The following is a 57671-nucleotide window of genomic DNA, read 5'->3' on the forward strand; positions in this document are numbered from 1 at the left end:
AAGTGAGTGGAGGAGAAGGAAGATGCGTATGAATTCGCTGAAGCGAGCGGCCTCTGCCTTGCTGATCGCAGCCCCCGGATTGGCCTTCGCTGACGAGGAAGCCGAACAGATGATGCAGAACGCGCTGCCGGTGATGTATCACACCTGCGCCTCTGTCGTCGAAGAGGCTGACGGGAACGAAGAGTACATTCTGGACGTGGTCGGGAAGATGACGGCCCTGTCGCTTTACAACCGACAGGTCGATATCGAGGCCCACGCGACCTCGGACGAGGAAAAGGCCGCTTTGCGCGAAACTTTTTTGGCCGCTTTGAAAGAGGGCTGTGCCGGGGACGAAAACGCCTTGTTGGGTGGTGTCGTGGACAATGCCGTGAAATCGACACTGGGGCTGTAATGTATCAGTAGTGAGGCGGCCGTTCGTCACCAAGGACTATGCCGCCGGATCCTTCCTGCGCCCGTTCTGCTTCGCGCTGCAACAGCAATTCAACCCGTTGGGTCAGCCGGTCGATTTCCGTCTGTTGTCTGGTGACGACCGTGTTCAACTCGTCCACGGTACGGGTCAGATGGGCGATCTCTTCTTCCAGATGCTGCATAAGTGACTCCTGTCTTGCGCTGGTCATAGCGACACAGTCGGCCCAAGGCCAGAGAAAGCGCGCCTTGCCCCGATGCGGGCCATGGGATAGACCGCGCGCGGAACAAAGACTCTCCCAAGGACGCCCCACATGGCCAAGCCCAAGAAACAGCCCCGCCCCAAGGCCGTCACGCCGAAAGGGTTCCGCGACTATTTCGGCCAGGAGGTCACGCAGCGCACCGAGATGCTGCGGACGATTGCGGGCGTGTATCATCGTTACGGGTTCGACGCGCTGGAAAGCAGCGCCGTGGAAACGGTCGAGGCGCTGGGCAAGTTCCTGCCTGACGTCGATCGCCCGAACGAAGGCGTCTTTGCGTGGCAGGAATTTGATGACGGCGGCAATGGCGACTGGATGGCGCTGCGCTATGACCTGACCGCACCTTTGGCCCGGGTCTATGCCCAGCACCGCAACGATCTGCCCACGCCCTATCGTCGCTATGCGATGGGTCCGGTCTGGCGCAACGAAAAGCCGGGGCCTGGGCGGTACCGTCAGTTCTATCAGTGTGATGCGGATACGGTCGGTACGGCCAGCATGGCCGCCGATGCCGAAATCTGCGCCATGCTGTCGGATACGCTGGAAACCGTGGGCATTCCGCGCGGCGACTATCTGGTGCGGGTCAACAACCGCAAGGTCCTCAACGGTGTGCTCGAGGCCATGGGTTTGGGCACGGACGCGGCGGCGCGAGATGACGTTCTGCGCACCATCGACAAATTCGACAAGGTGGGCGAGCAGGGCGTGCGCGAGTTGCTGACCAAGGGCCGGCTGGACGCCTCGGGCGCGTTCATCGACGGTGTGGGCCTGTCCGACGATCAGGCCGAGCCGGTGATCGCCTTCCTGACCTCCAAGGCCGATGACGCCGCCGGAACGCTGGCCAACCTGCGCGCGGCCGTGGGTGACAGCAAGATCGGCGCCGAAGGCATCTCGGAACTGGAACAGATCGGCGATTTGCTGGCCGCAGGCGGCTATGGCGCCAATCGCATCCAGATCGACCCTTCCGTCGTGCGCGGTCTGGGTTATTATACCGGGCCGGTCTATGAGGCCGAACTGACCTTCGAGATCTTTGACGAGAAAGGCCGCAAGCGGCAGTTCGGCTCGGTCTCGGGCGGCGGGCGCTATGACGACCTGGTCAAGCGCTTCACCGGGCAGGAAGTGCCTGCGACTGGCATCTCCATCGGCGTTGACCGACTGCTGGCCGCCCTCCGCGAAAAGGGCCGGGTCACCGCACAGGCGACGGGTCCAGTGGTCGTGACCGTCATGGATCGAGACCGCATGGCCGACTATCAGGCGATGGTGGCCGAGCTGCGCAATGCTGGCATCCGGGCCGAGGTCTATCTGGGCAACCCCAAGAATTTCGGCAATCAGCTAAAATACGCGGACAAGCGGAATTCTCCGATTGCAGTGATCGAGGGCGGCGACGAAAAGGCCAAAGGTATCGTGCAGATCAAGGATCTGATCCTGGGTGCCAAGATTGCCGAAAGCGCCACGCTCGAGGAATGGAAGGAACGCCCCAGCCAGTTCGAGGTGCCGCGCGGCGATCTGGTCGCCAAGGTGCGCGAGATTCTGGACAGTCAGGACTGAGCCATGCCCAACCGATCCCAGATCAAGGCCCGGGCCGCGATGATGCGCGTGCGCTTCGAGGCCGCCGGGGCGCAGGTCGTCGACCCGCCGCTGCTGCAATCGGCCGAGACGCTGCTGGACCTTTACGGCGAGGACATCCGCGCGCGGGCCTATGTCACCTCGGACGCGCTGCGTGGAGAACAGATGCTGCGCCCGGATTTCACCCTGCCGGTGGTGCAGATGCATATGCGCGACGGGGCCGAACCGGCGCGCTATACCTATTCCGGCGAGGTGTTCCGCCGTCAGGAGCACGATCCCGACCGCGCCAATGAATACATCCAGGTGGGCTATGAGGTCTTTGACCGGGAAGACCCCGCCGGGGCCGATGCCGAGGTGTTTTCGCTGATGGCGCTCCAGTTGCGTGGGTTGCCCCTGCGCGCGGCGACCGGCGATATCGGTATCCTCACCGCTGCTGTCGAGGGGCTGCGCACAACCGACCGTCGCAAGGCTGCGTTGATGCGACACCTGTGGAGACCGCGCCGATTCCGTATCTTGCTGGATCGGTTTGCAGGTCGCAAGCCGCCCCCGGAAGGGCGAAACGCGCTGCTGGACGCAGCCGACCCGATGGCGTTTGATGCCCCTATGATCGGCAAGCGCCGCAAGGCCGAAATCGCGGCGCGCATCGAAGCCCTGCGTGAAGACCGCGATACGCCGCCGATTTCCGACAATGAGCTGGCCGGGCTGGAAACGTTGCTGAATGTGCGCGAGACCATGCCATTTGCGCTGGAACAGCTGCGCGACGTGGCGGTGGACCTGCCGCAGATCACGCCCGCTCTGGACCGGCTGGAGGCGCGTGTGGCTGCGCTGCAAGCGCGTGGAGTCGATGTCGAGCGATTGGATTTCGAGGCCGCCTACGGCCGGACATCAATGGAATATTACGATGGTTTCGTATTTGGGTTTTACGCGGAAGGTCGGCCTGACCTGCCTCCGATCGCCACGGGTGGGCGTTATGACGCGCTGACCCGCCAATTGGGCAACGGGGACGAAATCCCGGCTGTTGGTGGCGTGTTGCGCCCCGACCTGATGCTCGAGATCGAGGAGGGCGCTGTATGAGCCTGAAACTGGGTGTGCCCTCGAAGGGCCGGTTGATGGAAAAGACCTTCTCGTGGTTCGAAAAACGCGGCATCACCTTGTCACGCAGCGGGTCGGATCGGGAATATGCGGGCAAGGTTGAAGGGATCGACGGTGTCTCTCTGATCCTGCTGTCGGCGGGGGAGATCCCGCGTGAACTGGCGGCGGGGCGGATTCATCTGGGCGTCACCGGGATCGATCTGGTGCACGAGAAACTGCCGCGCTGGGAACAGCAGGTTGAAGAGGTTTCGCAGCTTGGCTTCGGCAAAGCTGATCTGATCATCGCAATCCCGGCATGTTGGGTCGATGTCGATACGCTTGATGACCTGGACGCGGCAGCCGCTGCGTTTCGCAAGACCCACGGCCACCGGTTGCGGATCGCCACCAAGTACCACCGTCTGGTTCGGGAATTCCTGACCGAAGCGGGCGTGGCCGATTATACGCTGGTCGACAGTCAGGGCGCGACTGAAGGCACGGTGATGAATGAAACCGCCGAAGCCATAGCCGACATCACCTCGACCGGAGAGACCCTGCGCGCGAACCATCTGAAGATCCTGTCGGACGGTCTGATCCTGCAATCGCAGGCCACTTTGTGGCGCAGTCGCGTTGCAAAATATGATCCGACGGAAAAAGAGGTTCTGTCCGAATTGCTGGATCGGCTGCGGTAACTACAGCACACCTATTTCTGCCAGGGCGCGGTTCAGATCGTCGGGCAGGGCATCGTCCTGCTCGCGGTTTTTGGGCAAATCGGCAGGAGTATCTTCAGGCTTGAGATAACGCCATCCCTGAAACGGGCGTTTCAGGGCGTTCTGGGTGCGGTGCAGCTTGGGGTCCAGCACAATGGCACAGCGGCGGATACCATCGTCTCCGATCACTTCATCCAGCCGCAGGATTCGTTGCCGACACTGGATTACGCCCTTGATGACCCAGTAGATCGATCCGCCGTTGAGTATTTCGGCTGCGCGTTTGGGCCACATGCGGGTGACGTGGCGTGGAAGGCCATCTGCGAACCGCTGGCGATAGCTGTCCTGCCAGGCCATCAGCGTGTCGACGCTTTCCGACCCGACCGAGAGTTTTATGAGGTTTACGTAATTATCCACAGCTTTCCCACAGAGTCGTCCCGAGGATGATCTTTATATTGTAGTTTGGTTCCAGTTGTCATCAAGGTGTTGTGGTGCGTATGTGATTTGAGTTAGTCTGGATACCTCTTTCAGCACAGGGAATCACCAATGAGCCGCTTTGCCGCCCCCATTGCCGAGCAGATCTGGGATATGAAGTACCGCTTTAAACAGGCGGATGGCACCCCCATCGATCAAACGGTTGAAGACAGTTGGCGGCGTATTGCCCGCGATCTGGCGCGGGTGGAAAACGACCCGGGGCACTGGGAAGAAAAATTCTATGAGGCGCTGGAGGATTTCAAATACCTGCCTGCCGGGCGCATCACAGCAGGTGCCGGCACCGCGCGTCAGGTGACCCTGTTCAACTGTTTTGTCATGGGAACGATCCCTGACAGCATGGGCGGAATTTTCGACATGCTGAAAGAGGCCGCGCTGACCATGCAGCAGGGCGGCGGGATCGGCTATGATTTCTCGACCATCCGCCCGCGTGGCGCTGACGTGAAAGGCGTTGCGGCGGATGCCTCGGGGCCGCTGAGCTTCATGGATGTCTGGGATGCCATGTGCCGCACGATCATGTCCGCCGGTTCGCGCCGGGGTGCGATGATGGCGACCATGCGCTGTGACCACCCGGATATCGAACAGTTCATCACCGCCAAATCCGACCCGGCCCGACTGCGCATGTTCAACATGTCGGTTCTGGTGACCGATCCGTTCATGGAGGCGGTCAAGGCTGATGGACCGTGGGAACTGGTGTTTGGTGACAAAGTCTATCACACGGTTCAGGCGCGTGATCTGTGGAACAAGATCATGCAGGCCACCTATGACTATGCCGAGCCGGGCGTGATCTTCATCGACCGGATCAATCAGGCCAACAACCTCAGCTACGTTGAAACCATCGCGGCCACGAACCCGTGTGGCGAACAGCCGTTGCCGCCTTACGGGGCCTGCCTGTTGGGTTCAATCAACCTGGCGCGGCTGGTGTCTGAACCGTTTGAGGCAAACGCCCGTTTGAATGACGCGGCCCTTCAAGAACTTGTCGCCACGGCTGTCCGGATGATGGACAATGTCGTTGATGTGTCAAAATTCCCACTGGCCGAACAAGAGGCTGAAGCGCAGGATAAACGCCGTATAGGATTGGGTGTGACTGGATTGGCGGATGCGCTGCTGATGCTGGGCCTGCGTTATGGGTCCGACGAGGCGGCGCGTCAGACCGAGCGCTGGTTGCACGCGATCGCCCGCGCCGCGTATCTGGCGTCGGTCGACTTGGCCAAGGAAAAAGGGGCGTTTCCCCTGTTCGATGCCGAGAAATACCTGGCCAGCGGCACGATGCAGCAGATGGATGACGATGTACGCGAGGCCATCCGCGAGCACGGGATCCGCAATGCGCTGCTGACCTCGATCGCGCCCACTGGGACGATCTCTCTGTACGCGGGCAACGTGTCGTCGGGGATCGAGCCGGTCTTTGCCTATGCCTATACGCGCAAGGTTTTGCAGAAAGACGGCTCGCGGACCGAGGAAGAGGTGGTGGATTACGCCGTTCAGATGTGGCGCGACAAGTTCGGCGACGTCGAACTGCCCGACTATTTCGTGAACGCCCAGACGCTGACCCCGGCCGAGCATGTCAAGATGCAGGCAGCGGCGCAGAAATGGATCGACAGCTCGATCTCGAAAACCATCAACTGCCCCGAGGATATCTCGTTCGACGATTTCAAGGACGTGTACATGCAGGCCTGGGACCAGGGCTGCAAGGGCTGCACCACCTATCGCCCGAACGAGGTGACGGGTTCGGTGCTGACCGTTTCGGAAAGCGACGACAAGGTGCCGGGCGAGAGCGCCGACGCGCCGCACGAGCTGGACGGTGGCGACGTCATCTACATGTCCGAACCGCTGGACCGCCCGCAGTCGCTGGAAGGGTCGACCTACAAGCTGAAATGGCCCGACAGCGAGCACGCGATCTATCTGACGATCAACGACATCGTCATCGGTGGCCGCCGTCGCCCGTTCGAGGTGTTCATCAACTCGAAGAACATGGAGCACTACGCCTGGACGCTGGCGCTGACCCGGATGATCTCGGCCGTGTTCCGGCGGGGCGGGGACGTGTCTTTCGTGGTCGAGGAACTGAAGGCCGTGTTCGACCCGCGCGGCGGGGCCTGGGTGCAGGGCAAGTACATCCCCTCGATCCTGGCGGCCATCGGCGGCGTGATCGAGCAGCACATGATCGCGATCGGGTTCCTTGAGGGGGAAGGGATGGGACTGAAATCCGACCCGCAGGCGCAGGTGGTCAACATGGATGCCCCACGCGGCAAGGCCTGCCCGTCTTGCGGCCAATACGATATGGTGATGATTGAGGGCTGCATGACCTGCCGTAGTTGTGGACACTCGAAATGTGGCTGAGGCGCGGGGTGGGGGCTTGTTGTGGCGTTTCACGTGACATGACCTAAACGTTTCAATAGGTCATTTTAGGCTGGTGATATGAGAAAACGGCCTCGGATTTCTTCCGGGGCCTTTCTCCTGTCTAGCGGAGTTGATGAATGGCGATAGCGCTGCTGGTACATCGTGGCCACCAAGAAGTGGAGATGAGACAGAAACCCGGAACCAAGCAGAGCCGCGGCGAGAAAGTCGTAAAAGACATTCGTCGCGCGAAGCGCAAACTTTACTCTGCGGAACAGAAGGTCAGGATCGTGCTGGACTGCCTCAATGGCGAAGACAGCAAATCAGATTTGCCGCCTAGTACATGGTTTGCGAAGCTTTTTTGGCAAACCAAAAGCGTGGGTCCTGCCCGCTACGTTTTAATCCGATATATATCGCTTTCACACCAGAAGACTCATCGTAGCTTTTGCTAGATTTGTACTTCGTGAAATCAATTTTGAACACGATACTGCATTTGCAGGACGCCAATGCTTCGTTAAGCCAATTGCTTTCCGCCCATAAGGTGCTTCCTTCGTTCTGATACCTGCTGCGATGATTGTCGGGGTCCCGCACCCACTCACCCCAGACTTCGCTCTTGATCGTTAGTGCGCCTTCTCGGCTATGCCATTCTCGCTTATCATCATCATGTTTCAATTCTAGAAACTTGTTGAGATTTCGCCCTAACTTTGGGCGGGCTATTGCTCCCCGAGCAGCATACTCATCATGATCATCTATGCCTATACTCCAGTATTCAGGATCGCAGATAAGCGGAGAGAATGGCTTATTCATCCTGTGGCGATCAAAATACCCATCTGACCTGAACATAGGCAGCCAAAGATCGTGATAATCGGATTTGGAAAACTTAGCACACTGACCCACGGCCCCCCTCGTTTTGACCAGCGCAGAAGACAAGCTAACACAAACTCCATCTGGAGAGGTCCAACGACCGTAGATCGGCAGAAACGAACTTTCAGTTTCACAACCTAAACCTATTTTGTGGAACAGTGTTTCCTTGTCTTGCAGAGTTTCTTGGTCTCCGATGCGGTCGCCTAAAAATCGTTCCAATGCCTGGCTAGGAACCCGATCTTTATGGTCAGATAACCAAGAACCATCTTCGAATGAAACATCTCGGTCTTTCAGAAATTCTTTCCAAGGGTCACTTTCCTCCCAATCGTAACTCTGTCGGATCACGGGTTTCATTCTAGCTAGAGTGGTTACAGCGTGGAGTTGAGCGTGTCTCTGAATATGCTCCCGATATGTTTCATACCGCTCATCGCCTCGATAGCGAGCATGACCAGGAAACTCGGACATGTTTTTAGTGTTTGGCCAACGTTTGATGACCTCAGTGGCGATTGCATCGTTGGCTTCTCCGTTCGAAAGATTAAAGAGCCGAGCCACCTTGGAAACTTTGTGGTCCATAAAATCGTAATCGAAACCAAACTCAATCCTACGGTCAACTTGCTCCGGCCAATCGGTACGCTCAATGAAACCGTGATGTGGCACTTGAACTTCCTTCCAAAGGTCTGACAACTCGGAACTTTTGGTGCCAAGACCTTCGACGTGTTGGATACAACGCGCAAGATGAAGCTTGTTGATCACATGTAAATCGTCTCGCTGCGCGAGCGTCAAAAGACGCGCCTTGACTGGTCTAAGTAGATTCGCGTGATAAGGTGCTGCGCGTGAAAGTCCCATTAGCAGCCATTGTTGCGCATTCATAAATGCGAAATAGTGCTCCTTGGAGGCTAACGATGCGTTTTGGTCGACATCGAAGCGATCCAACAAGCGCTCAATATCTTCTACCAACCCCATATCAAGCATGGTCTTTATGCTTCTTGCAGCGTTCCAACGAACATAGGCATCACTATCACCCAATAAATGCCAAATGAGATCAACGGTTACATCGATTTCGTCACCTTTTCCTGCGAATGCAGCACGATAAGCGCCTTCACCGATTTCATCTCCTACATTGGCTGCGGAGCCTGAAAGCAACTCTTCTAAAGCTTCTAGTGCAGTCTTTGCTTCGGTATGGCTAGACAGGTTGGTTGCAATCTGAAGCCACTCGTCGCCACTAAGCTCCAGGCGTTCCTTTGCGATGGTTTCCAAGACTATTTGCAAAACAAATTTTGAATCACCACACAACGTCGAAAGGCGATGGATTTGCCTAGAGATGCCCGTATATCGCAGGTCAAACAACCCGGACCCCTTGAAGGCAAATAGGGTCTCTACAAACCTTCTGATACCGTTCTGTACATGTGCCGAAGTACTTCTCCACGCCTCTATGCATTCAATCATCAAGTCGAGAGTGTTGTCGAATTCGAGTTCAGTAGTTTCGCAAAGGGCTTCGAGGAAACCTTTTCGTTCGCCATAAGGGCAGGTCTCCACAATTTTTTGAAATAGTCGGTTTTTGTTGTCGTATGGAAACCCTTCGAAGGATTGAACTTTTTGAAAAGCCTCGTCTAGAGACGCAGACGAAACAAAATTGCAATCCGCGCAAATTGCAGAAATAGCGAGTTCTCTAGCGGCTTCATCCTTTTTCTTACCCAACTCTTGAAGGTCGCGATCAGGGCTCGTTCTATTGGAATTGTTTCTCTGAGCGTTCTCGATGTCTTGCCTTTTGCGCGCTGCTTTACGCAGATTTACCAAGCGATCCCGCAATGCATCGTCGTTGATCTCTTCGTGAGCATCCACGCATTCAACAAGACTTTTCCAAAGGCCTTCCCAACCGCCGAAGCTGTGTTCGCGCTCCAATTTCTCCATTATTGCAGTAAATATTGCTCTCTTATCTTCAGGGGCTGCCGCCGAAAGCAAGTCATCAAGCCCTTGGCCGACCTCCCATTCGTGCCAGCCGTGATCTTCGCACACTGCAAGCATTATTGCAGCTCGGCGCGGGTCTAGTTGACCGGCTTTGGCAAGATAGCAGGCAAATTGTGGTAAACCGTACGAATAGTCCACAACGTCCTGATCATTCCATCGCATCAATTTATAAAACGCAGGAAAGCCAATAGAAGTAGAAGCGGCTCTCCCAAACAATGCCCATCCAAACTTGGAAGGTTCATGCTGGAAGATAGTTTGGCAGAGCCCCATGAACCGATGTGAGAGTTCAGGCTTCACGAACCCCCCGTGCTGCTTTTCAGCAAAGAGCATAGCCGAGTAAATCAGATCATGATCGTCGCCGCCCATCTGATCGAGTTGCGCCAGACCTTGAGCATAGTAAGACTTTGCTTCATCTACACTCAGCGAGAGCAATGAGGTGGCCAACTCGCGATATGACTCGCCCCTTTGCTCGATATAGTCGTCAGCTACAATTTCCTCTGCAACCTTGGCGGCGTAATTTCCGACAATGTCGGACAAGTTAGCTCTCCATGCCAAAAGTGTCAGAATACCCAGCTTGTCACTCACTGAAAATCTATTGGATTCGATGACCGCAATTAGCTCTCTTGCTTCATTCTCTTTGACGAATTCGCAATGACGCAAAATGGTCTTTGCAAGACCGATACCGACGTGGCGCGCGACATTGTCCCGACCTGTTTCAGCTCTCCAGTGCACATCTGGTCTCAACGTAGGCTTCCAAGTAGCCAAAAACTCCATCAAGACATCGTTGGAAATCGGTTTCTTGCTGAGAACGCACTTTTCAAGGGGTTTGACCAACTTCAAAACACACGAAACACCTTTTACGATCTCGTCGCGCTCTTGGCTTGAAAATTTCTTGCGTTTTTCGGGCTGTTTTAATTTTCGACCTCTCTCGTGGGTCTTTGTGGTGACAAGGCCATCAAGATACTCTCTCAATTCTGCATCCGAACCAATTGACTTAGTCTTCCGCCCTATCTTCACTTCGTCCGGCATCAAGTTGTGAAATGACAATTGTTTACCAGAAGACCAAGCCGCCAAACACGAGGATTGGACAGGCATCCATACCCTGTTCAAACCATGCCGCTCTGCATAGTCGTAGCTTGATGGCCTTTTGGGTTGATACAAACTGAGTAAGCGCTTGGCTGATTGCCTCGAATTGACGATCAAGGCCGTTAGCGCGGCGCTTGAAATCGCGCCCTGGAGTTCCTTTTCATGATCATACTGATCTTCTGGTACTTTTTTCTTGTAGCGAAGTGCCAGGGCGCTGGCTGCACGAGAAATAGCTCTTTGTTCGTCTACCGTGAGGCCGCAATCTTGCTTTAGCAACCCAATTTGCAATGGGAGTGACAAGCATCGTTTAGATGCCGCAAAATCGGCGAGCACCGCCAACGCGTTGCTGGCCAGTGCAGTTTTGTGCTGACTACATAGTGCAATCAGCTTCTCAATCACTGAAAGAGCAAACCTGAAATTCCAAATTTGAATATTTCTGTTTAGTGAAGACAGCTCACCTTTGAGCACACTGAAAAACATGACAGCGGCGACATCGAACGCTTCAAATCCGGTTCTTTGGAACCGAGTTGTTTCATCGTCGTTATGTAGATGCCAGTTTATCCACCCAATTGCCCGGTTTTGATGGATTCGTGCCTCGTCAAAATCTTCTGTGAAACTGTAGGCAACGGTCAATCGAGTATCTCTCGCACCCCGCCAACCAGAACGATCATTAAATAGCCGCCGAGATGCATCTGTATCTCCCAGAAACATCGCCAGAGACGGAGAGCGCCGGATGAACTGGTCGCCTCGTGCATTCGCTGAGGCAACCTGAGAAAGCTGCACAGTGAGTCTCAAAACTCGGTCCAGATCGTTGTCTCTAGTTGCGAGTGAATACGCTGCGTGAAGGCGGGCAAGTTTTAGAACTCGACGCCCATACTCCGTTTCAACAGCATCAGGGAACACATTTGATCCCGAGAGTTGGTAGGCCCTTTCGCTGTCACCGATCACCACAAGGAAGTGGGGTAACGCCTCCGCAGCATAGATTGAGTCCTTTTGGCGTCTTTGAAGCCTTTCAGCTATGGACTGTTGAGCAGTGTACTCGCTCGCGTAATTATCCTTGATGTGTGTTTCTGTTGGTTCATCCCGAAAAATAGCACCGTGCTTGACCAACTCGAGCATTGGCGCAAGGTCAGAAGCCGCGCTGTTGACTTGGGACACAGACCAACCAAGGGCTGCCGCGAGTTCATCAAGCGGGATTGGTGGAGGCAGAAGCGACAATGCCGCGAAGAACTCACAAACCTCAACGTCGTTCCAACCTGCGGTGTGAAGGTCTCGGAAAATTTTGTTGCACTTTTGCGCAATCAGTTCTTCAACTAAGATTTCCGAGTCGGGCGCGTTGTTGGAAACGTTTTTAGCCCAACTCTCAACGAGATACTCAAGAACACGCGCATTTCCTCTCGACCTTGAGAACGCCACAGCAAACTCGGTGGAAGTAATTGCTTCACGCCTTGTCTCAAGAAATCTCTTCGTTTCACTTTTCGAAAATGGCGCAAGTTCGACGCGTTCGACACGACTATTGCCGACAACACCATCCATGCGATGTGGACGCGCGGTTAGCATTAGTTTGACGCCGTCGATAGGTTCTGAACTTAGCGAAGCGAGTAGCAGCTTGGGAAAAGATGCCTCACCACGGATGTCAGCCTCCATCTGGGCATTGTCTGCGGCATCTAGAACTATCAGAATCCCCTGCAAAGAAGACTGGCTCTTGATAGTTTTGGCTGCTTGGCTAAGGCGTTTTCTGGCAAGTTCGATTAAGCCGTACTGGTCACTGTCGGTAGGTAGCAACGGATCACATAGTCCACGACTGGCCAGTTCGTTGACAATTTGTAGCAGGCCCATTCGTGGCAAATGCCGGGCCTGTGCCTCAGATCGGTAAGCGCCGCCCCCGAAGCAGTCGAATACCACGACCTCGAGTACGCCCGTTAGACAAGCTGCAAAACTCTGTATAAAGACTGTCTTTCCTACGCCACCTTCAGCGTGCAAAAAGACTGGTAAGTCACAGCTAAGTACTTTGTCTTTCACATCACCCAGAGCATCACGAGCGACGACTTCTCCCACATCAACGAATCTAGTATCTGCTGGGAACAGTTGATCTTCGTCGCATTCAAGTGCATCCAGGACATCTTCGCGCCTAATCGAGTTGTTTGCCTGCCCCTCAATTTGAGATTTTTCCCGAACCAATTCTACAAGGGCAAAAAGCCGTTTTGCGGCCTGCCCGGTCGAGTTGGCGGACCAGTCGCTAATAGTCCGTCTTATAGAACGATTTTGGGTAGGAAGGTCATTCGTCCCGGCTCGAAACTCAATCAGCGGAAATATGTCTTCCGCATCTGTATGTTCTTCTTCGCACCAGATTTTCAAATATTGAAGCTGGCTCTTCGCGCCTTTAGTAGAAGTCGGCTTTCCAGTCTTTAAACAACCGATAGCCTGCCAGAGGTCGTCCGAAAACTCAGCATTTGTCACAAAGCCGAACGATAACTTCTTAGCAACTTCTTGCGTATCCACCTTTGCCTTAAAGCTTCTCAGTGTAGCCGAAAACTTTTTGATTGTTTTCTTCAGATAAGATGAAGTGACCGGCTCAGCCGCTTCTTTGTATTTAAACTGCAGTATTTGTTGTGAGGAGCATGTTTCAAAGTTGTCACCACCGCCATAGTACAAGATGAGGTCGGCTATATCTTCTGCTTCTGAGCCCAGGTTTAAGCTTTCGGTCGGCGAAAGCCCTTCAACGACAATGGCAAAAAGATCGTCTTTGGGAAAAACCAACTGAAGCGCTCGCCTAGCCGCCCACCGCTCGTGGAAGGTGTGTCCTGCGCGTGATACTCTTACAGTGTCAATATTCTTTTTTACTTTGGCCACGGTATTCTTTGATTCTCCAAATTCTCTATTTTTAACAATATATTGGCGACTGTTGTTAAGCTACCACATAATATAGAACCCACGAACCTCAGAAATTGAGGCATCCGCAGGTTTTGGTAAGCCTTTCCAGAACAATACTCACAAGTTTCTTCAGCCATAAGTTGATGATGCTTCGACGCGAGTGCTTGACGAAACCGGGCGCATCCAGCAGATTGATGTCGGCCTTCAGTGCATGCCGGTGTGTCCGCCACGCAAAGCTTCGCAGCACTTTCCTTAAAACATGAAAGTTCCAGCCCAGTTGTGGGGTCTGGTTAGTAGCGGACACCTAGTCGGATCCCGAATTGGAAATGGATCATGATAATGAAAAACGAAATCATCACACTCAAGACGCTCGCAAAACGATATGCGCGGGCAAACCGCATTCCCCAGTACGAAGCGCTCAACGCGATTGCTACCGCGTTAAATTTTACGCATTGGACGGGACTTGCAAGCAAGGCGAAACAGGGTTGGATGCCGAGCGACGAACAAATGGCGCAGGCCGAGGCGTTTGTCCTCCAATCTCATCCGGGCGCAGATGAAAAAGAAAGCTTCATCGACAGGAGCTTCGCCCGTCCGGTCGATGAACCGGTTAGGGAAGGTAAGATCGGTGATCACGCCTATCGGGTCTTTGAATCCTTCGGTGACCTACGCATGGAAGGTGACGGATGGCGCATTCTTGTCGGCGAAGCGCAATTTTCCCAGCCAGTCGTCGAAATCGAAAAACCGCATGCCGACAAAAGCCCAGTACGCAAAGGCGCCTTTCTGGACGCAGCATTAGTAATTGCCGATAAAGAAGCGGCGAAGGTTCGCGCGGGGATTTCTTCGGACTGGCCGAGACGTTCCACAAAACCCGATGCCGAAGGTGTCGTGGTTCACCCGTTATTCGGGGGGAAGTCCTCCGAATGGTATTGCCTACATTGCGACGGAAAGATTACAGGCGCACAGCTCGCAGAAAATCTCTGGCACTGTCCTGGTTGCGGCGCATCGCCCATCAACATCTCGTCCGAGCCAGCGTGGCTGGATGGCTCCGATGTGGAACCCAAGCCTGTTAAGAGTCCATCGATACAGCAGCGGCCTGAGCCCGAGGTTAATGTGGTGGATTCAAGACCGACACTGACCTTGGGTGAAGACAATATCTCATTGTTTCTGCGCACAGCACTACTTGAGGATGCCGTGACGCCCGCAGAGCGGATCGGTGCTCAACTCGCCGAGATTTATGTCGATGAAGACGGTGACGCCTGTATTGTTCTAGATGAAGACTTATGGCCTGAATCCAAAGACCCCGAAGCTGCAATCGCCGTGGCCGAAGTGCTAGGCGTGGAACTGGAACTGAATGCTACCTGCATGACCTTTCCCTTTGCTTGGCCAAGCTTGGGGCATGCGATAACCAGCACGCGGGACTATGTCCAGATGTTGTTGGACGCTCACCAAGAGCACGGTGTTATTCATCGCGAAAGTGACTGATCTTTGGCTCACGCTCAGATCAAATTGGGGGTGGGCCATCATTCGGGAGCTTAACGACGAAGTTCTTGGGCGGGCTGTAAAGAAGCGATCGCTTGACCTGGCGGTTCGATAGGCCGGTCAGTTCCATGACCTCTTTCTTGAACGGCTGGAAGTCGTCATAGGACACACGTCCATCCACTATCACCTGGTCGATCACCTTGCGCGGTTCGAGGGCATACTTGAACACACCTTTCGGGTGCTTGGTATCGCCTCGTTCGAAGTAGATTAGTCTGACTTCGTTCTCATGCTTGTATGCGCGGCGTTTTGCAAGCAAGGATCGCGCCACGGAATCCGATGTGATCCCGTCCTTAAACACAGTGCTTCCTAATTCCCACAGCCGCTTCTCGCCCATGTACTCCACGCGCCCGATGAAACAGGATACGTGCGCCCAGTCGCCTTGTGACGCACTCAAACTCTCGATCAGACGGCCAACAGTTGTTCGCACACGTACGGCATCGCTGTTGCGCGAGTAGATTTGCCACATGGCATCCGATGCCGTTTCAAGTGTCCAGCACTGGCCATAAACATCCCCGTGAAATCCGAAAGTTCCACGTTCGCCGTTCGAACTCCGAACTTCTGATCTGAGAATGACATTCTCAAACGGGTCGTCCCACATTGTCGGAAGCACGAGCGCATTCTGATTTTCCTGATATAATTCAAAAAACCTATTGCGTGGGAAAATCCTGTAAATGCGAGTCTTTGGCCCGATTTTCTTTCCAAGTATGTTCATTTCATCTCATCAATTTTTTTTTGAGTATACTATGTCATGGTGCTTCCGTCATGGACGGATCGGGCTGTTGTGAACCGAGCCAGCCTGCGGCGGTCTCGGCGATCCGGCGTCAATCCCTTGTGCGTAAAATACCAGCCCTGACAGGCTAACATTCTTTTTCTGTTTGGCGCCTGCGGCCCCGCCTTCCGTCAAGTCCAAAGCGTCCACATTGGTTACTTGCGGGAGAGCTTTGCTCATGCAGTGGATCTGGACCGGACATACATTGGTGGAATTGAGCGCGGGGAGAGAAATCCCGGTCTCAAAACCGTCATCAAAATAGCCGACGCTCTAAATCTTGATGTCGCGGACCTTTTCCGGTTGAAAGATTAAGCCGCGCCTTCCTGGAGCCGGCATGTCTACATCGGCTTCCAAATGTAAATCAGCTGCTACCAACTCCTCTTTCTCGGCACCTCTCGTGGTCTCAGAGACAGTGCAGTGCGGCAGCCCCGTGTTGTGGTCGTCTGAGCTCACAACGCATCGAGGGCGTGACCGCCGCAAGGCATTTTACTCTCCCGGAAACGTCTGTTTCATCTCTTAAGTTAATAGCTGAATTGAGCATTAACTTTCTGCACTCCTAACGTAAGTTAATAATCAAAACTAACTGAGAAAATTCAACGTTATCAAAGCTCTCAGGGCTTCTTAGCTCTTGATTGTCCGACAGAGATGCCCCTAGAATCGGGGGTGTTGGAACGTTCGTTTCAGCACCAGCGTAATAGCCAGTCCCGGACGGAGGCCACGAGCCGTGGATGCCAACAAAATGCGCCAGCAGATTGTGAAACTGCATCTCGGGATGGCTCAGACCACAATCACCGAGCTCGCCGAGAGCATCGGGTATAGTCGTTCGGCGGTGTCGAACGTGCTTGCTGGGCGCAGGCGGTCGGCGGAGATCGAAGCAGCCGTAGCCGAGCGCACAGGATTTCGTGTCGAAGACCTGTGGCCAGTGGCTGCCTCTGGAAAGAAGGGGGGTATGAACCGATGATCTAGAAAATAGAAAAGCCCCGAGAGCGGACTCTCAAGGGCCTTCATGTCGATTGGTACCCGACACACAGAAGGTCTCTCGAATCCCCTCAAAAGTCAAGTCTGGCGGCCGGATCTTTTGACCCGACTGGTCGAGCTCGGCCGCCTTCCATCATTCGACAAGAGGAGTGGTGCGGTTCACCTTGACCCAATTGGTCAGGGAGCGATCCCGCACAGCATCAAAACACATGGAAAAAGAATTCTTCTTGGCCCCTCGGGCCAATCGTGCATCACGCAACATGCCAGAGCGCTCGCGTGTGCGTACTTTCGTGGAGACTGGCGCATTTCGCCCCAATGGGGGCGAAAGTCAGAAAGTGGTGTTCGACAGCCTTGGTGAATTTGACACCTTCACCACGACAACAGCTCTATACCCCGTGGCTGACATGGTCGAGCAGCCATCTGCCATTGACTACGTCGATGCTGATGGTCGCAGGCGTCGGAAAGTAATCGACCAAGTCTACACGCTAAAGGACGGAACCAGAATCGCCGCTGAGATTAAGCCGGCAGAACGCGCCAGAGCTCAGAACCTTGAAGAGAAACTAGGTTATGTGGCGGCGGCAATGCCAGACGATTTTGCTGATTATCTGGTTCTAATCACAGAGGAAAACTACGACCAATGGGAGGCCTTGAATGCGCGTCGGCTGCTTGCCTACAGGCGGGAGGATGACCCGGAGGCGGCTGAAATAATCGCAGAGCTTGCGGCTGAGATCGATCTGCCGGTCACGATCCGCGAGCTGATTTCGAAAGCTGCGATAGGCGGCAGGGCCTGGCCGGAAATCTTCAAAGCGATCTATGCCGGTGTCCTGCGTCCAATACAGGATGGGGTTATTGATCTCGACATGCTGGTCGAGGGAGGTGTGCAATGACTGATATCATTCGTCTCGAGCCCTATTCGCAGATTCAGCAAGGTGACGTCCCGGGTCTTCTCGTGGAGCAAGGGCCGCTAGGTGTCATCATCAGTCGCTGGAGTGAAGGAGAAATTGTCTTTGACGAGCTAACCTATGATGAGATCAACGAAGGTCTGAAGACCGGTCACATCACCATTCGTGATGGCTATCACAGTGAAGAGGCCGTCCGCCAGCGCGTGCAGTTTACCGATCAGATTGTCACCCATCTGCCTACAAGACAGCGCTCAACGGTCTTCTTCCGTCAGGCCTGGTGCGATCTCTTTCTGGATGCTGAAGCACGTGGAGAGATTGGCCGCTACTGGAAAGATGTGGAGATCTGGATCCGGAGTGTGGCGCCGGAAATCACGGTGCAGATTCCTCAGCCCGATAAGGATGCCGGGAAGCGCAAATATGGTGGAAAGAAGCGGTCAAGCAACGAGATTGACCCGCCAGGCTCTTCGGCCTTGCTGCGTTGGGTCCGCGCTTATGAGGCCAGTGGTCGGTGCGTTCTAGCGCTCATAGACAAGCGCTATCTGGCGGGACGGACGAAGGTCAAATTTGGTCCTGAGAGCGCTGCCCTGCTTCACAAATGCGCGGATCGATATGCGAGCTTCAAGCGCCCGTCGAAGAAGAGTGTCATTCGTCAGACCAAACGGGCATTCCGACTGGCAAATGCGTATCGCGTCGATCGGGGACTGCCGCCATTGGCCATCCCTTCAGAAAGCACCATCTACCGAGAGATAAGTCGTCTTGAGCCCTATCATGTGATGTGCCAGCGCCAGGGCCTCGAAGCGGCCAACCGGCATTTTGCAATCATCGGCGAAGGAGTGAATGTCCTGCGCCCAGGGGAGCGGTTGGAAATTGATGAATGGAAGGTCGACCTGATTACCTTCTTTGCCGAGGCCGGTGTCTTCGGTCATCTGACAGAGGAGCAGATCAAAGCACTGCCGAAAGGGCGACGCTGGATCTATGTCGTGATCGATGTGCGAACGCGACTGATCCTCTCGGTGAAGGTTTGCGCGACCCCGAATACCGAAGATGCGATCGCGGCACTGGACCTAGCAACCCGGGATAAGAGCGATCTTGCTGGGCTCTTCGGCTGTGCGCTTCCGGACTGGCCGGGCACTGGTTTTGAAACTGTTGCCTCGGATCAGGGGGCGGCCTTTGCGAACTTTGATTTCAGAGGTGCTGTGACGGACCTTCGCGGAACGGTCATGTTCCCGCCTGCGGGTGTGCCCAAGCTTCGCGGACATATTGAGCGCTGCTTCAGAACCTTCGGTGTGGAGCTGATGGAGTGTCTGAGTGCGCGCACCTATTCAAACATCGTCGAAAAAGGTGATTTTGTGCCTGAAGATTATGCTGCGCTTGCTGATGACGAGTTGACCCGGATCCTGGTTCGCTTTGTTGTCGATGTATATAACAACAAGCCCCATGGGGGCATCGGTGGACAAACCCCGCTGAACTGCTGGCGGGAATTGTGCTCGACCGTTGGCAAGCCGCGCCCTCCCTGCCGAATTGAGCGCCTCGGGGCCTTCGGTCGGAAATACACCCGGAGAATTTCCGGACGCGGGGTTCGGTTTGCGGGCATCTTCTACACCTGTGAGATGGTCCGGCACCATTTTCTCTCCAATCCCGATCTCGAAGTTGAGATCCGGGTGGATCATCAGGACCTCGGTATGATCGAGGTCAATCTCGATGGTGTCTGGGTTGTCGCCCGCCCCCTGGCAAAAGGGTTTGATGGTCTGTCGCTTGATCTCTGGACCGAGGCTTGTACCAATCTGCGCCGCCGTTTTCAGGCGGAGGCAGAACTGACGCAGGATATCATTGATCAGGCATTCGCAGACTTCTCGGAGGAGGATCGCGCTGCCTCTCAACGGCTCGGGCTCTCAGCGCTTGCTCCGACAAAGGCCGACGTTGAACGCAACCGGGAACATCTCTGGCTTGGGTTGGAGGTCGTGGCGGGTATCACCCCAACGGTTTCCAGGAAAAAACGAGGTCTCCTTGATGGTGTGATCGCCAGGGCTGAGGTGGCACCACGTCAGCTGCCGGAGATCACTTCTGCGGAGGATGACGCGGAGAAGACGATGCCGGTCTCGCGTCCGCGCTGGCGCATGGAGGACGGGGAATGACGCATATGTCCCGTGAGGAGGTCAGCCACATCGTGGCTGACCTTGAGCACCGCTTTATCGCCCATGACACTTACCTGGAGCTCCGGGATCAGGTTGATGATATTCTCTACCGACGCAAAGCGCATACAGCTGCTGACAGGGTAACAGCGCAGCGCGGCATTGTTGTCATTGGCAATGCAGGGGCCGGTAAGAGTTTTGGCATCGAACATCTTCTGCAGAAGCATCCGCATTTGGCGTATGGAAAACCATATCAACAGGCGTTGACTGTGCGTCTGGTTTCAGAAGCCACGATCAAAGGTGTCGGTCTCGATACGCTCAAAGCATATGGATATGAGAGCAAGGGATCGCGGACAGGCCATTCGATCTGGCGGCAGGTGATGCATCAGGCGCACTCCCACAAGACGCTTTTTCTGCATTTTGACGAAGCGCAGCATATCCTTCGGACCAAATCGAAGTCTGAGTTTGATCAGGTGATGCTCGTTTGGAAATCGTGCCTGGAATACGCTGAGTGGCCGGTCAGCCTAATCCTTAGTGGCACCTGTGAACTCCTGGATCTGATCAACCGGGATGAACAGCTCAGACGGAGGTTTGAGCCCGTGCATTTTGCTCCCATGAGCTACGCCGCCCATGGGCATGAGGTGATGGGCGTGCTGGGTGCCTATCTCGATGCGGCAAAACTGTCGCGCGGCAAAACGCTTGAGACGTCGGCATTCGCGCGACGACTGCTGCATGCGGCCCGCTACGAGTTCGGGTCGAAAATCGGGCTGATTATATCGGCTATCAAACTAGCATTGCGCGATGGGAACCAAACCCTTGAACAAAGTCACTTCGCGGGGGCCTATCGGAAACAGAAGCGCTGTGTTGATGCATTGAACCCATTCATTGCTGAGAACTTCCGCTCCGTTCAGACGGGCCAGCTTCTCAGCGGTGCTGAGCTGGAGATAGCGCCAGCAATCAAGAGGGGGGCTGCATAATGCAAGTGTTGCCGATCCTTGTTCCTTTGATGCCGGGGGAGACCCCGGCATCTTTTACATCCCGCCTGGCTTGGGCGAATGGTCTTTCCTTTGCCTCAGAGTTCTGCACCGATCAGGGCTTTACGCTTCAGGCCATCGCTGACGGCGATGAACGGGCCCTTTCGATCCTAGCCCAGCTCGGCAAAGTGGAACTTGCTCAACTGATGCGTGGTGTTGTTCGCAAAGTGTCGACCGGGCAGTACCGGCTGGCCGGGCAACTTATCGAGAAACGCTGGATCATGCGCAGACGTCTGCGGCTCTGTCCTGAGTGTGTCGCGGATGACATCATGACAGACACTACTGGTGGTGCTGCGCAACGATGTGCTTGGCATGTGCCTTCGATCCGAACATGCCACCACCACCAGGTTAGGCTGAATGAAGACGACAGTTATTCACATAGCCGAGGGCCCCATGATTTTTCCGGGCGTATCCGAGATCTCAATCTGGGGGCGGATCAGGTGAGAGAGCTGGGTGCATGGCAGGTCCCAACAGGTCTGGAAGACTATCTCACCCGCCGGTTGGCGGGTGAACAACAGGGCACATGGCTCGACAATATCGGGTTCGGTGCGGTTGCGCTTGGCGCCGAGATCTTCGGAATTGTCGATCTGTTTGGCGTCGATGCAAAGCTGAAGCACTTATCCGATAATGAGAAGCGTCGTGCAGGTGCGAGGGGTTTTGAGCTCCTGTCCGAAGGCGAGGAAGGGCTGTTTCGCCTGCTGAGGCGACTACATCGTGAGGCCGGTTCCCCCATATCACTTTCGCGCAGAAACTACGGCTGCCTGTTCAACTGGCTAGAACAATCCCATGCGGAGCAATACGAGCCCTTGCGGGATACGGTCAGGAAATTCTTCACCGAGACCTATCCCATCGGCGAAGGCGATCTGGTGCTTGGGAAAACCTGTACAACCCGTCGCGTTCATAGTGTTGAAACCTTACGACGTGAGCTGGGGCTCGGCCGCCGTCAGACAGTGGAACTGCTTGGTGCAAACGGGTTTCTGAAGCCGGAGGGTGAGATAGGTAGCTCTGCGAAAGGTGTTGTGCTCGACGCACAGGCATTGGCGCCACTGGTCAAAAACTTTGCGGGAGCGATCTGTCAGGTTGCGGCTCAGAAAAAGATCAATGCGCCGAGGGCGCAGTTTGGTGCTCTGGTTGCAGGTGGGATCATCAGACCCATCGCAGGCTCCCCTGTCGGGAGACCATACTACGATGAAGGGCAACTCGATGCGTTCCTTGCCAGTATTGTGCCACGCACATCGGCGGCAAAAGCGGATGGGCTAGTCGGTATTCAGTCCGTCTGTCGCAAAGCCGTTGCTGGTGCAGTCGATGTGGTGCGACTGATCCAGAATGGCGATCTGAAGACTGTGGTCAGGGATGCTGAACAAGATGGCTATCTATCGGTGCTTCTGGACCCGGCAGAGGTCGCTGAGGCATTGCGTTTGATCAGACCGGACGGATACCTGCGATCGACGCTTGCGGAGTTCTTTGGGATCAATGCATCTGCGGTCCGATATCTGGTGAGCAAAGGTCACTTGAAACTGGTTCGGGCACGTCATCCGGTGTCCCGCAAGTCGGTACAGGTGGTGCCGTATAGCTCTGTAGACCGGTTTCTGGAGCGCTTTATTCCCGGAAAACACTATGCCGAATTTCTTGGGGACAGTACCCGGAAAGTCGGCGACCAGCTCATACAGGAGCGGGTTCCGTGTATCCGAATGCCGGAAGAGTGTGGTGGACGCATATTCAGACGGAGCGATGTGACCTCCGGAGTAGAAGAGCTGGCCAATCGCCTCCCGCTCTCGCATGATGAAATTGCCTGGCCTGAGTTGTGAAGGTGTTGAGATGAGTAGAGAAAGCAAATTTCTGAGCCTGGTGCTTCGGCATAAACCTGAAGAGATCGGTCTTCAGCTTGATAAGAACGGGTGGGTTCGTGTTGACGATTTGCTACGGAAGCTGAAGAAAGCCAATCGCAAGCTAAGCCGCGACGAGCTCACTCAGCTTGTCGAGAGCAACGATAAGAAACGCTTCACCCTGTCAGATGATGGTCAGCGCATTAGGGCAGCCCAAGGACACTCAATTGATGTGGATCTGGGCCTGGAACCCCAGCGCCCACCGGATGAATTGTATCACGGCACGGCCAGCGCAAATTTGGACGCGATATTTTCCGAGGGGTTGAATCCTGGACGCCGTAAGCAAGTTCATCTTTCACTGGACCCTGACACAGCTGAACGCGTCGGGCAACGACACGGAAAGCCGGTTGTTCTACGTGTCGAAGCGCAACGTATGTTTAAGGATGGATTTGAGTTTTTTCGCGCCGACAATGGTGTCTGGCTCACGGACAAAGTGCCCGCGACCTATTTGGGTTTCGGTAGGGTCGCGGAGCCATAACAGATCACATGGCCCATTGGTTTGCGTTTTATTCGCAGGCAAACAGGCCAAGCGCTAGCGTGCCAAAGCCCTTATCAATTCAAGTTTGGAGCCAATACAAAATGCAATCCGACAAAGTATACACCCTTTCAGAATGGCCCGTGCTCGAAAAAATATCTGCTCGTACGACACCTGATCGCACCCTCGACTCATATAGTGTCATTTTGCTTTACGAGGTCGCGGCGACCGATGATGATTGGGCCGCAATGGATCAGGAAGAGTATGAGTTTGCAAAGGCACTCCTTGCATCACGACACCGCCGTCATCCACTTCCTTCGTCTCCATTCAAAGCAACTTGCCCTCATTGTTCGGAGGTCGTGGTTAGTTGGCACAAACTCTGCGTCGATGTGCCGAAAGGCGAGAAGCGGGGGCTTGTTTTCTGCGGATGTGGGAAGACCGGTGCAGATAGCGCGGACGTAGAAGGAGTAGGGCGTGTCATTGGTGGCTAAAGCGACGTTAAGCTATCGCAAAAAAGGTGATGCACCGTATTTTTTGGTCAACAATGCGCGCTGGCGGCATCATGGTAGTGTGGATTTCGCTCTTCCATTAGAAGCAAGCGCAGAAAGAAATCTGGCCATCAAAAGCCGCCGTTTGGGAAAAATGCGGCGAATGACGGGCAGGAGCTCAACCTGTTAATTCAGTTTTTGTGCTGCATGCGCTCGCAGCACGATAATTGCTGCCTGAGCGAAGAAAACTATGCCGCAATGCAACTGGAAAAGCTGCCGTTGAAACACTCCGCGTCGAGAGTCAGTAGAGTAAGGATCAAGGTCTTAACAAACCTGACTTTTACCGTAGCTGTCCAAATGCCTGCTTTTTCGCTCTGGGGACCGATACGAGCGAACCGCCGCCAGTCATGCTTTCCAAGATGTCGTGGGCTTTGGCGGCCTCAGGCAATGGGATTGGTGTCGGCCTGGGGCGTGCAATTGGCCAGAGGCGAACTTACCCAAAGCTTGGCCAAGAAGGACCAGATGACCGCAGAAATTGAGCGTCTCAATCGAACCAACGAGGGTATCCGCGCCGACAGAGTCGTAGGCGACTTGGACACCATGCCCATCGGTAGATCAAGTGATCAAAATTGCTTAGAATCGCTTTGTATGCTCTGATATCAATCGGGGATTGAAACCTCACGCATTCTGCGACGCTTTCGGTGGTAACTTTTCTAAGCTGCAAATTTGGCATTCTTTTTTTGGATAATGGCATGTCACAGATCAGATTTTTAGGCTCTTTTTCTATGGGTTCTGGCGCCGCGGCTAGATGTGCAGGCATTGGCGAAGCCGGACGCGAATGCGCCGGATTTCTTTTTCAGAATCCCAATCAGTTGTTTGACAGAGCTGATCTAGCGGAACGTTTTTGGTCCTCAAATAGCTTTGTGGATGCAAAGGCGGCGATTAGTTCCATGACGTCCCGCGTTCGAGCCGCCTTGAGACAGATGAAGAACCCTGACATCCACATTAAGTCCGACAAGTGGAGTCTAGGAGTGTTCTACGAAGACTCCAAGTTTGTCGATACCGCCAATCTGGAACGGATCTATAGTCAAGTTCAGAAGGGCATTTTCGATCTTGGATCTCTGGAGTGTTGTCTTGGCAGCCTCTATCGTGGAAAATTCCTACCGGGGCTACAGGGACATTGGGCGGTAATTGAACGAGAGCGCCTGCAAAGCATGTTTGTCCGCACGGCCTTGATGGCGATAGATCATTTCATTGACCAAAGAAACTATCAAACAGCCCTTGATACCTGTCGTTATGTGCTTTCGCATGATCCTTTGCGCGAGACAGTTCATCGTCGAGTAATGATCTTAATGGCGATAAGCGGCGAAAATGCCAGGATGCGCCAGCACTACGCAAATCTCGAGGCTTTTGTCATAACGGCTTGCGATGCCCAACCTGACAAGAGAACACGAGAGTTGTTTGATGATCTATGCACACAACCAAGCCGGCCATACCTTGATCAGTTGGTAGAAAGGGAACTGGACTAAGTTATCCTGTATTGGTTCCGATCTAGGGTCAGGACGCATTGATTTCCCGCGCATGACGTGATTCACGGCCCCAAATACGGAGCGGTGATATGAGCGACCTTTACTGGCTGAGCGATGAGCAGATGGCCAAGCTTACCCCTTTTTTCCCGAAGTCGCACGGCAAGCCACGTGTCGATGACAAGCGCGTCCTGAGTGGGATTATCTTCATCAATCGCAATGGTTTGCGCTGGCGTGACGCTCCTGCCGCCTATGGTCCGCACAAGACGCTCTACAGCCGCTGGAAGCGCTGGAGCGAGAAAGGCATCTTTGCGCGGATGATGGCGGGTCTGGCCGCCGAACACGGCGAACAGAAGACCGTGATGATCGACGCGACCTACCTCAAGGCCCATCGAACAGCGACCAGTCTGGCCGCGAAAAAGGGGGGCGTGGGCGCCTGATCGGTCGAACCAAAGGCGGCATGAACACCAAACTGCACGCCATCTGCGATAGCCAAGGCCGCCCACTCAACCTGTTCGTCACCGCCGGTCAGGTCAGCGACTACATCGGTGCGCGGGCGTTGCTCAGCAGCCTGCCAAAGGTCGACTGGCTGCTCGGGGATCGCGGTTACGATGCCGATTGGTTCCGGGAAGCGTTGCAAGACAAAGGGATACGCGCCTGCATCCCTGGACGAAAGCAGCGCAAGAAAGCCGTCAGATACGATAAGCGTCGATACAAACGCCGAAACCGGATCGAGATCATGTTCGGCAGGCTGAAGGATTGGCGGCGCGTGGCAACCCGCTACGACCGTTGCCCAAAGGTCTTCCTCTCTGCCATCGCTCTGGCCGCGCTCGTCATCTACTGGTTATGAATCCTGACCCTAGATCATCTCTTCCCGCTCAGATCTTTTGAATTGGTTTTCAAAGCCCGGCTCGATCCGGTTCTTTTGGATGTTTTCTAGCGCACTTCTAAAACATCGGCATTTCTGAAAGGAAGCGCAAATGAGGCAATCTCAATCGAAGTGCCAGGCAGAAGTCGGTGATATGCCAGGCAGAAGTCGGTGATATGCCGGGCAGATGTCAGTGAAAATTCTTCTTCGAGAAGGCAATCTGTACGGCTGATGCTCGGGAATAGCTGTGCTCGAACAGTACTCTGGACATACATGTATTTCCGGAGAGAGCGATGTCGACAAAAAAGCGACCTGAACGCGCCGAGATCGTTATTCATGCGTGGTTCGAGAACGGTGAGGATGATGACAAGGCGTTGAGGGGTTCAATTTCTTCCCTGAATGGGTCGCACAAATGTTTCTATATCGGGATGTCGCAACTCATCGAAAAAATGACGTCTCACCTGCGAAGCTTGCTGGGCAAGGAGGCTCATCGTGGTCCCAAGTAGTATTGCCATCGAACAGGCCAAATCTGCGGATTGGGGCGCGTCGCCACTTAAACCCTTCCTGCAATTGGGCCCTCGCGCTGCACATCTTGGCAGGCTGAAAGTGGGAAAGTTTCAGTCTCATGACGCAGATCATCTCCAAGCTATCGCGACGACATTCGTGCGTGGTTACAACGTGATGTTCGGGGCCGCACCGATCTCTCGGCTCGATGATATCCATGATCAGATCTCCGTTTCCCTTCGTGGGTTTCTGGTAGAAGGGGCGGCGATGGGCGCGGCGGTTCGCGACGGTATGGTACTGCAGGCGGGCCTGCTCAGCGCACTGCACACGCGGTATCACAGTAAATATCAATACCTAATTCAGGTTGGCTCAGGTTGGGCACTGGCCCGAATGCCGTGGATCAGTCGCAGGTTGTTCCAAACCCTGCCGCCCGAACTCTATACTCTGACGTTGGATGGCCGTGGTTTCCACAATACATTTTTCAAGCCAGAAAGGGCGCTTCACGGGCTAACTGTGAAATGCCAAGGACTCGCGGGCGGAGCATATGATCAAGGCGTGGGGAGGGCTCTTTGGTTTGTTTCGCTTGCTGATCTCGAAACGACTCTTTCAAGTGTAGAACGCGCACATCCTAGCAGGCAGGCAAATCTTCTGTCCGGCTTAGGGCTGGCAATGTCGTATGCTGGCCCGTCGCGGATGCAAGATTTCAAGAATGTTTGCGACAGTTTCCCTGCTCACCAAGCGGCATTTATGCAAGGTGTATCCTTTGCCATAACAGCTCTTGATGCAGCTGGCGCAGTGCGGCCCGAACTACAAGTTTTGTCTTCTCAGCTTTTGGGAGCACCGTATCGAGAGATCGTCCCCGCCATCGAAAACGATCGACCATCTGATGGTCCTTCAAGTTTCCAGGATTCCCTTGAAGCCTACGAGGTTTGGCGCAACCGGACGCGACTCCGCTTTTTAAACCTAATCAATACGTCCCAGTTCGAGGTCTGATCGATGTCTTTGGTGAAAGTCGCGGCATTTATTATCCCAAGCGTGCTTTACGGGGCCGCAACGTTTGAGCGCTCCAGCAAATTTCCGAACATAGCCGGATTTGGCTTTGAGAGACATGAACTACCGGCCATAGGCACGACGCCCGCGTTGTCCCGGCCTGTGCATCCTGACCTACAACATATAGAAGGATGGATTTCTTCTGTGGGTGCTGCCGTTGCAGCCTTCGACTATGACCAGGATGGACTTAACAATGATTACTGCTTGGTAGATCCGCGGTTCGACACGGTGACCGTGGGGCCGGTCCCCACAACGGGCCAAAGGTTTGCGGCGTTTGAATTGCCTGGGTTCGAAGAACCCGGCGAGCATACGGCCCCAATGGGATGTTTGCCGTTTGATGCGGATGAAGACGGGCGCCAGGACATTGTTGTCTACTATTGGGGCCGTACCCCTTCGCTTCATCTTTCTTCTGAGAGATTCTCGGCTCGCGATTTGGTCCCAACCGAGGAGATTTGGAATACCAATGCGGCCAGTGTAGCAGACCTCAATGGAGACGGGCGGCTTGATCTGGTTTTTGGGAATTATTTCCCTGACGGCCAACATATCCTTGGCCAGACGGGCTCGGTCACAATGCAGCATTCCATGAGCCGCGCCCAAAACGCTGGCCGGAACCGCTTGTTTGTTGCTTCACAAGGCATTGATGGAATTCAGTTTACCGATGCCAGTTCTGCTTTGGACGAGGCGATGAAAGATGGCTGGACGCTTGGTCTAGGTGCCACAGACCTTGATGGGGACGGTTTGCCCGAGCTCTACTTTTCCAATGACTTTGGTCCGGACTATCTGTTGCACAACCGTTCTCAAGACAACCAACTCAGGTTTGTCGCGGTCACCGGCCATCGCGGTTTCACAACACCACGGTCCCGTGTCCTGGGTCGGGACAGTTTCAAGGGCATGGGTGTCGATTTCGGCGACCTCGATGGCGATGGCAATCTTGATCTCTTCATCAGCAACATTGCCGAGGACTATGCCCTGATGGAGAGCCACCTGCTGTTCCTTGGCACTGGAGACAGCGGCGAATTCCTCCAAGGCAGGGCACCTTTTGTCGAAGCAAGTGGCACTTTAGGAGTGGCGCGTAGCGCATGGTCATGGGACGCGCGCATTGCGGATTTCAACAATGACGGTCAGCCCGAGCTCTTGCAGGCGACAGGGTTTTTGAGGGGCGAGATAGATCGGTGGCCCGAGTTGCACGAAGTCGCCATGGGAAATGATGAGCTGCTCCGGTTTGCGTTTGTCTGGCCGCGTTTTGCAAAGGGTGATGACCTCTCTGGTGACAAAGCGGATGCGTTCTTCGTGGCCAACGAGGACGGAGAATTTAGCGATATCGGACACGAACTGGGCTTTGCGACCTCGACCGTATCCCGTGGGATTGCCTTAGCAGATGTCGATGGCGATGGCGACCAGGATGCTTTGATCGCTCGCCAATGGATGCCTTCGATTCTGTTGAAAAATACAGGGCAATATGCTGCCCAGGGCGTTGTGCTCGATCTTCGCTTTGAGAATGAAAACGGGTCCACACGACCCGCGATTGGGGTTTCGGCTACGCTTAGCAGTTCGGATCATCCGCTGGTCTTGCGAGACGCAATAATTGCTGGTGACGGACACTCTGGCAAGAATGCACCGGAGTTGCACTTTGGCCTTGGAGGTTGGCCTCAAGGAGCTGAGATATTCGCCGAATTGGAGTGGACCAACGCTGATGGTCAACACAAGCGCCGGGTCGCAATCGAGCCAGGGCGCCTTGAGATCATACTCTCGCCGCGGATAGCCAGGACCTTACGGCATTCAAGTACATCGGAGGACAACTGATGTCGGTTACATCAATCGATAGTGTAGATTTTCCAAAGCCTTCGAAGGTAGATGCTGGGTTGTCTTGGCAGGATCGGCGCATCGCAGGTTTATCCCGCTTTGCGATTGCGATTACCACACTCAATGTACTCGGCCATCTGTTCCTTGGTTTTGAGCAATCCTGGGCAACCCCCTTTGTCGCGTTGCTTGCCACATATGGTACGGAACTGTTTCTGGAGATCATTTCAGCCCGAGAAGAAGGCAGGCGCCCCAAATTCATCGGTAGCGCAAAGGTGTTTGTACAATTTCTCTTGTCAGCCCATGTGACTGGCCTTGCAATAGGGATGCTGCTGATGCCGCTTGAACAGCTGTGGGTGATCGCCTTTGCTGGTGCACTTGCGATCGCTTCAAAGCGTTTGTTTCAAGTCGCGATAGACTCTAGAAAACGACATTTTCTCAACCCTTCAAATTTTGGCATTACGGTCGCTCTTCTGCTTTTCCCAACGGTGGGAATTGCGCCACCATACCAGTTTACCGAGGCTACATCTGGGATTGTCGATATCCTGCTGCCGCTACTGATCATCGGGACCGGAAGCCTGTTGAACCTTAAGCTGACGGGTCGAATGCCTCTATTGTTGGTATGGGTCGGGGCATTTACACTTCAAGCGGTTGTCCGGGCCTACTGGAACGATACGAGCATTGTCGCAGGCTTGGTGCCGATGACTGGCTTCGCCTTTATTTTGTTTACATTTTACATGATCACCGACCCTGCGACGACGCCTTCAAATCCTCGGAGTCAATGGGTTTTTGGCGCAAGTGTTGCTCTGCTCTATGGCCTTTTCATGGAGCTACACATCGTATTTGGGATGTTTTATTCGCTCACGCTTGTGACCGCGCTTAGGGGGATGTGGGTTGCAATGGGCAATCCTCTCCTAGCGGCCCGGCGACGCCTTTTGGCCGGACAATTCGTTGAGCCGGGTGAATAATGCACACGCGTGTACAGAATGATGGAGCGGCGCGATGAAGCCGATGCAGAATACGGGTGTGTTCGTTAACGCATTGGCTTGCGAATTTCCTGGTGCGCATTCCCCTCAGCAATTTCATGATAACCTGATGGGGCGCCGCCGCGAGTTTAGTGCCATGCCCGCCGATCGTCTCGATCTTGGGGCCTACCATCCGGACCGAGTGGGTGCGGCAGACAGCATTACTGATGTTCAAGTTGCCCTGATCCGGGACTGGAAGTTCGAAACCGAGCGCTTTCACGTCCCCAAAGCAACCTTCGAGAACACTGACCTGACGCATTGGCTCGCACTTGATCTGGCACAGCGGGCTTTATGCGAGATCGGTGGGATAGATATGCTCGATCGAGATCAAACTGCGGTCGTTGTCGCCAATACCTTGACCGGTGAGTTCTCGCGCGCCGCATTGACCCGGCTACGTCTGCCTTTCTTAGACGAGATGTTGGCCCAGGCCCTCGATGGCGTTTTCGGAGAGAGCGAAGCAATTGAGGCCCGCCAACGATTTGCAGATCTTGTAAGGGAGGCGTTTCCCGATCCAAACGAAGACATGTTAGCCGGGGGATTGGCCAATACGATTGCGGGACGTATTGCGAACTACTTCGACTTACGGGGCGGTGCGTACTCTGTGGATGGCGCTTGCGCTTCTTCGCTTGTCGCGCTAGCCCATGCGGTTTCGCTTCTTAAGAGCGGGCGGTCAAAACATGTCATCGTTGGGGGCGTTGATCTCTCCCTTGACCCCTTTGAGTTGGTCGGTTTTTCGCGAAACGGCGCGCTCGCAGAGCAGCGCATGCGCGTGTTTGATCGTCGCGCCGCCGGTTTTTGGCCGGGCGAAGGCGGGGCCATGATGGTGTTGAGTGCCGATCGTGGCGACAGGCTGCCAGAGATCGCTCGTGTTCTGGGCTGGGGAATGTCAACGGACGGTGCGGGCGGACTGACCCGTCCATATGCGGACGGCCAATATTTGGCCTGCTCACGCGCTCTGGCTGCCAGCAACATACGTCCTCTGGACCTCTGCTATGTTGAGGCGCATGGCACTGGAACTGCGGTTGGGGACCCAACTGAAATCCAGGCCCTTTCTCGCATTGCGTCTGATCGAAAGACCGCTTTGCAGATTGGGTCGGTTAAGTCCAACATTGGGCATACCAAGGCGGCCGCCGGGTTTGCTGGCCTAACGAAAGCGATCATGAGCTTGCAGCGTGGCGTGGTGCCCGCTCATGTAGGTTGCGTTTCACCGTCAGCTGCCTTTGAAGAGGCCGAAGAGAAAGTCTCGCCCGCGCTCGATCCACTACTGCTTTCATCTCGCGATGCGAACATCATCGGCGTATCGAGTTTTGGCTTTGGAGGTATCAATACCCATGTGCTGGTTGCCCCAGTTGAAGATCGCAAGACACGCCGCTCAAATACTGCACCTATTGCTCCAGCTATTGACGCTGAAGCAGAGCTTTTGTTGCTTTCGTACCCTTCTCGCGAAGCGCTCGTGGCATCTCTGAAAGATATCGAAGCAAGCGTTGCGACAATCACGATGGCACGGCTCGGTGACGCATGTTGTCATTACTCCCAACCAGCGAGCGCCGGATCTTTCCGGCTAGGGTTTGCCGGGTCAACGGGCACTGAGCTTGCTGCTAAAGCGGCGCTGGCACGGCGATGGATCGAAGATGGAGCGCCGGAGGCGCTTCGTCCCAACTGGCTGGTGGCCAACCTGGGAACGGCGACAACACCCGCCAGAATTGGCCTCTTGTTTCCTGGTCAGGCAGCGCCCGTTTTGGCTGCGAAAGGCTCATGGTCACGCGCCTTTCCGGAGGCAGCGTCTCTGCAAAAAAAATCTGATGTTTGTAAGCTTGCGCCTGACCTGCGTACCGATGTCGCACAGCCCCTCATTACTCTTTCCAATCTGTCTGGTCTCGCGGTGCTCGAAGCAATGGGTATTCGAGCCAAAGCAGCACTTGGTCATTCACTTGGGGAGTTAGCAGCGCTGTCGGCATGTGGCGCGCTGAGCAAGGAGGAGGCAATGCGTCTGAGCTTTCGGCGGGGAAAGGTGATGCAGAACGAAGCCGTCCCGGGTGGCGCGATGATGACTGTCGCAGCAGACACTGCCACAACCGCAGCTCTGATTGATGGGACCAGCGCCAAAATTGCATGCGAAAATGGAGTTCAAGAAACGGTTGTTGGTGGCTCACCCGATGCTCTTGACGCGGTCTCCGCTCGCGCGACTACCATAGGTACTAGAACGCAACGGCTCAAGGTTTCCCACGCCTTTCATACGCCCGACATGGCCTTCGCTCAGGCTCGTTTCGGTGCAGTACTTGCAGGCGTAGTATTCCGGACGCCCGACAAGCTGCGCTTTTATTCCTCCGTTTCAGCTCGAGACGAATCAAAGACGCTTGACGCACATACTCTCTTGCGCGAGCAGCTGACGGCCCCGGTTCGGTTTCATTCCGCGCTTTCTGAAATGGCGCGGAATATTGACCTGTTGATCGAAGTTGGTCCTGGGGAAGGCATGACACGGCTTGCGGCGCTCAGCAACATTCCCTGTGTGGCTCTGGACTATGGCAGCGACAGTTTTGCAAGCCTGCATCGGGTTTGCGCGGCAGTCCATGTCGCAGGTTCGGATATCAACATGAGCCGGCTTTTCGCCGGGCGCGATATTCGCCCTTTCGATGCAATTGAGCAGCAATCGCATTTAACCAATCCCTGCGGTCTTAGAGCCCGCGAAAGCCATGTTGCCTCAAAGTATTCACCCCCAAAAAAGCCAAGAGAGGATGATAAGGCAGTCATTGGGCAGAGGCTCCAACAACCGGGCACCCCGGCAGGTGAACAGGCAGATATCGAAGCCGCCGTGCGGTGCGCCTTTGCCGAGGAAACCGGCTACGCCCCTAACAAGATTGATCTCACCGCACGATTTCAGAGCCAGATGAATATGAACTCGCTTTCGGTGGCGCGTGCGGTTGGTGCTGCCATGCGGCAGCTTGCACTTCCCGTTGCTGGTAGCCCGGTTGATTTTTCAGACAGTTGTGCAGATGAACTGATCAACTATCTGTCACAGGTCTCTAAGAATGGCATTGATCCGTCGCGAACTCGGATCGGAGGTGTGCGTAAGTGGATCTCTGACTACGCAATGACATGGCGCCTCAGCGCCCCGAGCCTATCCGTCAACCTTGGAGATTTCCCTGCCAAGGAAATCTTGCGTGTGCCCCGGCCTTTCACACCAGACGCGGCCAAAGATCTCTTGAGCGCCATTCAAGCCCGCGTTGCAAAAGGTAAACGAGATCTTGTCGTTATCGAAGATAGGTCGAATCTTGGAGGCTTTATCCGTTCGGTCTGGAAAGAAGAGCTCTTTGACGGGATCACACTGATCGACGCAAACGGTCAGATCGACAGGCAAGATTGTATTGATCAGCTATGCAGGCAAGAAAAGCATGGCTTTCGACACTATCGTCTTGAGCCTGGGGGAGGCTTAAGTGAACCGCACTTCGGCCCGGCCAAAGATCTGCCATCGATGAAGCGCCCTGATGGAACGACGCTGCTGGCGGTCGGTTGTGCCAAAGGTATTGGTCTTGACTGCGCGATGGCTATGGCTAAGTCGACAACCGAAATCGTATTTGTCGGCCGTAGTTCAAGAACCGATGCAGATGTCAAAAAGGCGCTTTCGCTTTGTGAGGAGCGCGGAATCGCCACATGTTATTTGCGAGCCGACATTACCGATCTGAGCGCGGTCGAGAAGATTTCTCGCCTACTCTCAAAAAGAGGAAAAGCGCCCACCGATCTGCTTTTTGCACCTGCGGTGAACCAGCCAGCGCGCTTTGAAACGCTCACCGACGAAACTTTAGAACTGACAATAGCGCCGAAATGGGTGGGTCTGGAAAATACCTTGTCTGTCTTTGGCGCGGACCTTTCGCGGGTCATCACTTTTGGCTCGATCATCGGTCGCATCGGTTTACAGGGTGAGGCTCACTATGCACTCGCCAACGCAATGCAGACAACCACGGCTGAGGCATTTGCGCAGGCTAACCATGATTGCGCTGTCCTAAGCATCGAATGGACCGTCTGGAGTGGCGGTGGTATGGGCGAACGCTTGGGTGTGATCGATCAGCTTTCAAACCAAGGTGTCGATGCCCTCAATTACGACGACGCATTGAACAGCTTTGAACAACATCTTGCGCGGGGGACGACAGGAACGATCTGCATCACCAGCCGGTTTGGCTTCGACACGTCGCTTTGCACGGGTCAAACCAAGTCCCAGCCAAGTCGTTTTCTGGAGCGTTCCTTGATCGATTTTCCAGGCGTGGAAGTGGTCTATGAAACGAGTTTGTTTCCGGGCCGGGACCTTTATCTGGATGGGCATAGGATAGATGGGACCATGGTGATGCCCGGTACTGCCGGAATAGAGGCAATGGGCCAAGCCGCTCAAGCGTTAACCGGAGATCGTCCAACCCAGGTATCCGATGTTGTTTTCCATCGGCCGTTACAACTTCTCGATCATGGTAGCTCTGTGAGGATCGCAGCCCTTCGTCAAGCAGGTCGAGTTTGCGAGACGGCAATTTTCGGCAGCGATGATGGTTTTCAGGAACCTTTCGCAACGGCGCGCTTCTTCTGCACGGGCGAACCTGCGACTGATGCACAAAGACCAAGCCTTGCATCAATTCCCTCAAGTTCGGACAGATTCAAATTGGATCATCTATATGGTGGAGATCTTTTCTTCCACGAGGGTCGCTATACGATAGGCAAGCGCGCAAGACTGATTGGAAGCCGGATGTTGGAGGTCGAACTGTCACCTCAGGCATCCTCGAGCTTCGGGCCGCTGGAGCCAGATGAGACCGCCTTTTGGCACATCGAAATGGCGGACGCGGCACTACACCTGCTGCAACTGGCCGTGCCGCAGTGGTGTGTGTTGCCAGTCTCCATCGGGGAGGCTCATGTCCACGGTGATTTGCGCAAGGCGCATCTGCTGAAGGCCATAGAGAACTGGTCTGGTCGAGGCGAATACTGTTTCGACAGTATGCTTTACGATGCTTCGGATCGCCTTCTCGCACATATTCGCAACGCACGTTTCCGACGGGTCGGTCCATTGAGATCCTCATCCGCGAGTGGTCTGTCCAACGATCTCGCGATGGCAGCGGTAGAGCGGGACGCGCGAGAAGCGCTACAGCTTGAGGACCTGCGTGTGGCCTTGGTCAATGACCCACGCCTTTCGCGCGCGGCTCGCCGCAACAAAGCACTCAACAAGATGAACTTACCTACAGAGATTATTCATGGCGCGAACGGTGCTCCGAAACTGCGTGCCGGGGGAGGTCATATCTCCATCTCACATATTTCCGGGTCGACGCTCGCTGTCTGGTCTGGATCACGGATTGCCTGCGATCTCGAACCTTTTTCCCAAGCGCTAGCAAGCGGGGTCACTTTGGACGATTGGTTGCGGCTGGAATTGGCTGTGAAGCTCGGAAGAACGCGGGATGAAGTCATGACCAATGCGAGCGCCAACGTTGTCGCTTGGCTAGGAGACTGTGCCTGGATTGACGGGCGGATCGGGATCGCGAGGCTCGCTAGCAAGAGTATGAGCCCCAAGATCAACAAGGAGGCAAATTATGCTTGATCGCTCTTTTCCGGAACAGAAGGCACCCACAAAGAAGCGTCAGTTCATTTGGCATCACTGCATAAGTTTCGAGGAAACAAACGTAATGGGTAATGTCTATTTTACTCGTCACCTTAGTTGGCAAGGTAAGTGCCGCGAGATGTTTCTCAAGGCCCATGCACCTGGCACTCTTGATGAACTTTCAGACGATTTGCGGCTTGTTACGCTGAGTGTGAACTGCAACTACTTCGACGAGCTCGTGGCATTTGACGACATCGCGCTGCAAATGAGCCTTGCACATCTCAATCAGCACCGCATCGGTTTGGATTTTGCCTATGTACGCTCCGGCGACGACCCTCGTTCTGGAGAGAGATTTGCACAAGGATTTCAAGAGGTCGGCTGCATGCGCCTTGTTGCGCCAAGAAGACTCATGCCCTGTAGTCCGCCAAGCGAGCTCCAACAAGCTTTGAACGAATTCGCATGAGATCCGTCAGAAACCGAAGTTTGAGCGAATGCTTCAGACGAAAGCACTTTTCGAGAATTCAGAGGAAGTCTTGCCAAAGTAGGAGGAGACAATGACTAAACCAATTATTTCAGGACCCTATCGTACGTTTAGGGCGCTAAATGACTATGAAAGTTACGTTGAGTTTGAGGGATCAACCATAACAATTCCATTGCGAGCTCGCCGCTCGCCTAACGAAGAATGGATGTCTGATGAGATCAAGCTTCGCGCCTTCATGCGCCTAGAGGTTTACCCGCCCTATGTGAACAATCTGGGCACGCGAGAGTTTCAATTCACTATTCGGGACTGGGATCTCTATGGCAAAAGCCCGATGCTCAACCAGCTCTTCTATGGAGACCCTCGCGGTCGACTTGTGACAGACAAGGAAACTGGCCTGTCTGATTATGTACCAGCTGCAATGACGTTTAGGGTTAGCCCGAACAATAGATTGAAAGTTGACCCAGACTCACCTCAGGAAGCCAGAGCACTCTTTGGTGACGATTCGGATATTGAACTACGCGACCTCAATAGCCACCATCTGCGCGTGTGGCATAGCGACCCCTCATCAGGCGAGCGTGCGCAGAAGTATAGCAATCCCCACAATAAGATTTATTGGGAAATTGTGTCAGCTGAGTCCTTGTCGAAGGAGGGGCTTTCAAACCTTCTTCCGGGCGGCTCAGAAGGAACCCTCTTCATTCTGTTTCACAAGAAGCATCCCAACATACCAGGCGATTCAGGAGAGTTTGATCTTAAGAACCCCGAAGATCGAGCAAGATACCTAGTCGCGTTCTCTGAATTCGAATCACAAGATGAGATCGAGGCACATGGCCGTAGCCTGAGTAGAACGCGCTCTCGGCTGTTAGGGCGGGGTCTGGGTTCGATGGTCACACAACTGAGAGGGAACTCGGTGATCTCCAGCTTTTCACGTTCAAAGCAGAGCTTAGACATACGGGTTCCAATAAATCCTGCGTTTACCGAAAAAGGAACTCTGCAAGAACGTGCAACCGAGCTGTTGAAAGAGTCCGACGCCGGGAAGATACGTGGAGAGATACAATTTGCTAGTCCCTCTCGCAGTCTTGGGACCGCAGACAGAGCGCCATTGCCCGGCGAACCTTTCGATTCAGCAGACTTTCCAGCCAGAATCACTTATGCCATCAACTACGATATTTTCGTCAATGATCAAAAGTTCGTGGAAGATCAGGCAGGGATAGCGATCGCAGTTGGAGCCGAGGAGATCCCACCGCGAGATGTGAAGGTTGCCTTTGAAAAACCGCAGGCGGGCCTAGTAGCAGACCGGTACCTCGAGTTTTCAGCAGGCTCATGTACTGGGATGATGGAAATTACGAAAGAAGAGTTTGAGGAAGGGATGAATTTCTCGAGGTATTGGAGAAATGTCCCACTTGCGCCTGATGCTTTGGAACTTCGAAGCAATGGCGGAATTTTCGAGGACTACAATCCCAAAAAAAACTACTGAAGCTGAGTTAGAGAACGCCCCATTGCGTAGCATGAAGCAAGCCATAAGAAAATCGTATGGCTGCCTTAGGGTAGCCATTCGTGCGGCATGGGTTCTCTCCTTCTTGTTGGCTGCCGTGTTTGCGGTGGCGATTATTCAAGTACTTGCAAAGTTGTTCGCAGGCAAAACGCGTTATCACGAGCTTAGTGGGCTCGTAATATCTCGTACCTGTGACTTTCTTGGTCCAACATTCATCAAGATCGGACAATCGATATCGTACAGGGAAGATATCTTCCCACAGGAATTCCTATCTCCATTCAAGCGGCTTTGCGACCAAGTTCGTCCAGAGTCATTCCGCAAGGCAGAGCAAACAATTATCGACTCCCTTGGCGTGACTAAGTACGAGTCCGTCTTTCAAGAGATTTCTCATGTTCCGGTCGGGGCGGGAAGCGTTGCGACGGTCTTTTCAGCCAAGGGATCTGATGGGAGAATGCTTGCGGTCAAAGTGATAAAAAGACACGCGGAAGAAAACATACGATGTGATCTAACAGTTGCTTCGTTTTTCATGAAGCTAGTTTCCTTTCACCCTTACTTTAAGACAGTGCCTGTTGCTGAATGTACGAGTTTCGTGTTCCGATCGATCTTAGATCAGGTGGACCTGAGAATTGAACATAAGAGGTTGGCTGCACTTGCAAATGATCATCGAGTGACCCGAAACATCGAAATCCCTAGGGTTTGGAGTGACCTTGTCTCGAAATCTGTCCTAGTTATGGAATTTGTGCAGTTTGCTCGACCCATCAATCACAATGACATTGGGCTTTCCTGTTATCGAGATGCGGCGGATAGGCTCCTTAGATCAATCTATGCCATGATCTTTGAAACGGGCTTGGTTCACTGTGATTTTCATCCCGGAAACATTCTCATAACGCCCAGCTGTAAGACCTATCTATTGGATGCTGGCCTAATGTCCGAACTGACTCCAAAGGAGCGCGAGCTTTTCACGGATTTTTTCCTTGGTCTAGCCTTTGGTGAAACTGATCGCATCGCAGACAGTATTTTGCGATCCAGCGTCGTTTCAACCGAAGGCCTCGATAGAGTTCATTTCCATGAGGAAATTAGGGGGTTTGTCAAGCGGCATAGCAAAAAGTTGGCGGGAGAATTTTCAGTTGCAAGAGTTGTTCTCGACGTCTTTGCTTTGCAAAAGAAGTTCGGTCTCAACTCTGGAACCAATTTTGTGTCGTGCATTTGGGCGCTTGCAATGTTTGAAGGTTTGGTTCGTCATAGAGTTCCGGATTTAGACTTCCAGGAGATATCTAAGGACTTTCTTGCAGTGTCGATTATCCGGGCTATCCGGGCTTGAACTGTTCCTAAACATCGCTGTCTTCTTGATGGAGGCATAACATAAGACAGATTCCGCAGCGGTGGTCGCCCCAAAACCGACAAATGCTTTATGGCAGCAATGTCCGCGCCTTGCCTGTTGGCTCGCCATGCGGCGAATGGTCAGTTTGGCTTCCGACGAAAGTTGAGCGGCTGAACGGCCGGTTAAGGGAATCTGCTGCGGCGCCGCGTACACGATGCTGCGCATGCACGGCATTCCTGCGTCAGCAGCGTGCGAAATCCTCAAGGTCCGGAGAGTCCCGCGCAGCTGGCTTTTAGGAATGTTTCGTCGAACGGCGGCTCGCCGGATTATTGATAAGGCGCTTCTATTCAGATTGTCGGTTCGGTCTCAAGAGCAACGGAGTGGGGACTTGCATTTTAAGGGGTGCGACGAGGCAATCGGTCGCTCCATAAAGAGAAGGTAGTTCATTACGAAATTTTTGGTCAGTTTACCGTGCCGCTGTGATATGAGTGCTCTGAAATAAAAGGGTTTTTCAAGTGCGGATAGGTAATGTCAGATGGAGCGCCACACTTGTTGAAGCACCAAGCAATTGAGACCCAAATCAACTTTTTTTTCGCCCAAAGACAAGGTCTTTGTCGCCCAAGTATCAAAATCCCCTTGTTATAATAGGGGCGGGAAAGCGTCTCATTTTCTTAACAGACGCTTTCTCAGTCAGTATCAATAGTACGAAGGTATTGACGTGCGTCCGGTAATAGGGCTGTTTCATCCTATGACGACATCGCAGCATATCTTTCTCATACGGTTTCTCTGATCTGCCCCTGTTAGGGCAGACCGTTGGCTGCTTCTCAATTCTACTCTTCTTCGCACGTTGTCGGTCGGTTTTTCTCACTGGATAGATGAGGGAACTGCTATGAAGACCATCAAACTCCTACTCGCCACTGATTCCAATTTTGAAAAAGGTGCTCTTACGCATCGGTTCACTGAATACTTGAAGAAATTGCGCAAAACGCGGCTGGCCAGAGAATTCATCGGAGACGATGAGCATTCGGTCGATCTGTGTGACGTCAGCGCCCACCGGACAAATTTAGGGGTTTGAGCAACGGAGGATTTCTGGTTCATCGAAGCCATTATGGAGCGAAGATGAACAAGATACCCGGAACATCGAAGGATGCCGCTGACAAGCTGGTCAGAGGTATCAAGCGCAAGACGCGCAAGCCCTACTCGGCCGAAGAGAAGATCAGGATCGTCCTGGCGGGGCTGCGGGGCGAAGAGAGTATCGCTGCGCTGTGCCGCCGCGAGGGGATCGCCGAGAGCCTGTATTATTCCTGGTCAAAGGAATTTTTCGAAGCTGGGAAGAACCGCTTGGCGGGTGACACGGCGCGACAAGCGACATCCCCTGAAGTCAAAGAACTGCGGTCGGAATCTGCGGCCCTGAAGGAAGTGGTCGCGGAACTGACGCTGGAAAACCGTCTGCTCAAAAAAAGCATGATCGGGGATGGGGAGTTCGAAGAATGAGATACCCAGCCTCTGAGAAGCTTGAGATTATTCGCACGGTCGAGGCCTCGCATCTGCCGATACGGCAAACACTGAAGATGCTCGGTATTCCCAGCAGTACCTACTACGACTGGTATGCCCGCTGGAGCGACGGTGGCATCGATGCGCTCGCTGACAGGTCTCCCCGGCCAAGGTCGGTGTGGAACCGTATCCCGGACCAGGTCCGCAACGATGTTGTCGACTTTGCCCTGGAGCACGAGGACCTGACACCCCGGGAACTGGCGGTCAAATACACCGATGAGAAGCGCTACTTTGTCTCAGAATCATCAGTCTATCGCATTCTCAGCGCCGAGGATCTTATCACGGCACCGGCCCATGTTGTGATCTGCGCGGCCGATGAGTTCCGGGACAAGACAACCAGACCGAACGAGCTCTGGCAGACGGACTTCACCTATCTCAAGGTTATTGGCTGGGGCTGGTTCCATCTCAGCACCGTCCTTGACGATTTCAGCCGATACATCATCGCTTGGAAGCTTTGCACCACGATGAAGACCAAGGATGTCACCGACACGCTGGACCTGGCACTGGACGCATCAGGGTGCAATCAGGCCATGGTCGTGCACAAGCCACGGCTGCTCAGCGACAACGGCTCGTCCTATGTGGCGGCCGATCTCGCCGACTATCTTGAGGGTAAGGGCATGGATCACGTTCGTGGTGCCCCGCATCACCCCCAAACCCAGGGCAAGATCGAAAGGTGGCATCAGACCATGAAGAACAGGGTTCTCCTGGAAAACCACTTCCTGCCCGGCGATCTGGAACGCCAAATCGGCGCGTTTGTCGATCACTATAACAACCACCGTTATCACGAAAGCTTGGACAACCTGACCCCCGCCGACGTCTATCTCGGTCGAGGCGCAAAGATCCTGAAAATGCGAGAGGAAATCAAGAAACAGACAATCAGAAAACGCCGGTTGCAGCACCAAGCCGCTGCCGCATAAACTCAAAAAGAAATCGAACCAGAGCCTTCGTTACGATACAGCCTCAGCTCTCCGAAAAACTCTGACGACGGACAATGAATTCCTGACCCTAGTGGAAGAACTTGGGTTCTACTCGGGAGGGGTCGGATCCTACTCTCCAAATACGGGTTTCGAACTTAGTCTTTTTGCCGGAAAAACCGACAACCTTCCAGTTGCAGGAAGCCGTATCTGCCATCGATCAACTATCCGCAAGTCTGCGCGCGGCCGAGGCCCGCAAGGCTGGTCTGGAGCGACGGACAGCAGCGAAGATCGATGGTGTTGATGCCGGCGTGGTCGAAGCCGAACAGGCTTTGGCGCAGGCGCTTTGGCACCTGGCGCAAACAGTCGTGCGCGCGCCCGAGGACGGCTTTGTCACAGCCGTTTCTCTACGTCCCGGAAATCGAGTGTCCATTGCACAGGGGGCGATCTCTTTTGTTGTCCCCGATGACCGCCATCTGATCGCAAGTCTACCGCAATCAAGCCGTATGAATGTTGCCGTCGGCAGCAAGATACGCCTTGCTCTGCGAACCTTGCCGGGCAGCGAGATTTCTGGGACAGTCGTATCGCTGCCCGTGGGAACGGCAGAGGGCGTTGTTGACTCGCGGGAGGGCCTTCCATCACTGCGCGATTTGGCCGGCGTGTCCAGTTATCCGGTGCTGATCGAAGTTCCGGACCAGATCAATGTCGAAGATTTCCCATTCGGGACTTCTGGCTCTGCGCTGGTGATCACGGACAAGGCGGGCGCAATCGGTGTGTTGGCGGAAATCCTGTTCTGGATCACCAAAAAGCTGAATTACATTTGAAATACTGGAGGGACGAAATGAATATAGAATATGTGATTAAAGGGATCGGTTTAGCCTTGGTTATGGCGACTGGAACAACCGCTTCCGCGCAGCAAAGCGATTGGTCCCATGAAGCGACGATTTATCTTTTCATGCCTGAAACGGAAACGTCTATCGAAACGCCGTCGGGGACATTGGACGGCACGTTGAGTTTTTCTGACGCTCTGAGCAACTTGGATTTCGCATTCATGGGCGCGTTTGCGGCATCCAATGGTCGTTGGAGCCTGCTGGCTGACTACAATTATACAAATCTATCCTTCAGCAACAGTGGTTCCGGTCCGTCTGGATCCACTCTCAACACATCATTCACCACTCAGTTCCTCAGCGGGTACGTGGCCTATCGGGTCTATGAGGACCCCGCTGTTCAACTGGACATTGCCGGCGGTTTCAGATGGTTCAGCACCGAAACAAATTTCACGCTGACGCCCAGCTCGGCACCGGGGCGTACGACTACAGTTGACGACGATTGGGTCGATCCGGTCATTGGCGCAAGAGCACGTTTCGTATTCTCTGAAAAATGGACGGGAACCGGGTTCATCGACTATGGCGGCTTCCGCAACGGCAGCGAAACGTGGCAGGTTCTGTTGACGGCAGATTATGCCATCAACGACAGATGGGTGATCCGTGGCGGATATCGCTATATCGCCTTCGACCATGAGATCGGCGGCAATGATTTCGAGTTCCATCAGTCCGGGCCGTTGATCGGGGCGACCTACCGATTCTGATTGATTGTAAACGAAAATTGTTTTCGGTTTCGACATGGAACGAGACGTCAGACGGGCAGATCGCGCAAGTATGGTGTGTGTACCTGCCTTTTTGCGTTGTTTGCTGCGTTCCGTGGGCGGGCGTTCCAGCAACCATCCTGCTTTTCCGGCGTGATGAAGGGCTGCGTACCCGGTAACGCGGGGATAGCGCGGAACGGGTCGCAACCGATCTGCGGTCGGAATGGCCGCCTGATCCGGTATCCAGGCGGCCCTGCCTGTCAGAACCAGCGGCCAATGGCTGTGACGGATGGCGCCAGGGCTGCCGAATCCGAGATCGCCGAGAAGACGATGAATGTCGATTGCGACGACGAAGGCGTATCAAACCCGGTAAACCGGGTTGCAACGCCTCCAGTGCCGTTCAGGTTCGGGGGCGTCGAAAAGTCAGCCGGAAAATCCCAGATTATCGGGCCGCTTTTGAAAAGAGCACCCTCAGCAGTCGTGCATGCCACGGGTGCAAGCGTGGCGGTACAGATCTGAGTACCGTCGGCAAACCGAACATAATCTCCGTTGGCGTTGCTGCCGCGCTCAATGACAGCGCCGGTCGGAACACCAGCGTTTTCCGTCACTGTTCCAAGAAGGTTTCCGGGGCCGTATCCATAGTCGGCGCGCATCAGTCGGCCCGAAGTGGTATCGCTGGCGTCGGCCTGAACAGCTGTCCCCGACACGGTTCCGGCAACAGGATCAAAGGTCATCACTTCTGTCCAGTTGCCGCCGTCGGGAGACACTTTGATGGAAAACCCGGTAGTGCCAGACAGTCCCATTTCGGCGTGACCCGTCCAGTTCGATTGGAACAACAGCGACGCGGTATCACCGGCGCTGGCTTTGTTGATCTTCAGCTGATGCCCGCCGCCTTCGTGGCTCAGCAAGGTCGCCGGGCTGCGAACGGACAGACGGTTCGTACTGTCTGAATTGGTCGCAACCCCGACTCCGTCCAAGTTCTGAGTGCTGACAGGCAGGGGGGCCCAGGCTGTTCCTGTCCAGAATTTCAGATCTCCGGCCGCTTCATCCCAGGCGCGCCAGCCAATGTCGGGGGTAACGAAATGCCAGGCGTTGTCCAGCCAGACGGCAAGTTCACCAGCATGTCCTGCCCAGTCCCCGGTCGGGTTGGCTCCAAGAGCATGAACTTCGCCTTGCGCGGGAACAACAGGAGGTGTCCCGGAATCTGTTGACCGTACCGAGAGTTGCACGACCAGATCGAGCCGTCTCAGGGCTTCGTTGTGGGTAACGTGTTTTTGCGCCTGTGCCGGTTGCAGCAAAGGCAGGTTCAATCGGGGGGATGTTTGTGACACGGGGGTCCTCCTGTGGCGTCGGTCCGAAGCTTCGGTTGCGCGCTACCCTGCCGCAAAGCGCGTCAATCCTGTCTGACCGGGCCGACCGCCCAGGGAAGATTTTGGAAAGATTCTGGTGTCTGCGAAGAACCCGCCGATGGGTGTTCCCGTGCAGAGCAATGCCCGAGAATCAATCTCGGGCGTAGATGTCGTCGTATCGGATGATGTCGTCTTCACCCAGATAGGTGCCAGTCTGAACCTCGATCAAAACCATGGGAACTTTCCCGGGGTTTTCCATTCGGTGTGTCGCTCCCAGCGGGATATAGACGGATTGGTTTTCGGTTACCAAACGCTCCTGATCACCGATGGTGACCTTGGCCGTGCCTTCAACCACGATCCAATGCTCGGAACGATGATGGTGGGATTGCAGGCTGAGCGACGCGCCGGGATGAACATGGATGCGCTTGACCTGAAACCTGTCTCCGATCACCAGGCTTTCGAACCAGCCCCACGGACGATGATCCACCGGCAGGGATTCTGCCTGTTTCACCCCTTTGGCCTTCAGTGCCGTAACGGCTTGTTTCACGTCCTGGGCCTTGTCCATGCTCGCGACCAGAACCGCATCGGGCATCGCAATGGCGATTACGTTTTCAAGACCCATTGCCACGATTTCCTGCGCCGGCGACTCGGACCGTATCAGTGCATTGCGGCAGTCGATTGCGGTTACTTCTCCGTTGGTCGCCACACCGTCTTCATCGGGGTTCGACAGCTCTTGAACCGCAGTCCAGCTTCCGACATCGGACCAGCCAGCGGAATAAGGCACCACGCTCAGGTTCAGGGCCTTTTCCATCACGGCGTAGTCTATTGAAATATCTTCCACGCCCGCCCATGCCGCCGGGTCCAATCGAAGAAAGCCCAAATCCGTTTTTGCCTCGGCAACGGCCTTTTGAACCGGCGGGATCAGTTCGCTCGCATGCTGTTCAAAAGCTTCCAGGATATCGCGAACGGCAAACAGGAAGATGCCCGAGTTCCAAAGATAGCTGCCATCCGACAGCATCGCCTCGGCCGTTTTCCGGTCAGGTTTTTCCACAAAACGATCCAATGGGACAACCTCATGGGTCGATTCCGGAGGATGGCGGAGTTTGAGATAGCCGTAACCGGTTTCCGGGTGTGTCGGAGTGATGCCAAAGGTAACCAGATCGCGTCGTTCATTTATTGCCCGTACGCCTTCGGCGACGGCTTGATGAAAGGCGCCCATGTCCGGAACCACGTGATCAGACGGCGCCACCAGCATGATGCCATCCGGATCTCGTGCCGCCAGATACAAGGCTGCGGCAAGAACAGCGGGGGCGGTGTTTCGACCTTCGGGCTCGATCAGAACTGGGCCGGGGTCAATTCCGACGGCCATCAATTGTTCGGGGACAATAAAGCGAAACGCCTCGTTGGTCAGAATCAGGGGCTTTGCGTATGGCTCTTGAGATGGCCCGAGCATCCGTTCCGCGCAATTCTGCAACAGGCTTGTTTCGCCGACCAGAGGAACGAATTGCTTGGGATAGCTTTTGCGTGACAGGGGCCACAAACGTGTTCCCGATCCACCGCAAAGAATGACGGGGTAGACTGTATTGGTCATGCACGTGCCTTCGAATTGCGGGTGACTGACGGTATTGCCATGTTTTTAGACAAGTAAAACAATCTGTGGCTACTGAGCGGCTTTCCCTGTGGCGACAATGTCATTCAGATATTGGCTCAGATCATCGCGCAGGTCTTCGCGGGCAAGAGCAAAGGCAACGGTGGCTTGCAGAAAGCCTGATTTTGAACCGCAATCAAAACGCTGACCGTCGAATTTGTAACCGAAGGCCGGCACTCCGGCGGCAATGTCCTGGGCGATGGCGTCGGTCAGCTGGATTTCGCCGCCGCTTCCGGTTTTTTTTGCGTTGAGGTTGTCGAAAACGGAAGGCCGAAGCACATACCGGCCGATGACCGCCAGATTGGACGGTGCTTCCGATGGGTCAGGCTTTTCAACCATGCCTCTGGTGGGGACGACAGACCCGATATTGTCGCCAACATCGAGCACGCCGTAAGAACTTGTCTTCTCCTTCGGAACTTCCATCGCCGCGACCATGTTGCCACCGGTGTCTTCGTAAGCCTCGATCATCTGTTGCAGACAGGGTTTGTCGGCGGCGATGACGTCGTCAGGCAGCATGACGGCAAATGGTTCATCACCGATCAGCCGACGGGCACACCAGACCGCGTGTCCAAGCCCCAGAGCTTTATGCTGGCGGATATAAGCGATCGCGCCGCTTTCCATATTCGTTTTGTTCAGCACTTCCAGAAGCTTGTTCTTGCCTTTGGCTTTCAGCTCCTGCTCCAGAACCAGGTTGTGGTCGAAATAATCTTCCAGCGCGGATTTTCCGCGTGACGTTACGAAAATGAACTCCTTGATCCCGGCTGCACGGGCTTCGTCAATGGCGTATTGCACCAATGGACGATCCACCAGCGTCATGATTTCTTTTGGAACGGATTTGGTCGCTGGCAAAAAACGCGTTCCCATGCCCGCTACTGGAAAAACCGCTTTGGTAACTTTGCGTGTCATGGTGCCTCTCAATTATCAAGTTTTGCCAGCAGAGCAGGATATGTCCGGAATGTCCTCATAGGCCGCAATACCCTGTCAATCAATGATGCCTGATGGATCAGGCTGCTATCAGTCAAATCGTGCCACCTTGCCAGGGAGGAGTCAAAAGCCCGGTCTGATGCGGTATCCATACAATGTTTGTGTACCATGTGCTTGGATCATTGGCTGACTGCACGGTGAAGAGCGGGATAAATCGCTTCGGTCCGTCACGAATAATTCATAGGCCTGTTCCCCACGGCGTGTTTTGCAGATCATGGCGTTCCCCGAACCGACCCGACTGTGTTGCCGCGCCGCGTATCATGTTATTTTTGCGTGATTTTCCCAACCTGAAAACCGCAACCCGCCCAAAGCCGCCCACAACCCTCCTTTTCGGAAGCAAGGGGCCTGAAGGACATACCGTGTCAGAGGACGCAGACGGACAGAGTATCTTGCTTCGAATAAGGGCGGCTGACCGCCTTGTTCAACGCGTCCGTGTTTTTGATTTTCCCTTTCCAATTCTGTTTTCGAATGGGCAACAATTGTTGCCTGGTTCCAGGGATAGGTTCTGGGAACGCCTGATTGTTTCACAATGGATCGATGAACTGGCCGGGTGTCAGAGTCGGCTGGGCACCATGGTTTGCCTCACGGGGCCAGGCTTGTTTTCATCGGCGCGTCCGGAAAACAGGTTGGTGCGATCCCCAGGGTCTCTTGCCACCGACCTATCGAACGACGGGTTTTGAACCCTGGCAGCCCATCGACCCCTCCGACATCATGCCCTTTTTGTTCCAGCGCCTGCTGCATCTTGGCGATATCGGATCTGTACAGCCCGCCGACCTTTCCCCAAGTGCCGCTGAAATCGCCGATACCGTATTGAATGCGGTCGCCAACATGGCCGACAAACAAGGCATACAGGTCGCTTTTGTTGTATTCCTTTAGAACGTAGAAGTTTGGCGTAACAAGAAAAGCCGGACCATGTCGTCCTGCGGGCATCATCAAATACCCGTCACCACGCAGCTCATGGGCCGGAAAGGGTTTGCCCGAGACGCGGCGTATCCCCATCTCAACCCAGTCCTGGATAGGTCGCCCATGATCTGGGCCTTCCAAAGCGCACGAGACGTTTTTGGGTACGAAAACCTCGAATCCCCAGTCCCGTGCAGTGACCCAGCCATGTTTCTTGAGGTAGTTTCCGATTGAAGCAATCGTATCTTCGGGTGACCCCCAAATATCAGCCGCCCCGTCGCCGTTGCCGTCAGCAGCATACGACAAGTAGCTGGACGGCATGAACTGAGGCTGGCCCAAAGCGCCAGCCCAACTGCTTTTCATTTGTCGCGCGGGCTGGTGCCCTGCTTGTGCGATTTGCAGGGCGGCAACAAGCTCTGCGGTGAAATAGTCGGCACGGGTGCTCATGAAGGCCTTGGTCGACAGTACCCTGAAAGCATCATGACGGATTGGAACTTGTCCGTATCCGCTCTCTCTTCCCCAGATCGCCAGAATAATGCGGGCTGGAACGCCGGTTTCGGCTTCGAACGCCGCCAGGGTTGCGGCATGGCGCCTTGCCATTTTACGGCCTTCCGATGTTGCGCCTTGCACCGACCCCGGATTGAAATAGCGACCGGGTGAGCCAAACTCGGCCTGCTTCTGGACCTTGGGGGTTTTGCGTGCGCTTCCCGGCGGCACCAGATCCGGCAAGTTCCACGCAAGGGTCACGCCGGAGAGGGCTGCTTGCATTGTCTCGCGTGTCACACCCTTGGCCCTTGCCCGGGGCCAAATCGTTTCCTGCAACCACGATTGAAACTGGCGTTCAATCGCCGCACGATCCTGTGCCAGCGTGGGTTGAGAGAGGAGGATTAACCCTAAAGAGAAAAACAGAATACGCATCATTGTTTTGTCTGTCTCGGCTGGGAATGCAAGTCAACGGGAAGATATCGCGCATCCCCGGACCCGTTATACCCGAAATTGAGTTGGGGCCTGACCTGGACAATTTGCGGTTTGGAAAAACTCTTGAGAAAATTCACACACTTGCCGATAGTCGAATGGAAATTGTTTGAGGAAAGGGCAGTCCGTTATGGCACAAGTCAATATGCCCAACCCAATCCCTCTGCTCATGGTGGCCGTGATCCTGTTGGTGTCGATGTCGCAAATGGTTGCCGCCAGCGACAGTTTCATGGATCCGCAAGGACCCATTGCCGCCATCCAGAAAACGCATCTGCTGCGGGCGACCGCTGTGATCATGGTGGCTGTTATCCCTGTGCTGATACTGGTGCCGTTGATCGCGTTTCGTTATCGCCGCCGAAGGAACAGCTACGCAGTTTACCGACCGGATTGGGATTTTTCCGCGAAACTGGAATTCCTCATGTGGGGTGTGCCCGTTGTGATCGTGGCGCTCCTGTCGTTCTACCTTTGGAAGGCCACCCATCGGCTTGATCCTTACGCGTCGACCTTTGGCGAAGACCCGGCCTTGCGTGTGCAGGTTGTCGGACTGGATTGGAAGTGGCTGTTCATCTATCCCGATCTTGGTATTGCCAGTGTGGGCGAGTTCGGCATTCCCACCAAAAGGCAAGTGGCCGTGACGCTGACCACCGATACCGTCATGCAATCCTTCATGATCCCTGCGCTGGCCGGCCAGATATACGCAATGCCGGGCATGACCACCCAACTGCATCTGGTCGCGGACGCGCCCGAAGTCATGCAAGGCGAGAACACGCAGTACAACGGGCGCGGCTTTACCAAACAGAAATTTCGCACCGTAGCGATGCACAATGATGAGTTCGAAGCATGGGCGCAAAAAGTTCGTGACAATGGTATCCAACTGAACCCCGCAACTTATCAGACGCTTGCGATGCGGACGGACAGGGATGAGGTGCAGGCGGCACTGGGCACTGACAAGATGCCAAAGGACGCGCTGTACTTCACGATGGAACAAGATTTGTTTCAAACGATCCTGCACCGCTATCACAAAGGCAAAGCGCTGCCGGTGGATCAACAGCCGGGAACGGCATCCTTCGGGCAGGAGGGGCAGCAATGACGCCGTCCTATTCAGGGTTCCTTGGCCGCCTCGACTGGGATGCGCTTCCGATCACAGGGTTGATCCAGAACCCGAACGCAAATGAGATCGTTGCCAACGCCGCTGCCGCAATCGTTTTGGTTGGCGTTGTCGTCGTGGTCAGCCTGCTTAGCTGGTTTCGATTGTGGACGCCCCTTTGGCGCGATTGGCTGACCAGTGTTGATCACAAGAAGATTGGGATCATGTATGTCGTCTTTGCCATCGTCATGCTGGCGCGCGGCGTGTTGGAAGGCGTCGTCATGCGCGCGCAGCAGGCCGCGGGCCCGGGCGACGGGTTCCTGGAAGCCGAACACTTCGCCGAGTTGTTCAGCACCCATGGCACGATCATGATTTTCTTTGTCGCGGTGCCCTTTGTCTTTGGCATCGCGAACTTTGTCGTTCCGCTGATGATCGGGGCGCGGGATGTGGCGTTTCCTCGGTTGAACCAGATCAGTCTGGGCCTGACGGTGTCCTCCGGCATGATGCTTATGGTTTCGCTGGTGGTGGGGCGGTTCTCGACCGGTGGCTGGACGGCCTACCCGCCGTATACCGGGGCCGCCTTCAATCCGGGCGTTGGGCCTGACTACTGGATCTGGGCGATCGTTGTTTCGGGTGTCGGCACAACGCTCACCGGGATCAATTTCGCCGTCACGATCTACAAGATGCGCGCGCCGGGCATGACCTTCATGCGGCTGCCGATGTATTGCTGGACCATCATATGCAGTTCGATCCTGATCGTCTTTGCCATGCCGCCGTTGGGCGTCGCGGCGCTGTTGCTGGCGGCGGACCGCTATTTGGACTTCCACTTTTTCACCAATGACCTCGGCGGCAACATGATGAACTATGCCAATCTTTTCTGGCTGTTCGGCCACCCCGAGGTTTACCTGCTGGTTCTACCTGCCTACGGCATCTACTCTGAGGTTTTTGCGACCTTTTCGGCCAAGCGGCTCTACGGCTACAACTCGCTTGTCATCGCCACGATGTCCATCGCGGTTCTGTCGTTTACGGTATGGCTGCACCATTTCTTCACCATGGGGCAGAGCGCCCTGATCAACGCTGTATTTGGTATCGCAACGATGCTGATCGCCATTCCCACCGGTGTAAAAGTCTATGATTGGATGGCGACTCTGTGGCGGGGTCGCATCCGGTTCTCGGTGCCGATGTTGTATGGCTTGGCGTTTTTGATGTTGTTCGTGATTGGTGGCCTGAGCGGGGTGATCCTGGCCAATCCGACCGTGGACTATCAGGTACACAATACGCTGTTCCTGGTGGCCCACTTCCACAACGTATTGTTGCCGGGGGTGCTGTTTGGTCTTTTGGCCGCCTATAACTACTGGTTCCCCAAGGCGTTCGGCTTTCGCCTGAACGAGGTCTGGGGCCGCGTCTCGGTTGCCCTCTGGACCATAGGGTTTTTGCTGACATTCATGCCGCTCTATTTCGTTGGGCTGATGGGGATGCCGCGTCGTTCTTTCAGTTACGATGACCCATCCTTCCATCCTTTCATGATGGTGGCGATCGTTGGGGCGCTGGTGATTACCTGCGCGTTGTTCTCGGTTCTGATCCAGCTTTGGGTCAGCATCCGCGACCGCGAAAAGACCCGCGTTCCCGTTGGGGATCCATGGGATGGGCGGACGTTGGAATGGTCAATCCCGTCGCCGCCGCCGCCATACAACTTTGCGATCATCCCAACCGTTACGGATCGGGATGATTTTGCGGCAGCAAAGGACAAGGGTGCAGCCTACCCAACGCCCGACGCCTATGAAGATATCGAATTGCCGCGCAATACAGGCATTGGCTTTGTCTTGTGTGTTCTGAGCGGTATCTGGATGTTTGCGCTGGTCTGGTGGATCTGGTGGTTGGCTGCATTGATGACGGTTCTGATGATCCTGGCGGTGATCGTCTGGACGTTCGATGACAGCACCGAGCTGACCATACCAGCGGAAGAAGTGCGCAAGGATCACGAAGCCTGGCTTGCACGGGTTCACGGCGAAAAGGCGGTGGATCGCGATTTTGAAACGTCTCCGGAAAATCGCGGCCTCGCCCGCCCCGATCTGGAGGCGGTGACATGAAGCGCGCGCCCACCCACAGCTATCCAGGTATCAATCTGGGGGAACGCCACGCGAGTGCTCATAAGGCGACCGAGGTCGTCACGTTCGGGTTCTGGGTCTTTTTGATGAGTGACCTGGTCTATTTCGGCCTGATGTTTGCGATCTACATCACGATGATCGATGCGCAGGCCGGTGGTCCCGGCCCGCACGAGCTGTTTGATCTCAAAAGCATCTTTGCGCAGACGCTCATCCTGTTGACAAGCAGCCTGACGGTTGGCCTTGCCATGCTGGCGCTGAAATACAATCTGCCGCGCGCTCGGATTGTCTTGTGGTTTGGCGTCACGCTTTTACTGGGGATCAGTTTCCTTGTGCTTGAGGTGCGTGATTTCATGGCCATGGCGGAACAAGGTGGCATTCCGCAGCGCAGCGGTTTCTTGTCGGCCTTCTTCGGACTCGTTCCTCTGCATGGTCTGCACGTCGCCGCAGGATGCTTGTGGCTGATCGTTCTGGGAATCCAACTGCGCATGAAAGGGATGACGGACGTCATTATCTCACGCGTAGTGCGGTTGGCACTGTTCTGGCATTTTCTCGACCTGATCTGGATCGGGATCATCACCATCGTTTATTTCGGAGGTCTGACCTATGGATAAGCGCTCTGAAATGCACCGTCGCGAGCGTCGGCGCTATGTGATCGGATACGGTGGCTCGCTATTGCTGACGCTGGCAATGTTCGGCGCGGCCTACCTGTTTGGGATCGAAACCCCCGGTGTCTACCTGACCATTGGATTGCTGGGTCTGGCCCAACTTGTTCTGCAACTCGTTTATTTCCTGCACATCGATCGCCGGCGCAGCAGCCGCGAAGACCTGCATCTGGTTCTGTTTTCCACCATGGTTCTGTTGATCATGATCCTTGGAACGGTCTGGGTGCTGGGCAATCTGGCAGTTCGAATGCATATGCATGTGATGTAATTTTCGTGGATTGCAGAAAAAAGGGGATGTGAGAAAGAAGCCACTCAAAACTAAGGCCGTGGCTTTGGTAATCGCTGCAATTGCGGACGGGCTTGTTCTGTTCTGGAGGCACTGAAAAGCGGGTTGAAAGCGAAACAGGATAATATTTTGTTTTCGCGGGCACAGTTTGAAATAGCGGAAACCAACCTTGCCTGGGCCAAGATCCGTGCTGCGGCCGATGGATGGGTCTCCAACCTGACCCTTCGCCCCTGATCCTCGGTGTCCGCCGACGCGCCGCAATTCTCGTATAGTCGAGTCTTCCGATTGGTGGGTGGACGGCAAATGACCCCTGCGGCGGTGCTCAGCCAGAACGTGACGCCTTACAACCCTGCGGCCCAAGCTTATCGGCCGCACGGCCTTGCACCAGACAGCGCTGAAGGTGCTGCCATTCTGGGCCGGGAAATCATGAAGCAGGCCGAGATGATTTCCTATCTGACCGTGTTCAACAATCTGGGTCTGCCTGCCTTGGCGACAATTCCATTGCTTTTTCTCCTGTCGTGCTCCGAATTCCGGGTCACGTGTTGCCCCTCATGTGCATTAGCGCGTCAAGGTCAGCCCAAGCCACAGGGCGAACCAGCACAGCGCCAGGCTGATCAGGATATTGCCAGCCGCCAGAACCAGAGTGCGCTCGCGCCGAAGTTCAAGAGATTGATAGGCAAAGCTGGAAAACGTGGTGAACCCGCCGCAGAATCCAAAGACCAGCCGTCTTTGGTCTTCGGGGATGTCGACAGGGCCGCCCAGATAGCCGATCCAGACCCCCAGCAGCAGGCTGCCCACTACATTGACGATCAACGTTGAAAAGGGCAAGTCGTGCCGCACCTTCAAAGCCAGCCAATGACGTAGGACCGCCCCCAGGCCTCCGCCCAGTCCGAACATCGCATGAAGATAGAGGTCATTCATGACGGTGACCTTTCGGAATGAAAACGGTTGCCCAGCTTCTCTCCGACCAGCGCGGCGCCAATGCCGAAAGCGATTTCCAACCCGACGGCAAGCGGCACGGCCCACGGATCACTTTCGGCAATACGTTCCAGATCAGCCACAAAAGACGAAAAGGTGGACAACCCACCACAAAACCCGACCGCACCCAGATGCAGCACATGCGCGTGCACCTTGTGACGTATTGAATACAGCCACCCCAGGACGAAACAGGCCGCCACGTTGATGCCGAAGGTCGACGTCAGGAAACCGAGGCCGGGGATTTCCAGCGCGAATACTTCGCGCAGCAACGATCCCAGCGCCCCGCCGGCAAAGACAGCGAGAAACATAAGGCTCTTTCGGTCGCGCCGGGGTTGGGAATGCGTCTTTGTCACGTGTATGCCTGTCGTGTTCTGGTATGCGTGGCATATCCACTGGCGACACCCTGTTCAACTGTCGAGCGGCCGTAACGCGTTTTCACGTTTTCGTCTTTGAGCGGATAAATTCCTGCGAAAGCTTGCAATTAAAAATCAATCTGTTTCACGTTGAGTGCTGTTGGAACGCGCAACGACCGGTCGGAAACACAAGGAGACAGGAACATGATTGTACGCAGGATCTACTATTTTCTGAGCTATGTCTGCCTGCCGCTAGTGTTGCTGTTGGGGTTCTTCTGGCCACCCCTACATTGGCTTTTGGTCATCTTGGTGCCCTACGCGGTCATCGGCCTTTACGACATTCTGACAACCAAGCACAATGTGCTGAACAACTATCCGGTTCTGGGTCATTTCCGGTACATGCTTGAATTCGTCAGCCCGGAAATTCGACAGTATTTCGTTGAAACCAACGAAAGCGGCCGACCTTACAACCGGATCGTACGCGGGCTGGTCTATTCCCGCGCCAAGGGCCAGATGGATACGCAGGCCTTCGGAACGCAATACGACATAAACGAGGTTGGATATCACCGCGCAAATCATTCGCTTGCGCCCAAACATGTGGACAAAAGCGAAGATCGCGTCATGTTGGGCGGGCCACAATGCACGAAGCCGTACAGCGCCTCGCGTCTCAATGTTTCTGCCATGAGCTTCGGCGCGCTGAGCGCCAACGCCATCCGCGCGTTGAACGGCGGGGCAAAGGACGGAGGCTTTGCCCATAATACCGGTGAAGGCGGGTTGTCTCCTCACCATCTGGTCGAAGGCGGCGACATCATCTGGCAGATTGGGACGGGCTATTTTGGATGTCGAACGCCGGAAGGCGGGTTTGACAAGGACAAGTTTGTCGAAAGGGCCACAAAGGATGTGGTCAAGGCAATCGAAATCAAATTGTCCCAAGGTGCCAAACCTGCGCATGGGGGCGTTCTTCCCGCTGCCAAGGTCGATGCCGAAATTGCCGAAATCCGCGGGGTGCCCGAGCATCAGGATGTGATTTCCCCCCCAACTCACAGTGCTTTTGAAGGGCCCTCGGGGTTGATGCGCTTCGTTCAACATCTGCGCGAAATGTCCGGCGGCAAACCTGTCGGCTTCAAATTGTGTATTGGCAACCCGTCCGAGTTCATGTCGATCTGCAAGGCCATGCTCGAGACAGGGATTTTGCCGGACTTCATCACCATCGATGGATCAGAAGGGGGTACAGGCGCGGCCCCGGTCGAGTTCACCAACCGTCTGGGCATGCCCCTGAACGAGGCGCTGATTTTTGCAAACAATTGCCTGCGTGGCGTTGGGCTGCGCGACAAGATCCGGATCATTTGTGCGGGCAAAGTGGCGACCGGATACGACATGGTCGAGAAATTCGCGCTTGGTGCGGATATGTGCAATGCGGCACGGGCGATGATGTTTGCGGTGGGCTGCATTCAGGCCTTGCATTGCAACACCAACCGTTGCCCGTCGGGGGTCGCCACCCAGGATCCGGTTCGCGGGCGGGCGGTGAACATCCCGCAAAAGCGCCGGCGCGTTCACCGGTATCACGACGCAACACTGGAGAGTTTCCGCGAACTCTTGGGTGCGATGGGAAAGGAAAAAGTGTCCGAGCTGCATCCGCGCGACATTTTGCGGCGCACGGCGGACGAGCATGAGCGCACCTATGGCGAGCTTTACACCTATCTGGAGGATGGTGCGTTGCTGGCAGATGTGGTTCCCGAGGAATTCGCGGCGGATTGGGAACGCGCTTCGGCATCTCGTTTCTGAAACCCGATCCGTTACCAGCAACCGTTCACCCAGAACAGGCGTGGGCGAACTGCGCCCGCGCTCACCGTATTGACATGTGGCTTAACTCAACTGGGGTTCGATCTGGGATTGTTGGCCACATGTGTGTTGATCCTGCGAATGCTCCATTCAACAGAATCCCGCATCGCGCGCCCCAAGGCCAAATCAAACGCTTTGATCAGATCTGATGTCTGGTCGCTTGCGGCAACGACATTTTCCTGAAACGAATTCGAAGCGATGATCTTGTCGTCGTATTCATCGATGACCTTGATGTTCATCCGCACTTCGATACGGATTTTGTCTCCGTTCTCGGGATCCGCGATAACGATGCCCTGAAACTCGCGCAGGTCCGGTGCGATCACGTAATCAGCGCGCAGACCAACCGTCGACCGGCCGACGGCAGCGACTTTGCCAGAGTTCTCAAAGCTTTCGATCAACAGCGTCTGAACGATCAGGGGTGCGCGATCCACCCATCGCGCCCGTGGCAAATACTGAACCTGAAACGGGGTGGGCTGAATGGCGATCTGATCCGTGTTCACCGCGGCGGTTGCCGTTGGTTCTTCAACAACGATCTGTTTCTGTATTCGCGGCAGCGCTGACGAAAACGTGCTTTTGGGTGTCAACAGATACAGATCGTTGGGTTTCGCGGCTTGTTTCAAAGTGCCCAACCCGGCACATCCACCGACCAATGCAAACGTCAGAATTGCAATTGCAGGCTTGATCATTGACGGAACTCCGATGCTTGGGTGCCCAGCAGAAACCGCGCAGGATCACGTTCGACCTTGTCCACCAGACGGTCGAGGCTGATTACCAGGCGTTGGGATTCTTCGACGAAGCGGATGAATTGCGGCAGACCCACGCGCAGGAAGTCCGATACCTGGCGGCGGTTGGTCTGAACGATGCCGTCAATTGTCCCCAGCAGCTCTGAGGCAGAGTTCGAAGCGCTCAGGACATCGTCTGAAATCTGATCGATCTTGCCGGTGATGTTCGAGACTGTTTCGGTGACCTGGTTGGCCGCCTTCCGGATATCT

The 57671-nt window shown here is 54.8% G+C and carries 45 protein-coding genes and 2 pseudogenes (2 of these 47 running past the window's edge); 35 read left to right on the forward strand and 12 right to left on the reverse strand.

All coding sequences use genetic code 11. The features are described 5' to 3' along the window. On the forward strand, window positions 1-6 hold the 3' portion of the coding sequence (locus NOR97_RS16940; protein ID WP_257601232.1) for a hypothetical protein. Its footprint begins 213 nt before the window's first position; 6 of the gene's 219 nt are visible here — the last part of the coding sequence; its start codon lies beyond the left edge, outside the window; it ends in the stop codon at window positions 4-6. 16 nt (window positions 7-22) lie between these two features. Next, window positions 23-391 (forward strand): hypothetical protein, encoded by a 369-nt coding sequence (locus NOR97_RS16945; RefSeq protein ID WP_254440087.1) that lies wholly within the window; start codon window positions 23-25, stop codon window positions 389-391. Between the two features lie 4 nt (window positions 392-395). On the opposite strand, the gene NOR97_RS16950 is transcribed toward NOR97_RS16945, so the two are convergent. After that, window positions 396-590, reverse strand: a complete 195-nt coding sequence (locus NOR97_RS16950; RefSeq protein WP_170346895.1) for a SlyX family protein — start codon at window positions 588-590, stop codon at window positions 396-398. Between the two features lie 129 nt (window positions 591-719). Here NOR97_RS16950 and hisS point away from each other — a divergent pair, with 129 nt between their 5' ends. From hisS to hisG, 3 genes are read left to right on the forward strand one after another with little or no spacing between them, the layout of a single operon-like run. Continuing rightward, complete coding sequence (gene hisS / locus NOR97_RS16955) at window positions 720-2207, forward strand: histidine--tRNA ligase (RefSeq protein ID WP_257601233.1); 1488 nt, start codon at window positions 720-722, stop codon at window positions 2205-2207. Window positions 2208-2210: 3 nt separating this feature from the next. After that, on the forward strand, window positions 2211-3299 hold the full coding sequence (locus NOR97_RS16960; RefSeq protein ID WP_257601234.1) for an ATP phosphoribosyltransferase regulatory subunit: 1089 nt from the start codon (window positions 2211-2213) through the stop codon (window positions 3297-3299). Beyond that, window positions 3296-3985, forward strand: coding sequence for an ATP phosphoribosyltransferase (hisG, locus tag NOR97_RS16965; RefSeq protein WP_257601235.1), 690 nt, complete (start codon window positions 3296-3298; stop codon window positions 3983-3985). The genes NOR97_RS16960 and hisG overlap by 4 nt, the downstream gene beginning before the upstream one ends. Here hisG and NOR97_RS16970 read toward each other — a convergent pair whose 3' ends face one another. Further along, entirely contained in the window at window positions 3986-4417 is a 432-nt protein-coding gene (locus tag NOR97_RS16970) for a DUF1489 family protein (RefSeq protein WP_170346899.1), read from the reverse strand. It lies immediately after the preceding gene. 129 nt (window positions 4418-4546) lie between these two features. Between NOR97_RS16970 and NOR97_RS16975 the strand changes: the two genes are divergently transcribed. After that, window positions 4547-6829 (forward strand): adenosylcobalamin-dependent ribonucleoside-diphosphate reductase, encoded by a 2283-nt coding sequence (locus NOR97_RS16975; protein ID WP_257601236.1) that lies wholly within the window; start codon window positions 4547-4549, stop codon window positions 6827-6829. Between the two features lie 182 nt (window positions 6830-7011). Continuing rightward, window positions 7012-7158 (forward strand): annotated as a pseudogene (locus tag NOR97_RS16980) (IS3 family transposase); the annotation flags it as partial. 4 nt (window positions 7159-7162) lie between these two features. Here the strand turns inward: NOR97_RS16980 and NOR97_RS16985 are convergent. After that, on the reverse strand, window positions 7163-13597 hold the full coding sequence (locus NOR97_RS16985; RefSeq protein WP_257601237.1) for a hypothetical protein: 6435 nt from the start codon (window positions 13595-13597) through the stop codon (window positions 7163-7165). Between the two features lie 360 nt (window positions 13598-13957). On the opposite strand from NOR97_RS16985, the gene NOR97_RS16990 reads away from it, so the two are divergent. Then, window positions 13958-15100: a hypothetical protein gene (locus NOR97_RS16990; protein ID WP_257601238.1), complete on the forward strand. Its 1143-nt coding sequence runs from the start codon at window positions 13958-13960 to the stop codon at window positions 15098-15100. Between the two features lie 19 nt (window positions 15101-15119). On the opposite strand, the gene NOR97_RS16995 is transcribed toward NOR97_RS16990, so the two are convergent. Continuing rightward, complete coding sequence (locus NOR97_RS16995; RefSeq protein ID WP_257601239.1) at window positions 15120-15869, reverse strand: hypothetical protein; 750 nt, start codon at window positions 15867-15869, stop codon at window positions 15120-15122. Window positions 15870-16085: 216 nt separating this feature from the next. On the opposite strand from NOR97_RS16995, the gene NOR97_RS17000 reads away from it, so the two are divergent. From NOR97_RS17000 to NOR97_RS17100, 22 genes and pseudogenes are all read left to right on the forward strand, one after another. Then, window positions 16086-16238, forward strand: coding sequence for a helix-turn-helix transcriptional regulator (locus NOR97_RS17000; protein ID WP_257601240.1), 153 nt, complete (start codon window positions 16086-16088; stop codon window positions 16236-16238). A gap of 412 nt (window positions 16239-16650) precedes the next feature. Beyond that, the gene (locus tag NOR97_RS17005) at window positions 16651-16887 is read left to right on the forward strand and encodes a helix-turn-helix domain-containing protein (protein ID WP_257601241.1); all 237 of its coding nucleotides are present in this window, start codon (window positions 16651-16653) and stop codon (window positions 16885-16887) included. Between the two features lie 226 nt (window positions 16888-17113). Further along, complete coding sequence (locus tag NOR97_RS17010; protein WP_257601242.1) at window positions 17114-17791, forward strand: Tn7 transposase TnsA N-terminal domain-containing protein; 678 nt, start codon at window positions 17114-17116, stop codon at window positions 17789-17791. Next, complete coding sequence (locus NOR97_RS17015) at window positions 17788-19941, forward strand: Mu transposase C-terminal domain-containing protein (protein ID WP_257601243.1); 2154 nt, start codon at window positions 17788-17790, stop codon at window positions 19939-19941. Before NOR97_RS17010 ends, NOR97_RS17015 begins: the two co-directional genes overlap by 4 nt. Beyond that, a complete protein-coding gene (locus NOR97_RS17020; RefSeq protein WP_257601245.1) occupies window positions 19938-20915 on the forward strand; it encodes a TniB family NTP-binding protein in 978 nt (325 codons plus the stop codon). Before NOR97_RS17015 ends, NOR97_RS17020 begins: the two co-directional genes overlap by 4 nt. Continuing rightward, a pseudogene (locus tag NOR97_RS21240) lies at window positions 20915-21316 on the forward strand (TniQ family protein); the annotation flags it as partial. The gene NOR97_RS17020 and the pseudogene NOR97_RS21240, both read left to right, overlap by 1 nt. 96 nt (window positions 21317-21412) lie before the next feature. Next, complete coding sequence (locus tag NOR97_RS17025) at window positions 21413-22780, forward strand: hypothetical protein (RefSeq protein ID WP_257601246.1); 1368 nt, start codon at window positions 21413-21415, stop codon at window positions 22778-22780. 10 nt (window positions 22781-22790) lie between these two features. Further along, a complete protein-coding gene (locus tag NOR97_RS17030) occupies window positions 22791-23336 on the forward strand; it encodes an RNA 2'-phosphotransferase (protein ID WP_257601248.1) in 546 nt (181 codons plus the stop codon). A 1237-nt stretch (window positions 23337-24573) separates the two neighbouring features. Continuing rightward, a complete protein-coding gene (locus tag NOR97_RS17035; protein WP_170335404.1) occupies window positions 24574-25350 on the forward strand; it encodes a BTAD domain-containing protein in 777 nt (258 codons plus the stop codon). 89 nt (window positions 25351-25439) lie between these two features. Further along, window positions 25440-26197, forward strand: a protein-coding gene (locus NOR97_RS17040; RefSeq protein WP_257599340.1) for an IS5 family transposase whose coding sequence is annotated in 2 segments (ribosomal slippage) — window positions 25440-25764 and window positions 25764-26197 — 759 coding nt in all. Because the reading frame shifts where the segments join, the coding sequence is not laid out codon by codon here. Window positions 26198-26508: 311 nt separating this feature from the next. Beyond that, on the forward strand, window positions 26509-26721 hold the full coding sequence (locus NOR97_RS17045) for a hypothetical protein (RefSeq protein ID WP_170335402.1): 213 nt from the start codon (window positions 26509-26511) through the stop codon (window positions 26719-26721). Then, window positions 26708-27712: a DUF1702 family protein gene (locus NOR97_RS17050; RefSeq protein ID WP_170335400.1), complete on the forward strand. Its 1005-nt coding sequence runs from the start codon at window positions 26708-26710 to the stop codon at window positions 27710-27712. Before NOR97_RS17045 ends, NOR97_RS17050 begins: the two co-directional genes overlap by 14 nt. A 3-nt stretch (window positions 27713-27715) precedes the next feature. Then, a complete protein-coding gene (locus NOR97_RS17055; protein ID WP_257601250.1) occupies window positions 27716-29572 on the forward strand; it encodes a CRTAC1 family protein in 1857 nt (618 codons plus the stop codon). Continuing rightward, window positions 29572-30537 carry an RnfABCDGE type electron transport complex subunit D gene (locus NOR97_RS17060; protein WP_170335397.1) on the forward strand — a complete coding sequence of 322 codons (966 nt, stop codon included), beginning with the start codon at window positions 29572-29574 and terminating at the stop codon, window positions 30535-30537. The genes NOR97_RS17055 and NOR97_RS17060 overlap by 1 nt, the downstream gene beginning before the upstream one ends. 34 nt (window positions 30538-30571) lie before the next feature. Beyond that, window positions 30572-36160 carry a type I polyketide synthase gene (locus tag NOR97_RS17065; RefSeq protein ID WP_257601252.1) on the forward strand — a complete coding sequence of 1863 codons (5589 nt, stop codon included), beginning with the start codon at window positions 30572-30574 and terminating at the stop codon, window positions 36158-36160. After that, window positions 36153-36623, forward strand: a complete 471-nt coding sequence (locus NOR97_RS17070; RefSeq protein ID WP_170335393.1) for a thioesterase family protein — start codon at window positions 36153-36155, stop codon at window positions 36621-36623. The genes NOR97_RS17065 and NOR97_RS17070 overlap by 8 nt, the downstream gene beginning before the upstream one ends. A 91-nt stretch (window positions 36624-36714) precedes the next feature. Continuing rightward, window positions 36715-38115 carry a hypothetical protein gene (locus NOR97_RS17075; protein ID WP_257601254.1) on the forward strand — a complete coding sequence of 467 codons (1401 nt, stop codon included), beginning with the start codon at window positions 36715-36717 and terminating at the stop codon, window positions 38113-38115. Then, window positions 38033-39454: an AarF/ABC1/UbiB kinase family protein gene (locus NOR97_RS17080; protein ID WP_257601256.1), complete on the forward strand. Its 1422-nt coding sequence runs from the start codon at window positions 38033-38035 to the stop codon at window positions 39452-39454. Before NOR97_RS17075 ends, NOR97_RS17080 begins: the two co-directional genes overlap by 83 nt. 889 nt (window positions 39455-40343) lie before the next feature. Beyond that, window positions 40344-40529 carry a hypothetical protein gene (locus NOR97_RS17085; protein ID WP_170347595.1) on the forward strand — a complete coding sequence of 62 codons (186 nt, stop codon included), beginning with the start codon at window positions 40344-40346 and terminating at the stop codon, window positions 40527-40529. Between the two features lie 44 nt (window positions 40530-40573). After that, a protein-coding gene (locus NOR97_RS17090; protein WP_257601257.1) for an IS3 family transposase occupies window positions 40574-41925 on the forward strand; the annotation gives its coding sequence in 2 pieces (ribosomal slippage) (window positions 40574-40910 and window positions 40910-41925; 1353 coding nt in all). A 164-nt stretch (window positions 41926-42089) separates the two neighbouring features. After that, window positions 42090-42746 carry an HlyD family secretion protein gene (locus NOR97_RS17095; RefSeq protein ID WP_257601258.1) on the forward strand — a complete coding sequence of 219 codons (657 nt, stop codon included), beginning with the start codon at window positions 42090-42092 and terminating at the stop codon, window positions 42744-42746. Window positions 42747-42763: 17 nt separating this feature from the next. Further along, on the forward strand, window positions 42764-43510 hold the full coding sequence (locus NOR97_RS17100) for an outer membrane protein (protein ID WP_257601260.1): 747 nt from the start codon (window positions 42764-42766) through the stop codon (window positions 43508-43510). 257 nt (window positions 43511-43767) lie between these two features. Here NOR97_RS17100 and NOR97_RS17105 read toward each other — a convergent pair whose 3' ends face one another. The 4 genes from NOR97_RS17105 to NOR97_RS17120 form a co-directional block, all read right to left on the reverse strand. Then, window positions 43768-44838, reverse strand: coding sequence for a DUF2793 domain-containing protein (locus NOR97_RS17105; protein WP_257601261.1), 1071 nt, complete (start codon window positions 44836-44838; stop codon window positions 43768-43770). Window positions 44839-45007: 169 nt separating this feature from the next. After that, a complete protein-coding gene (locus NOR97_RS17110) occupies window positions 45008-46447 on the reverse strand; it encodes a mannose-1-phosphate guanylyltransferase/mannose-6-phosphate isomerase (protein WP_257601262.1) in 1440 nt (479 codons plus the stop codon). Window positions 46448-46516: 69 nt separating this feature from the next. Then, window positions 46517-47410, reverse strand: a complete 894-nt coding sequence (gene galU / locus NOR97_RS17115; RefSeq protein ID WP_170347094.1) for a UTP--glucose-1-phosphate uridylyltransferase GalU — start codon at window positions 47408-47410, stop codon at window positions 46517-46519. A 660-nt stretch (window positions 47411-48070) separates the two neighbouring features. Beyond that, window positions 48071-49306: a lytic murein transglycosylase gene (locus NOR97_RS17120; protein WP_374041638.1), complete on the reverse strand. Its 1236-nt coding sequence runs from the start codon at window positions 49304-49306 to the stop codon at window positions 48071-48073. A gap of 187 nt (window positions 49307-49493) precedes the next feature. Here NOR97_RS17120 and NOR97_RS17125 point away from each other — a divergent pair, with 187 nt between their 5' ends. Genes NOR97_RS17125 through NOR97_RS17140 form a run of 4 tightly spaced genes read left to right on the forward strand, consistent with a single transcriptional unit; the run spans window position 49494 to window position 53488 of the window. Next, the gene (locus tag NOR97_RS17125; protein WP_257601264.1) at window positions 49494-50453 is read left to right on the forward strand and encodes a cytochrome ubiquinol oxidase subunit II; all 960 of its coding nucleotides are present in this window, start codon (window positions 49494-49496) and stop codon (window positions 50451-50453) included. Beyond that, complete coding sequence (locus NOR97_RS17130; RefSeq protein ID WP_257601265.1) at window positions 50450-52540, forward strand: cbb3-type cytochrome c oxidase subunit I; 2091 nt, start codon at window positions 50450-50452, stop codon at window positions 52538-52540. The genes NOR97_RS17125 and NOR97_RS17130 overlap by 4 nt, the downstream gene beginning before the upstream one ends. Next, window positions 52537-53169, forward strand: a complete 633-nt coding sequence (locus NOR97_RS17135; RefSeq protein ID WP_170347099.1) for a cytochrome c oxidase subunit 3 — start codon at window positions 52537-52539, stop codon at window positions 53167-53169. The genes NOR97_RS17130 and NOR97_RS17135 overlap by 4 nt, the downstream gene beginning before the upstream one ends. Continuing rightward, window positions 53162-53488, forward strand: coding sequence for a cytochrome o ubiquinol/quinol oxidase subunit IV (locus NOR97_RS17140; protein WP_254440049.1), 327 nt, complete (start codon window positions 53162-53164; stop codon window positions 53486-53488). The genes NOR97_RS17135 and NOR97_RS17140 overlap by 8 nt, the downstream gene beginning before the upstream one ends. A 576-nt stretch (window positions 53489-54064) precedes the next feature. Here NOR97_RS17140 and crcB read toward each other — a convergent pair. Beyond that, window positions 54065-54427 carry a fluoride efflux transporter CrcB gene (gene crcB / locus NOR97_RS17145; protein WP_170347103.1) on the reverse strand — a complete coding sequence of 121 codons (363 nt, stop codon included), beginning with the start codon at window positions 54425-54427 and terminating at the stop codon, window positions 54065-54067. After that, a complete protein-coding gene (locus NOR97_RS17150; protein WP_257601267.1) occupies window positions 54424-54792 on the reverse strand; it encodes a CrcB family protein in 369 nt (122 codons plus the stop codon). The genes crcB and NOR97_RS17150 overlap by 4 nt, the downstream gene beginning before the upstream one ends. 249 nt (window positions 54793-55041) lie before the next feature. Here NOR97_RS17150 and NOR97_RS17155 point away from each other — a divergent pair, with 249 nt between their 5' ends. After that, window positions 55042-56622 carry an FMN-binding glutamate synthase family protein gene (locus tag NOR97_RS17155; protein ID WP_257601268.1) on the forward strand — a complete coding sequence of 527 codons (1581 nt, stop codon included), beginning with the start codon at window positions 55042-55044 and terminating at the stop codon, window positions 56620-56622. Between the two features lie 86 nt (window positions 56623-56708). On the opposite strand, the gene NOR97_RS17160 is transcribed toward NOR97_RS17155, so the two are convergent. Then, window positions 56709-57365, reverse strand: coding sequence for an ABC-type transport auxiliary lipoprotein family protein (locus NOR97_RS17160; protein WP_257601269.1), 657 nt, complete (start codon window positions 57363-57365; stop codon window positions 56709-56711). Then, window positions 57362-57671 carry the final stretch of an MlaD family protein gene (locus NOR97_RS17165; RefSeq protein ID WP_257601270.1) on the reverse strand. The gene runs 1007 nt beyond the window's last position, so only the last 310 of its 1317 coding nucleotides appear in the window; its start codon lies beyond the right edge, outside the window — the gene reads right to left on this strand; it ends in the stop codon at window positions 57362-57364. Before NOR97_RS17165 ends, NOR97_RS17160 begins: the two co-directional genes overlap by 4 nt.

Origin of the sequence: Ruegeria sp. YS9 (genome assembly GCF_024628725.1) — a bacterium.
GTDB lineage: Bacteria > Pseudomonadota > Alphaproteobacteria > Rhodobacterales > Rhodobacteraceae > Ruegeria > Ruegeria atlantica_C.

Excerpts from the sequence above, each read along its gene's own strand:
- NOR97_RS17100 (WP_257601260.1), top strand. The coding sequence starts at position 42,764 with ATGAATATAGAATATGTGATTAAAGGGATCGGTTTAGCCTTGGTTATG.
- crcB (WP_170347103.1), bottom strand. The coding sequence starts at position 54,427 with ATGAATGACCTCTATCTTCATGCGATGTTCGGACTGGGCGGAGGCCTG.
- NOR97_RS17065 (WP_257601252.1), top strand. The coding sequence starts at position 30,572 with ATGAAGCCGATGCAGAATACGGGTGTGTTCGTTAACGCATTGGCTTGC.
- NOR97_RS17110 (WP_257601262.1), bottom strand. The coding sequence starts at position 46,447 with ATGACCAATACAGTCTACCCCGTCATTCTTTGCGGTGGATCGGGAACA.
- NOR97_RS17015 (WP_257601243.1), top strand. The coding sequence starts at position 17,788 with ATGACTGATATCATTCGTCTCGAGCCCTATTCGCAGATTCAGCAAGGT.
- NOR97_RS17135 (WP_170347099.1), top strand. The coding sequence starts at position 52,537 with ATGAAGCGCGCGCCCACCCACAGCTATCCAGGTATCAATCTGGGGGAA.
- NOR97_RS17120 (WP_374041638.1), bottom strand. The coding sequence starts at position 49,306 with ATGCGTATTCTGTTTTTCTCTTTAGGGTTAATCCTCCTCTCTCAACCC.
- NOR97_RS17070 (WP_170335393.1), top strand. The coding sequence starts at position 36,153 with ATGCTTGATCGCTCTTTTCCGGAACAGAAGGCACCCACAAAGAAGCGT.
- NOR97_RS17010 (WP_257601242.1), top strand. The coding sequence starts at position 17,114 with ATGGAAAAAGAATTCTTCTTGGCCCCTCGGGCCAATCGTGCATCACGC.
- NOR97_RS16975 (WP_257601236.1), top strand. The coding sequence starts at position 4,547 with ATGAGCCGCTTTGCCGCCCCCATTGCCGAGCAGATCTGGGATATGAAG.
- NOR97_RS17160 (WP_257601269.1), bottom strand. The coding sequence starts at position 57,365 with ATGATCAAGCCTGCAATTGCAATTCTGACGTTTGCATTGGTCGGTGGA.
- NOR97_RS16960 (WP_257601234.1), top strand. The coding sequence starts at position 2,211 with ATGCCCAACCGATCCCAGATCAAGGCCCGGGCCGCGATGATGCGCGTG.
- NOR97_RS17045 (WP_170335402.1), top strand. The coding sequence starts at position 26,509 with ATGTCGACAAAAAAGCGACCTGAACGCGCCGAGATCGTTATTCATGCG.
- NOR97_RS17075 (WP_257601254.1), top strand. The coding sequence starts at position 36,715 with ATGACTAAACCAATTATTTCAGGACCCTATCGTACGTTTAGGGCGCTA.
- NOR97_RS16950 (WP_170346895.1), bottom strand. The coding sequence starts at position 590 with ATGCAGCATCTGGAAGAAGAGATCGCCCATCTGACCCGTACCGTGGAC.
- NOR97_RS17055 (WP_257601250.1), top strand. The coding sequence starts at position 27,716 with ATGTCTTTGGTGAAAGTCGCGGCATTTATTATCCCAAGCGTGCTTTAC.
- NOR97_RS17060 (WP_170335397.1), top strand. The coding sequence starts at position 29,572 with ATGTCGGTTACATCAATCGATAGTGTAGATTTTCCAAAGCCTTCGAAG.
- NOR97_RS17130 (WP_257601265.1), top strand. The coding sequence starts at position 50,450 with ATGACGCCGTCCTATTCAGGGTTCCTTGGCCGCCTCGACTGGGATGCG.
- NOR97_RS17085 (WP_170347595.1), top strand. The coding sequence starts at position 40,344 with ATGAAGACCATCAAACTCCTACTCGCCACTGATTCCAATTTTGAAAAA.
- NOR97_RS17155 (WP_257601268.1), top strand. The coding sequence starts at position 55,042 with ATGATTGTACGCAGGATCTACTATTTTCTGAGCTATGTCTGCCTGCCG.
- NOR97_RS17125 (WP_257601264.1), top strand. The coding sequence starts at position 49,494 with ATGGCACAAGTCAATATGCCCAACCCAATCCCTCTGCTCATGGTGGCC.
- hisG (WP_257601235.1), top strand. The coding sequence starts at position 3,296 with ATGAGCCTGAAACTGGGTGTGCCCTCGAAGGGCCGGTTGATGGAAAAG.
- NOR97_RS17150 (WP_257601267.1), bottom strand. The coding sequence starts at position 54,792 with ATGTTTCTCGCTGTCTTTGCCGGCGGGGCGCTGGGATCGTTGCTGCGC.
- NOR97_RS16945 (WP_254440087.1), top strand. The coding sequence starts at position 23 with ATGCGTATGAATTCGCTGAAGCGAGCGGCCTCTGCCTTGCTGATCGCA.
- galU (WP_170347094.1), bottom strand. The coding sequence starts at position 47,410 with ATGACACGCAAAGTTACCAAAGCGGTTTTTCCAGTAGCGGGCATGGGA.
- NOR97_RS16995 (WP_257601239.1), bottom strand. The coding sequence starts at position 15,869 with ATGAACATACTTGGAAAGAAAATCGGGCCAAAGACTCGCATTTACAGG.
- NOR97_RS17020 (WP_257601245.1), top strand. The coding sequence starts at position 19,938 with ATGACGCATATGTCCCGTGAGGAGGTCAGCCACATCGTGGCTGACCTT.
- NOR97_RS16990 (WP_257601238.1), top strand. The coding sequence starts at position 13,958 with ATGAAAAACGAAATCATCACACTCAAGACGCTCGCAAAACGATATGCG.
- NOR97_RS17140 (WP_254440049.1), top strand. The coding sequence starts at position 53,162 with ATGGATAAGCGCTCTGAAATGCACCGTCGCGAGCGTCGGCGCTATGTG.
- hisS (WP_257601233.1), top strand. The coding sequence starts at position 720 with ATGGCCAAGCCCAAGAAACAGCCCCGCCCCAAGGCCGTCACGCCGAAA.
- NOR97_RS17080 (WP_257601256.1), top strand. The coding sequence starts at position 38,033 with ATGTCCCACTTGCGCCTGATGCTTTGGAACTTCGAAGCAATGGCGGAA.
- NOR97_RS17035 (WP_170335404.1), top strand. The coding sequence starts at position 24,574 with ATGTCACAGATCAGATTTTTAGGCTCTTTTTCTATGGGTTCTGGCGCC.
- NOR97_RS17030 (WP_257601248.1), top strand. The coding sequence starts at position 22,791 with ATGAGTAGAGAAAGCAAATTTCTGAGCCTGGTGCTTCGGCATAAACCT.